This window comes from Allobosea sp. 05T439 (assembly GCF_056396005.1).
Window position 1 is genome coordinate 1 of the sequence record NZ_JBFTKP010000021.1, and the last position, 57,138, is coordinate 57,138.

Below are 57,138 nucleotides of genomic sequence, written 5' to 3' on the forward strand. Positions count from 1 at the left end.
CAGGGCGAGGCCGCGTAGCCAGCCAGGCTGGACGGTGTCGGCCAATGTGGATCGCCACGCKACCGCGCGATCAGAGCGGCCGAACGATKATCTGCGCCAAAATCCAGTTGACTGAGACGGCCCCGTTACCGAAGTCCTGAGCCTAGATGGGCTGCCGCGCCAATGCGAGCAGCCCATTTATCGCCGCAAAATCCCTCAATGCGCGGATTGGCCGGCCTCTGGAATCTCGTAGCCGTCAGAGGCATAGGCGCCCAGCTTATTGCGGAGCGTTCTGATCGATATGCAAAGCATGGCGGCTGCATGGGTGCGATTGCCGCCGGTTTCCTTCAAGGTGGCGAGGATCAGATCGCGCTCGACATCTGCGACAGGTCGTCCGACGAGATGTTCGGCACCGTTCTCAGGGTCGAAAGCCTGCATGTCATCTTCCCTTTGTGAGCCCCCAGCTCCAACTCAGAAGACGATCCAAAAGGGGGCGAAAAGGGTTAATGAGAGGTAAATGACCATCGCAATCACTCAATCTTCTGCAAGGATACTGCCGTGGACCGGTCACCAATCCGGGGAAGCTGGCGGCGCCGGGGCGGCCTGGTTGCGATGAACTCCAGAGTTCATGTTCTGATCGCGCAAAAGCGCGCTTCTACATGGAAACAGTTGGCAAAATGGCGGCGGCCTGGGCCGCCGCCACATCGGGTCAGCTCTTGAGCTTGGCGTTGCACTGGCTCCAGTAGCCGCCGCCCTTCTCGATCCATTTCAGGGTGCCGTTGGCGTTGGCGGATTTGTTGGCATTGTATTGATCCGCGCAGGTCTTCAGCCGAGCCTTGCCGGGCGACTCATCCGAGTATTTCTGCGCGACGGTCTTGGGGAACACCGCCGCCTTTGCCCGCGCAGGAGCGGCGGCCGGCTTGGCTCCGGGCGTTGCCGGCGCGGCAGCTGGAGCCGGAGCTACGGGAGCATCCTGGACAGCTGCGGCCGCATCGCTCTCCGCGGCATCGTCATCACCGCACTGAGCCTTGCGGAAATCGTTCCACTTCTGGCCCTTCAGAGTATTCGCCTTCTTGGCGTCCTGATATTTCGTACTGCATTCCTTCATCGTCAGTGCCTGGGACGGTGAGGAAAAGACGGTCGCGAGCACGAATGCCGACGCGGCTGCCAGGATCACTTGTCTAGCCATGGTCTGGTCTCCCAATGCCCGGCCACTGCCGGCGTGGAGATGGCACTCTATTTTCGCGGTTCAGGCAAGCGTCGAGGGTAAGATCCTGCGACCGCGCAGCCGCAGGCCCTTTGCCTGGCGCAAGGTCGAGACCGGTTTCGCCGATATCGCCGCCGCGCTCGCAGTGCGGTGCGCCTATCCGAGCTCCAGGGTGGTCACGCCGAACAGCTCGGGCGCCAGAGGAAACGGTGTGCCCAGATACATTCGCGTCGTCTCGAAACCAGGCCGAAGGCCGGCACCGACCAGCATGTCGATGAACCGCTGCCGCGCGGCTGGAACGTCGATATGGAGATCGCCTTCGGCAGAAGAACCTAGATTCTGCACCAGCGCGGTGGCCGTCGCGTCGTCTACTGCTGTGAGCGAACCGATCTTCCAGCCCGAGCGGCACTTGCGCACCACGCCGTACCCGGTGACCGCGCCATCCGAGATTGCGACGCGCGCATGATGCGGGGGCATGAGCCAGTGCGTCAGGAAGGTTTCCCGCGTCTCCGGAAAGCTCCTGCGATCAAAGGCCATGATCTCGCGCAGGAGATCCGGGGTGACGCCGTCCACCGTCCGGCTATCAGCCAGGCCGCGCGCAAAAGTGCCTCCGAAACGGATGGTTCGGTAAGAGGGCGCAAAGCCCTTTCGCCGGTAATTCTCGAATTGCTCGTCGACCCCATCGAGCCCGATTATGCGCCCATCGAGCCGCGCCATGCCTGCGTTCCAGACGGCCTTGCCATGACCTTGGCCGCGCATGTCCGCGCGGCAGATGTAGAGGCCGATGAACCCGTAGGTCGTTCCATAGGCAACCGCCGAGATGCCGGCGACCATCTCGCCATCGACGAAGGCGCCAATGAAACCCTCAGGGTCGGTCGCACGGAATACCGCCGCGTCATTGAGACCGGGATTCCAGCCCTCCGCGGCAGCCCAGTCCATGAGTTGCTCGACTTCGAGCATCTCGAGCTTGCGAATGATGCGCTCGCTCATCTCGCTGTAAGCCTTTGCGGCGGAGGGATCCACATGGGTCAGATCTAACGCGTCGCGCTCGGCATTGCATAGATACCGCGCTCCGAGGGCGTCAGCCGGGCTGTCGTTGTTCAGGCCGGGGCGTGAGCCTTGAGATGGCGGGCGTAGCGGGTGAGCGGCAGGCAGATGACGAAATAGATCAATGCAACCAGGCCATAGACGGTGAGAGGCTCAAAGGTCGCATTAGAGATGGCATTGGAGGTTCGCATCAACTCGTCGAAACCGATGATCGAGGTCAGCGCCGTGCTTTTGACAAGCTGCACGAGATAGCCGACCACCGGCGCCCGTGTGATCGCAAAGGCCTGTGGCAAGATCACCAGCCGCATCTGATTGGGATAGTGCAGGCCGAGGCTCTTGGCAGCATCCCATTGCCCCTTTGGCAGGGCCTCGACCCCGCCGCGCCAGATTTCCGCGAGATAGGCGCTGGCGCAAAGGGTCAAGGCGACGACCGCCGCGGACCAGGGTTCAATGCGGAAGCCGATCAGCGGAAGCCCGAAGAAGACCAGGAACAGCTGCATCAGCAGGGGCGTGCCCTGGAAGAGCCCGATATAGAGATCGGCGACATGACGCAGCCAGTGACGGGATGAGACCCGCGCCAGCAGGATTGCCATCCCCACCACGCCACCGCCGATGAAAGCGACAATCGAGAGCAGGACCGTCCAGCGTGTCGCGAGCAGCAGGTTGCGCAGGATGTCCCAGAAGGTGAAGTCCATCAGGACGGCCCCCCGATCAGGAATTTCCGTCCGGAGAGGCCGAGGATGCGGCGCAACCCAATGCTCAACGCCAGATAGACCATGGTGACGACGAAATAGGTCTCGAAGGCGCGGAAGCTGCGCGCCTGCAGCATGTCCGCCTCATAGGTCAGTTCGCGCACCGAGATCTGCGACACCGCCGCGGATTCGAGCATCATGATGATGACCTGGCTCTGCAACGCCGGGAAAATCACCTTCAGCGCCTGCGGGAGGACAATCTTGACGAAGACCAGCGCGGGTCGCAGCCCAAGTGCGCGGCCGGCCTCCCTCTGACCATTGGGCACGGCATCCAGCCCCGCGGCGACGATCTCGGTGCCATAGGCCGAGAGGTTGATCGTCATCGCGAGGATTGCTGCGACGGCAGGATCAAGCCGCAAGCCAAGACTGGGCAGGCCGAAGAAGATGAAGAACAGCTGGACCAGAAACGGCGTGTTCCGGATCAGCTCGACATAGCTGCCGACCATGCCGCGCAGCCAGGGAGAGCGGCTGCGCACCGCCGCTGCCCCCAACACGCTGCAGACTGTACCGAGCACGGTCGTGACGGCGATCAACCCCACCGTCGCCATCGCGCCGCGCGCGATGGGTTCGGAGGCCTGGCTCAGCCAGTCGAAGTTGAGGCTGTAGGCCAAGCTTCAGAGATCCTTGGGATCAAGTGGCTTGCCGAGCCACTTGAGCGAGGCCTTGTTCAGCGTGCCGTCGGCGAGCAGTTTGGCGACAATCTCGTTGAGTGCCTGCTTGAGACGCGGCTCGTCCTTGTTCAGCGCGATATGGTCCGGCGACGTCATCAGCTGGAATTTCTGCTCGGGCTTCAACGTGGTCTGGCGCGAGAGCACCTGGGCGCCGACATCGTTGCCGACGACCATCAGCTGCGCCTGGCCCGAGATGAAGGCCTGGATGACGGAGTTGTAGCTGTCGAAGCGCTTGATGTCGGCGGAAGGCGGCGCAGCCTCGGTGAGCGAGGTGTCTTCCAGCGTGCCGCGGCTCACCGCGATCGACTTGCCGGCGAGGTCTGCCTTGCCTTCGACCTTTACGGCCTGCGGCCCGATGACGGCGATGTAGTAAGGGGCGTAGGCAGCGGTAAAATCGATGACCTTCTCGCGTTCGGCGCTGTGGCCGACGCTGAGCAGGATGTCGACGCGACGCTCGGTMAGATACGGAATGCGGTTCTGGCCGGTTACGTTGACCAGGTTGAGCTTCACCTTCAACGCGTTGGCTATGGTCTCGGCGATGTCGATGTCATAGCCCTTGAGGCTCATATCGGCGCTGGCCGATGAGAAGGGCGGAAAATCCGCGAAGACACCGACCTTCAGGGTGCCCGCCTTCGTGATGTCGTCGAGAGCGTCGGCACGAACCGGGGCCGTCGCAAGGCCGATGCCCKCCAGCAGGCTGAGTGCCAGCAGCGATGTCTTGATCGAGGAGGTCGTGGTCATATCGTTCATCCTTCCCTGAGAACGCTAGAGTGCGGCGGCAAGCCCGGTCGCGTTGCCGGACGGCATGGTGATGCAGGCATCGACCGGAAAGCCGATCGTCACGGCCTGACCTGGGCCGAGACCGTCGCCGACACGGTTGGCTTGCATCACGAGAATCTGCTCGCCGCCGGCCGTCTCGACCAGGATCTGGCGGGTAGAGCCGAGCAGGGCGACATTGAGGATCCGACCCTTCGCACTGTTGGCCATTCCAGCCGGATCAGCGTCGGCGGCGGTGGACAGGATGATGTTCTCGGGGCGGACACAGATGTCGATTGCGTCCGATGGGCAGTCCGGCACGGTGAGCGACAGGCCCGATCGGCTCAGGGCCCGGGCGAGGCCGGTTTCGCGCCGCGTCACCTGGGCTTCGATCCAGTTGGTGCGCCCCATAAAATCGGCGGCGAAGCGCGAGCCGGGGCGACCATAGACGTCTGACGGGGCGCCGACCTGGACGATGCGGCCCGCCTGCATCAGGAAGACGCGTTCACCCAGGCTCATCGCCTCTTCCTGGTCGTGGGTGACGACCATCGCCGTCGAATTGACGGCGGCCAGGACCTGCTTGAGTTCGGCGCGCAGGTCCTGCCGCAGCTTGGCGTCGAGCGCCGAAAGCGGTTCGTCGAGCAGGATGAGGCCTGGCCGCGTGGCCAGGGCGCGGGCGAGGGCGACGCGCTGCTGCTGGCCTCCGCTGAGCTGATGCGGCCGGCGGCTGCCGAAACCCTGCAACCTCACGAGCGCCAGCATCGCCTCGACACGATCGGGAATCTCGCGCCTGTCAGTGCCGCGGTGGCGCAGTCCGTAGGCAATGTTCTCCGCAACGGTCATGTGCGGGAACAGGGCATAATGCTGAAACAGCAGCCCGACATTGCGCTCATAGGGCTTGAGCGCAGTGACGTCGCGCCCCCCGATGCTGACCGTGCCGTGGTCGGGCCGTTCGAAGCCGGCAATGACCCGCAGGATGCTGGTCTTGCCGCAACCGCTCGGCCCGAGCAGGGCAACGGTTTCGCCGGCGGCGATCGAGAAGGAAACGTCATCGACGGCCGTAACGGCACCGAAGCGACGGCTGACTCTGTGAAATTCGACGGCGTTGCTCACGGTTTGACCCCTATGAACGAAACAGCCCCTGGCCCAACAGGCGGTCGAAACCGACGAAGCGCTCCAGAACGATGATGAGGACGGCGCTGATCGCCATCAGGAGAACGGCAGCGGCTGCGATCGTGAGATCGAAGGACGCGCGCATGTTGCTGACGAGGGCGACCGGCAAGGTGTAGGTCGACGGGTCCGTCAGGAACATGCTGACTGCAACGTCGTCCAACGATACGGCGAAGGCGAAGACTGCGCCTGTGATCATACCGCTCCGGATCAGGGGCAGGGTGATGTTCCAGAAGGCCTGGCGTTCCGTCGCGCCAAGGACCAGCGCCGCTTCTGTCAGGCGCCTGTCCCGACCGGTCAGGCTGGCGAGCACGGTGCGCACGACATAGGGCAGGGTGATCACGATGTGGCCGCAGAGCAGTCGGGTGAAGCCGTCGACGATGCCGATGCGCGACAGAAACAGCAGCAAGGCAAAGCCGATCACCACCGCCGGCACGATGAGTGGCGAAAGGAACGCGGCCATCAGCAGCGAGCGACCGTGAAAATTACTGCGATCGAGCGCGACCGCGGCGGCCGTGCCGACCAGCACATCGACCGCTGTCGTGAGGACGGCGATCTTGAGGCTGGTCGCCAGGCCGGTGGTGACGTAGTCGAGCGAAACCAGCTTCTCGAACCAGCGCATGGACAGCGCCGGCGGCGGCAACGGGCCAAGAAAGCTGCGGGCGTCGAAGGCGAGCAGGCAGGTGACCAGAAGCGGCGTCACCAGGAAGGCGAGCACCAGAACCAGCATCGCGATCATCGCGCCACCGAGGAGCCGGTCGCCAAGGCGCTTTGTGGTACCGGTCATGTGCGCGAGCCCCTACGACGCTGCACCAGCGAAACCAGAGACAGCACGAACAGCGTGATGACGAGCATCACGATCGAGACCGCGGCGCCGCTGGGATAGTTCGCGACATCGCTGAAGCGCGTGTAGATCGTGTTCGAGAGAAACAATACGCGCCCCTTTCCGAGCACCATCGGAATGACGAAGGCGCTGATCGAAAAGGTCATGGCGATCAGGAATGCCGATACCAGCCCGGGCAGGGCCAGCGGAACGGTGATGCCGAGATGCGCCTTCCAGGCCGGAGCGCCCAGCGATTGCGCCGCATCGCAGAAGCGAGGATCGATATTCTGGATCGTTCCCAGAAGGGTCAGCGTGCACATCGGCACGACCGCATGGAGTAGGCCGGCCGCGACCAGGGTTTCAGTGTACCAGCGGCTTGTCGGCGAAATCCCGAGCGCCAGAAGCAGTGGGCGCGCAACCCCGACCGAGCCGAAGGCCAGTTCCAGCGCGTAGGTGCGCACCAGCATGCTGAGCAGGACCAGCATCACCAGAAAGCCGATGCAGGCGGCGCGCTTGCGCGGCGAAAACCGCCGCACGATGCAATAGGCCAGTGGAAACGCCGCCAGCAGTCCAACAAACGATGCCGCTGCGCTCAGCTTGAAGGTTTCGTAGAGAACGCCGGCGAATGACGGCGTCACGAGCTCGCGATAATTCTCCAACGTCAGAGGCGCATCGACGGCCGAGCCGACCCGGCCCGGCACATATTGCTTGAGGCTTTCCAGCACGAGCCCGAACAGGGGGAGTGCAAAGATGACGAACAGCAGCAGCAAGCCCGGTGCGAGCAAGAAGAGCGTCGTGCGGGGCGGCGCAGGGATCGCGAGCGGCGCGTATTGGGCTGGGATAGCGGTCATGACACTCACAGCAGTGGCGCGATGTCGGACTCCCAACGCTTGGCCCAGGCATCCTGCTGGCCGAGCACGACCTTGTAGTCCGGCACATGCACGAAACTCTCGAACTCCTTCGGCGTGAAGGAGAGATGAGCCAGCTCCGGCGGGATGGCTGCCTTGCTGTTAAGCGGCGCTTCGCCAGCCACTTTTGCGTAAAGCGTGCTCATTTCGGGGCTGATCGCAAAATTGATGAAATCGCAGGTCGCCTTGCGGTTCGACCGATTCTTCATGACGGCAAAGCCGCTCTGGTAGAGGAAGGTCGCCATGCCGGCCTGTTTGGTAAGGCGGGTGATCTTGAAGTTCTTGGCGACGGCAGCCCAGCTCGGTTCGGCGAAGAAGCCGACTGAGGTCTCGCCGGAGGTGAAAGAGTTGGTGAAATCGACGTCGGTCACGGCAATGCGGCCGATATTGCCGGACTTCGCCAGGTCCTTCATCAGCTTCCAGCCCGGCTCCATATTGGACTCGTTGCCGCCGCCCTGCAGGGCCAGGGCGACGATCTGCAGCATCATGCTCTGGGTCGGTCCGGGCCAGCAGATCGCGCCCTTKAGGCGCTTGTCGAAGAGATCGTCCACCTTGCTGATGGCGAAGGGGGCAGTGTCGGTCCGGTAGCCGAAATACATGCCGCCGATGGCGCGAGGCACCGCTTTCACATTGCCTTTGGCGTCCCTCATCATGATCTTTTCCGGGATATCGGCCAGATTGGGGACGTCGGCCGCCGTGATGGTCTCGACCCAGTCCTCGGTGATCATGCTGTTGAAGGAGCCCTCCCAGCCGGCGATGTAGTCGTAGTCGACCCTGGGCCAACCCGCCTTGATCTTGGGGAGGATCGCTCCGGCTCCGCCCTGATGCAGGACCCAGTTGAACTGGGCGGCGGTTTGCCTGGCGGCGACCTGCTTCATCGCCTCGACGACGTCGCCGCCCCATTCGACAGCCGTGAGGCCGCTCGCAGTCTGGGCCCCGGCCACATGGGGCCAGGCGAGCCCTGCGGCGCCGCTCGCGCCTATCAGGGACAAAAGATGTCGGCGTGTCATCGTCATGGTGTCAGGTCCTTCGCGCCAGAGGGTCGAGGGGCCACAGGCTGTGCCGATCGTGCGGGACGATCAGGCTCCCGAGCCGTTCAGAGGCACGATTGCACTCGCAAGCAGGGCGCGGCGGTACGGCGAAAATGCTTGTCCGGCTATAAGCGGGCGTGAATGCCGGAACCGATTCAGGGGCGGCGCAGGTCGCTCTGCTGTGCGATGAAGTCCGAGAGGTAGCGCGCTTCGCCTGGCGCGCCGGTCCGGGAATAGAGCCCGATGCTGACCTCGACCGGCTCAGGCAGCCCGGCGGCATGGTCGAGCACCCGGCAATCCTCCGGGATCGTCGCCGCGATCATCGGGCCGATGCCGATGCCGACGCGCACGGCGGTCGCCATGGCAACCAGCGTCGAGGCTTCGCAGACGATCTTCCACTGCAGGTCATGCCCCGACAGCGCGGCCAGCGCAGGTGTGCGCCACGGGCAGGATTCCTCGAACATGATGATCGGCAAGGGCGAACTTGTCGAGATCACCATGTCCGAGCGCACGACCCAGAGCAGCCGGTCCGACCAGACCAGGGTTGGCTTGCGGTTGAGCCGTGTCGTGTCACAGACTGCGATGTCGAGCTTCTCGTTCTCGAACATAGCGGCAAGGCGCTTGTTGGGCTCGACGATGATATCGATGTCGACCTTGGGGTTCTGGTCGCGAAAGGCTTTCAGGATTTCAATCAGGCGCGTCGCGGCGAAATCCTCGACGACCCCGAGCCGGACCCGCCCTTCGATCATCTTGCCGTTGAGGCGTTTTCCGATCTCGCTGTTGAGCCTCAGGATTTCGCGGGCATAGGGCGTGAGCAGGACTCCATTATTGGTCAGCTCAAGCCCCTTCGACGAGCGCTCGAACAGGTCGCTGCCCAGCAGTTCTTCAAGCTTGCGAATCTGCATGCTGACCGCCGCCTGTGTGCGGTTCAGCGACAAGGCGGCACCATTGACCGTTCCGACTTCAGCGACGGTCAGGAAGGCGCGCAGCAGATAAGGGTCCAGTTCCAGCATCGCACCCGCACCATATCATCGAAGCTGGTTCTACGCAGCCATACCGGCTGGCCTGCAGCCGCCTGACCCGAGCGTCGTCCGCCCGCCGCCGGGAGGAGGCAAAGGGGGCGCTATTCAGTTTCGCTTATAGGGCCGCGTGCCTTTTCGCCGTTCCGGCAGCCTCGTTCTTTTGCCAGCCTTCCGGGCTTCCGCATCATTCCCTGCAGGTTGCCATGCCCTTCGACAATGCCGCCCTCGACCGCTTGCGCCAGCGCTACGCTTCGGCCGGCGGTGGCGAGATGTACGATCCTCATTTCAAGGCCGTCGCGGACACTATTTTTCAGGGCGCGGACCGGCGCAAATGGCCGTTTGCCGATCCGGCAACTTTCCTCGACGCTCCCTTTCTGGCGGACGGGCTCTCGGCTGAAAAACTGGCCGGGCTCGACGTAGCATTGATCGGCGTGCCGATGGATCTGGGCGTGACCAACCGTGCCGGCGCCCGGCTTGGGCCCCGCGCTGTCCGCGCCGTCGAGCGCATCGGACCGTATGAGCATGTGCTGCGCGTTGCGCCGCTCGGCAGATTACGCGTCGCCGATGTCGGAGATATCGCGCTCAGCAGTCGCTACAGTCTGGCTGATTGCCATGCAGACATCGAAGCCTGCTATCGCATGATCGGCGAAACCGCGACGATTCCGCTCTCGGTTGGCGGCGATCATTCGATCACCGGCTCGATCCTGAAGGGACTGGGCGCCAAGCGCCCGGTCGGCATGATCCACATCGACGCGCATTGCGACACCGCCGGGCCCTATGAAGGCTCGAAATTCCATCACGGTGGCCCGTTCCGGGAGGCGGTCCTGGCCGGCGTGCTCGATCCCACACGGACGATCCAGATCGGTATTCGGGGCGGCGGCGAATATCTCTGGGAGTTCTCCTTCGATTCCGGAATGACCGTGATCCATGCCGAGGAGGTCGGGACCATGGGGCTGCAGGCGGTAATCGAGAAGGCCAAGGCCGTCGTCGGTTCCGGACCCGTCTATGTCTCCTTCGACGTCGACAGCCTGGACCCGGGCTTCGCCCCTGGTACTGGCACCCCCGAAGTTGGAGGGCTCTTGCCGCGCGAAGTGCTGGAGATCCTGCGTGGCGTCGCAGGCGTCGACATCATCGGCGGCGATGTCGTCGAAGTCGCTCCACAATACGATCCAACCACCAATACCGCGCAAGTGGCGGCGCAGGTTCTGTTCCAGTTGCTCTGCCTCGTGGCCTGCAAGAAGTGATCCTGCCCGAGCGGGATCCCAGCACAGATCAATTCTCCGGCTGTCGCCTTCCGCCTTTCAGCGATCCCGGACCCTTGGTTCAGCTTGCCTGATCTGTCCGGGACCGATGTCCGAGCGCCCCGTGAGGAAGGGATGGCTTCACGGGGCGCCTGATGCGTCCGGCACGGAAACGGTGGCGGCGATTGCCGCTGTACCCGCAAGGCCGTCACCGCCAGCGACCCGGCGATAATCTATGGCTGTTGCGTCCGTAGCAGCGCCCGCAATGCCAGGGCGTTCAGGGAAGGTCGAGGCACCATCGGTGACATTGCATTTATAGTCGTTAATATGCATCATGAGGTATGATTCCAAACCCATCCTCGATTTCCAGGACAAGCCGCCTTGCCGGCCGTGACTATGTAGTTGCGGACTTGCAGGCGACGCTGGGGACCGACCTCCTGCGCCTGCCGCATGTCCTGCGCATTCTCGCCGAGAACGTCGTTCGCCAGCCCATGGGAGCGGACGAGCGCAATGCCGCATTGCAGGGCATTCGCGGCTGGCTCGCGGGCGGACGCTCGGATGGCGAGATCGCCTTTCAGCCAGGTCGTGTTCTCATGCATGACACGACATGCACGCCTGCGCTGGTCGATGTCGCCGCCATGCGCGACTCGATCGCCGAAGGCGGCGGTGATCCCAAGCGGCTCAGCCCGGTCCTGTCGCTCGACGTCTCGGTCGACCATTCGCTGGGCGTCGATCTTTCGGCGTCGCCGGACGCGATGCGCGTCAATCTCGAACGGGAATACAAGCGAAACGGCGAGCGCTATCGCTTTCTCAAATGGTCCACGCTGGCCCTTGACGGCGTCCGGGTGCATCCGCCCGGCACCGGCATCATGCACACGATCAATCTGGAGCAACTCGCGACGGTCGTGACCACCCAAACCGTCGACGGTCGGGTCTGGGCCGTCCCGGACACACTGATCGGCACCGATAGCCACACTCCGATGATCAATGGCATCGGTGTCCTCGGCTGGGGCGTTGGCGGGCTCGAGGCCGAGAGCGTGATGTTCGGCATGCCGGTGATGATGCGCATCCCCGAGGTGATCGGCGTGCGCCTGATCAACCGCCTGCGTGAAGGCGTCAGTGCCACGGATCTTGCGCTGACCGTGACGCAACGGCTGCGTGCGCAGGGCGTCGCCGGCGCATTCGTCGAGTTCTTCGGGCCAGGAGCCGCGACGCTGTCGGGAGGTGAGCGCGCTGTCATCGCCAATATGGCGCCGGAATTCGGTGCCTCGACCGGATATTTTCCGATCGATGAAGCGACGCTGGCCTATCTCGCTCAGACGGGGCGCAAACCCGATCATATCGCGTTCGTCTCTGATTACGCTCGGTCTCAGGCGCTGTGGTTCGACCCGCAGGCGCAACCACGCTTTACTGAGATCGTCGAGATCGATCTGGCGGCGATCTCGATCAGCCTCGCCGGCCCCCGACGGCCGCAGGATCTGGTCGCGCCGGATGAGGTGGTTCCCGCGCTCGAGGCGATGCCGCAGGCGAAGACGCCCGCGCCCGCGGCCGGATTGCCACGCTTTCCCGTCGCGATTGCCGCGATCACAAGCTGCACCAATACGTCAGATCCGCGGTTGCTGGTGGCCGCTGGCCTGGTGGCGCGCAAGGCACGCCAGCTCGGCCTCACCCCCCCCGCCTGGGTCAAGACATCACTCGCCCCCGGTTCACCCTCGGCCGAGCGCTATCTTCGGCGTGCCGGCCTGCTCGAGGATCTCGAAGCGCTTGGCTTCGGAATCGTTGGTTATGGCTGCACAACCTGCATCGGGAATTCCGGCCCACTTCGTCCTGCAATGGATGAAGCCGCGCGCGCGGGCACGGTCCTTCCTGTTGCTGTCCTGTCCGGCAACCGCAACTTTCCCGGCCGCGTCCATGGCCAGATCGATGCCGGCTTCCTGGCCTCTCCAGCGCTGGTCGTCGCCTATGCGCTGGCGGGAGATGCCGATCGCGACATCACCAAGGGCACTCTCGCGACCACGGCCGACGGAACCCCTGTCGACCTGGCAGCACTCTGGCCGAGCGGGGCCGAGATCGATTCCGCCTTTGCGCGAGCGCTTGATCCCGTCGATTTCGCTGAAGCCTTTGCGCAGGCCTCTGCGAGCAGGAGCTGGAAGGAACTCGATGCTCCGGCGAGTGCGGGTTTCCCCTGGGATCCGTCATCGACCTATCTGCGCCCGCCACCCTTTGCCCGCGCAGATCAGCCAGCCCGGCTCGGCCATTACAGCGCCCACCCCCTGATTGTGCTCGGTGACGACATCACGACCGATCATATTTCGCCCGCAGGCCAGATCCCGTCCGAGAGCGAGGCCGCGCAATGGCTGATCGCACAGGGCGAAGATGCCCAGGACCTCAACGTCTATGCCTCGCGGCGCGGCAATTGGGAGGTCATGCTGCGTGGCCTCTTTACCAATCGCACGGTGGTCAACCGTCTCGCGCCGCGCATCGCGCCCGGCTCGACCATCCATGTTCCGAGTGGCGAGACCCTGCCGCTCTGGCGGGTGGCCGAGCGCTATCGCCAGTCAGGAAAGGCGATGGTCGTCGTCGCGGGTGAGCGGTACGGCACCGGTTCATCGCGCGACTGGGCGGCCAAGGGTCTCGGCCTGCTCGGTGTCGCGGCCGTTCTGGCCGAGAGTTTCGAGCGCATCCACCGGTCCAACCTGATCGGGATGGGCATTCTGCCGCTGTCGCTCGCGGCCGGGGAGGGCGTGGAAGCGCTGGCGCTTGCGCCAGGCGACATGATCGAGATCGAAGCCATGCCGCACGCCATCCTTCCGCGCTGCAAGGTTCCGGCAAGGCTCCATCGCAAGGCCGGGCGTACCCAACCACTCTTCCTGCGCGCCGCAGTCGAGACCGCGCTCGAATGCGCGACGCTGCGCGCCGGCGGCATCATTCCGTTGATCCTCGGGCGCCACCTGACGGCACCCGCCACGTCCTTCACCGTCAGCGGCGAAGAGTTGCCCGGCCAAGCGCGGGCGTAACCGGCGCAAACGCGCCCAATCCAACACGATCGGGGAGGATCGAGATGACCATCGGCAGAATTTTCGCAGCGGGCCTGCTTGCCGCGATGGCGATGACGCCAGAACTGGCGACGGCCCAGACGCCGCCGCAGGAACTCAAGATCATCGCACCCGCCGGGCCAGGCGGTGGTTGGGATGGCGCCGCCCGCTCGATCCAGCAGGTGCTGACCGAAACGAAGGCGGTCCGCGGCGTCCAGGTCACGAATGTCACCGGGGCCGGCGGCACGATCGGGCTTGCCCAGTTCATCAACGGTGCCAAGGGCGATCCGAACCAGCTCCTGGTCAACGGCATCACCATGGTCGGGGCGATCCTGACCAACAAGTCGCCGGTCACGCTGGACCAGGTGACGCCGCTTGCGCGTCTCACCGGCGATCCGCTGGTCATCGTCGTTCCCGAGACCTCTCCACACAAGACGATGAAGGACTTCCTCGCCGCGATCACAGCCGACGTCGCCCGGGTGACCTGGGCCGGCGGATCGGCGGGAGGCGCCGACCATATCCTTGCTGCGCTCGTGACGAAGGTGGCCGGCGCTGATGCCGGCAAGGTCAACTATGTCGCATTCTCCGGTGGCGGGGAGGCGCTCGCGGCCATGCTCGGAGGCCGTGTCACGGCCGGCGTTTCCGGCTATGGCGAATTCGAGGGCCAGATCAAGGCCGGCAAGCTGCGCGCGCTGGCCATTTCCTCGGGCAAGCGGCTTGACGGCGTCGATGTGCCGACGCTGAAGGAGCTCGGCTACGATGTCGAGGTGGTCAACTGGCGGGCGGTCATGGCCGCGCCGGGCATCAGCGCCGAACAGAGGGCTCAGTTGACCAAGCTCTTCGATACGATGGTTGCGAGCGGCGAGTGGAAAGCGCTGCTGAAGGCGCGCGGCTGGGACGACTATTATCTTGCGGGGGAGGCGTTCGCAGCCTTCCTCAGGGAAGAGCAGATTCGGGTCGGCGACATCCTGCGCACGATTGGTCTGGTGAAATAGGCACCTTGCCTGCGAGCCGTGTCATCACCTAGAGCCACTGTCGGCGCGCTCGCGCCGGCAGGGCTGGGACGATGGCAGGCAGTGGGAGACGAGACCTGGCGATCCCGCTCGCAGCTCGGATTCTCGATCAGATCCGAGAGGGGCATCTGGGTGCCGGGACACATCTACGCTCACAGGATATCGCGACGCGTTTCGGCGTGTCGCGCTTTCCCGTCGGTCAGGCCTTGCAACTGCTTGCCGACAAGGGCGTCCTGAGCCACGAGCACAATCGCGGCTATTTCGTCGCTCAGGGGACGCCTCCCTCCGGCGAAGCCCTTGGCCTCGCCGAGCCGGACGGCGTGACGAAGGCCTATTTCCGCATCGCCGATGACCATCTGCGCGGCCGGTTGTCCGAACACGTCACCGAGTCCGATCTCAGGGACAGCTACGGACTGACCCGTGCCGAACTCAATGCAGTCCTGACGCGGATCAGCCAGGAGGGCTGGGCCGAGCGCCGCGCCGGCTATGGCTGGAGCTTCACGCCGGTTCTCACCACCCCGGAGAGCCTCGAGCAGACCTACCGTCTGCGGCTGGCGCTGGAGCCTGCCGCCTTGCTCGAACCCGGCTATCATCTTGCGCCCGAGAGCATTGCTGCTTGCAGGGCTGCCGAGCGGAGGCTCCTCGACGGGGCGATCGAGACAGACAGCGCGGACGCGCTCCACGAACGCGGTGTCCGCTTCCACGAGACGATCGTCGCCGGCTCCGGAAATCCGTTCTTTCTGGAGACGATCCGACGGATCAACCGCATCCGCCGGCTGCTGTCCTATCGTTCGATGCTCGACCGCAAACGCTATCGGAGGCAATGCGAAGAGCATCTCGCCATTCTCGATAGCCTGGCCGCCGGCCGCCAGGAGGAGGCGGCCGAGAGGCTGCGGCAGCATCTCGGCCATACGATCGAGAACCTATCCAGCATCCGGCCGCTCCTCGCCCCCTAGCAGGCTCCCAGGCGCAGAGGCGCAGCGTCCCGAAGGGGGCGCAAGCAGACTCAACGCTCGGCGACTACCTGTTCGAGCAGCGCCATGGCGGCAGCGCCATCGGCCGCGTTCGGTGCGGTCGTCGGCTCGCCGCGTGCCGCTCGAACGAAGTCGCCGAGAAGCGCGTGATAGCCCTTGTGGTCCTCGTTGGCGGCGGCCGTCAGATTCGGCTCCCAGACCAAKGTGTCTTCGCCATCGATCAGGCTGGCCTCGGCCCGTGAGACCTTGAAGGGGGGCGCTCTGAAATAGCGCACTTCATGGACATTGCGGACCTCGACGCGGGTATGGTCGCCCATCACCTGCCACCATTCCATCGGCGTTCCGCGCGACTGATGCGTGCCCAAGACCAGGGTGCCGATGCCGCCATTGGCAAAGCGGAAATCGACATGGAGCAGCAGCTTGCCCGGCGCCAGTTCGTGCCGCCTCGCGCTCACGCTCGCGACTTCGCCCATCAGGTGCGGCACGAGGTCGAAATAATGCACGCAATGATGCAGGTAAAAGCCGGAATAATCCGGATCCCCGGCGAAATAGGTCGGCGCGGTCATGTACTCGCCGAGAAAACTCGCCGTTGCGCCGAACTCCGTCGCGCGGATGACGTTGGCGGCAATGCGGTTGGCCGTCGAATAGCGCTTCATGAAGCCGAGCACGACCGGCACCTTGCGGCTCGCAGCGGCTTCGGCCAGTTCGGCCGCTTGTCGCGCCGTCGGCGCCGGCGGCTTCTCGATGAAGAGCGGCAAGCCGCGCGCGATCGCTGCCAATCCAATCTCGTGATGCAGGGCAGGACCGACCGCGAGACCGACCGCGTCGAGATCGCCACGGGACAAGAAGCTGCGCCAGTCGCGCAGGCGACCAGTTTCGGGGACGCCGTAGCGCCGGGCGGTCGTATTCAGCCGCGCCTCATCCGTGTCGCAGAGCGCAGTGATCTCGACATCATGCCGCGTCAGCTGCGGCAGCAGCATCTCGTTGGCATGGACGCCGCAGCCGATCCAGCCGACCCGAAGCGCGCCTGTCCTTGAACCGGTCATGCCGTCCTCCCGGCGAATGCGAGTGCAGCCTTCAGGAAGGCGATGCTGGCGGCCAGCGGTTCGTCCTCGTTCTCCGTGGGCGCACGCCACTGGGCCAGGGGAGTGCCGGCTCGCTCGTCGCGGCGTCGGAACGGTTCGAGCACGATCGGCCCGCGATAGGCGACGTCGCGGAGTGCACGGGCGATCGCCGGCCAGTCGATATGGCCGGAGCCGACGAAGCCGCGATTGTTCTCGTTGGCCTGGAAATGCAGGAGTTTCGATCCTGCCTGCCGGATGGCATCGGTCAGATCGAACTCCTCCATGTTCATGTGGAAGGTATCGAGCATCACGCCGACGGTGGGATTGTTCACGCGCTCGACGATTTCGAGCGCGTGACGGGTCGTGTTGCAGATATCGGTCTCGAAGCGGTTGAGCGGCTCGACGCCGAACTGGATGCCGGCGTCGGCGGCGCGCTTCCCAGCCTGCGAGAGGCCGACGACGATCGCATCGATGCGGCGCTTGCGCTCTTCGTCGTCGACGGGGGAGGGAGCTCGGCCTGCGAAGACGAGAGGGGCGCCATAGAGCGGCCCCCCGACGATGGCTGCGCCGAGGGCTGCGGCCACATCGACGCATGTTTCGAGATAGGTGACGCCCGCGTGGTGGGCGCCGGCATCGGCGCTGGCGAGGTCGCGGTTGAGGTTGACCCGGGCAGCGAGCACGCAGGAGAGGCCGGCATCGGCGATGGCGGCGCGGGTCTCGCCCAGATCGAGTTCACCCGGCTCCGGTACCAGCAACTCGACGACATCGGCTCCGGCCCGTTTCATCCGCGGGAAGCAGCCGAAATGCTCGCGCGTGAACGGCCGCGCATAGAACATCGAGATGACCCCGATCGGATTTGTCGTCATGATTTCACCGCACCGGCTGTGAGCCCGCCCACGAGCCGCCTTTGCACCAGAAGGAAGAGGAAGGTGACCGGCAGCGCGATCAGCGTGCCGCCGGCCGTGAGAAGGCCCCACTGGATGGTGAACTCGCCGATGAAGAGCTGGAGCGCGACCGTGACGGTGCGCACCGCCTGGCCCGAGAGCATCATCGCGAAGAGGTATTCGTTCCAGGAGGTGATGAAGATGTAGATGCCGGCCGTGACGACGCCGGGCATCAACAGGGGCAGGATGATGAGGCGGATGGTCTGCAGGCGGCTGGCGCCGTCGATCATCGCCGCTTCGTCGAGATCCTTGGGGATCGCATTGAAATAGCTCGTCAGCATCCAGATCGCGAAGGGAATCGAGAAGGTCGAATGACCGAGAATGACGCCGAGATAGGTGTCGATCAGCCCGAGCCGGCGCATCATCAGGAAGAGCGGGATGATGAGCAGCACGACCGGGAACATGTTGATGACGAGGAAGCCGGTCAGAAGGCCCCTGCGTCCGGAGAAGCGGAAGCGCGAGAAGGCATAGGCCGCGGGGATGCTGACGCCGAGGCCAAGTACGCTGGCGCCGACTGCAATGATCAGGCTGTTGCCCAGGCTGCCGGCAAAGCTCGTGCGGGCGATCAGATCGCGGTAATGCTCGAGTGTCGCCTCTCGTGGCCAGTAGTGGAGCGGCCAGGCGGAAAGCTCCGCCTGCGGCTTCAGCGAGGTCAGGATCATCCAGACATAGGGGCCGAGCGCGAACAGGACGATGAGGAGGACGGGAAGCTCCACCTCCAGAATCCGCCGGATTCGGGTGCGTCGTTCGATCATGTCTCGATGCCCCGGGCCGCCCGCCTGACATAGAGATAGACCACACCCAGCAGCATCGCCGTGAGGATCAATGCCAGCGCCGCGCCATAGCCGAATTCCATGCTGCTCGACGCGCGCAGGAAGGCGTAGAGCGGCAGGGTATGGGTGGCGTAGCCTGGTCCGCCGCCGGTCATGACCAGGATGACGTCGAGCGAATTCGCCACCCAGATCGTGCGCAGCAGAAGTGCGGTTGCGATGACATCGGCGATCGAGGGCAGGGTGACGTAGAAGAGCTGCTGTCGGGCGGTGGCGCCGTCGATCTCGGCTGCCTCATAGAGTTCGGCCGGCACTGTCTGCAGGCCGGCCAGAATGGTGACGGCGAAGAAGGGGAAGCCCTGCCAGATCAGCGCCAGCATGATGGCGTAGAGTGCGGTATCGGGCCGGGCCAGCCAGGCGATCGGCGCTGCGATCAGGCCGAGCCGCATCGCGATGTCGTTGATGACGCCGAGATTGAAGTCGTACATCCAGGTCCACATCAACCCGATGATGACGCTTGGCAGCGCCCAGGGAATGATGACGAGCGCGCGCGCCAGTCCGCGCCACCAGAAGCTCTGGTTGAGCAGCAGGGCGGCCGCGAGCCCGAGCAGGAATTGCAGTCCGACAACGCCAGTGATCCAGATGAAGGATTGGCCCAGCGAGATCCAGAAAACCTCGTCTCGCGCGATCCTGGAGAAATTGCCCAGTCCGACGAAGCGGGCGTTGTCGGGATCGTAGAGCAGGTAGTCCTGCAGGCTGAGCCAGGCCGTCTGCGCGACGGGAATCAGGACGACGCCCGCCGTGACCAGGATCGCCGGCAGCAGGAACCAGAAGGGCGTCAGGCTGCGGCCGAGAGGCTGCCTGTGCGCGAGGGTGAGCGACGTCACGTTTCAAACCTGTCGAAGCGAGGGCTGGAGGCGGCAGCCGGATGCCCGTCTGCCGCCAATCCCGTCAGCCGTGAAAATGCTGCTCGATCGCACGCATCATCTCGTCAGGCTGGATCTGGCCGAGCAGCGCCCTTTGCATGTTGGCCGGCCAGATCCGGGCGATGAAATCCGGTGTCTTGGGCGAATCCGGCAACGAGGCCGCAAACGGCAGCGAGGCCGCGCTCGCATCGACGAAGCGCTTGGGATGCAGCGTCCAGTCCTTCGCCGCCGACGTCGCGATCGGCAACTGCCCGGTGAACTTGTTCAGCACGACGTTGTTCTCGGCCGTGGAGAGGAAGGCGCACCATTTGAAGGCCGCCTCCCTGGCCTTGCTGGCAGCGAAGACGGCGTTGGACTCGTCGCCGAAATAGGTCCAGCCCTTGCCGTCCGGGCCTCGCGGGACCKGCACAGCCGAAACCTTGTCGCCGAGCACGCCGACGATCTCGTTGGCCGAGCCGACATGATGGATGGTCATGGCGGTCCGGCCAGCCTTGAAGGTATCGACGATCTGCCGGAAGCTGTCGGTCGGTGCCGAGGCCGGCACCACCTTGTCCTTGACGGTGAGATCCACGAACCAGCGGTTGGCTGCGAGCGCCTTGTCGCTGACCATTCCGCCCTTCTCGAAACTGGCGCCGCCGCCGAGCACGAACGGCCCCCAGTGGTCGAAGCCACCAGCGCCGCCACGCAAGCCGAAGCCCGAGACATCGCCCTTCGTGAGAGCCTTGGCCGCCGCACGGAATTCATCGAAGGTTGCCGGCGGTTTCAGCCCCGCCTGCTCGAACAGGTCCTGCCGATAATAGAGATAGAGCACGACATATTGCAGAGGCAGGTAATATTGCTTGCCGTCGGCGCCCMTGTTGATCTTCCAGATGTTGTCCGCAATGTCGCTGCGCCCGGCCCAGCCGGCGATCAGGTCATCGATCGGGGAGAGCGCCTTCATCTGCTGGAAGCGCGCAGCCCAGGACAACCGCACCATCGCGCAGTCGGGTCCGTTGCCGGCGACGAGGGCGGCGAAGAGCCGGGTCTGGTAGTCGTTACCACCGCCCCACGGGATGCTCTCGGCCTGGACCTTGATGCCGGGATTCGCTGCCTCGAACTTGGCGATGAGTTCAGCCGGCGAATGCTGCGGGTTGTCGAAATGGTACCACCAGCGCACCGTTGTGGTGGCTTGGGCGATGGCGGGGCGGGCGAGGGGGCTGGCGAGAGCGCCGGCGCCCGCTAATTTGATGAAAGTCCTGCGTTCCATGGTTGGCTTCCTCCGGTTTTTTTATCGTTGAGGTGGTTGGCAATGTGGCGGCCGCCAGCGGTGATCATGTCGGCAGCGGCAGCGAGTTCCCTGCTCATGCGCAGGCAGCCATGCACGACGCCGGGAACGTGATCGAAACGGAAGGGCACGCCGGCCTCGCCCAGGCGCTGGGCCAGCCGGATGGTGTCGTCGCGCAGCGGATCGAGCCCCGCGGCGGAGAGATAGAGCGGCGGCAGGCCGGCAAGCGCAGCCCGGCCAGGCGCCGCGAGACTCAGCGTCTCGTCCGGCTCGGCACCGAGGAAATTGTTCCAGTACCAGCGCATGTTCGCGCTGGTGAGCAGGTAGTCGCCGCCACCGAAGGCCGCATGGCTCGCCGTCGAGAAGTCGGGTTCGTAGCAGCCGTAGAACAGCGCGGCAGCCGATAGCGGCGGCAAGCCCTCATCGCGCCGGCGCAGCAGTGCTGCCAGCGCCAGATTGGCGCCGGCGGAATCGCCCGCGATCGCGATCCGCTCCGCCGGTATGGGCGTGCCCAGGCCGCCACGCTCGACGAAGGCGACGCTGGCCAGGAGATCGTCGAGCGGCGCCGGGAACGGGTGTTCCGGAGCGAGCCTGTAATCGACGCCCAGCACGGCGCAGCCCCCTGCCACCGCGAGATTGCGCATCGTTCCGTCATGGGTCTCGATCGAACCGAAGGTCCAGCCGCCGCCATGCGCATAGACGATGACGGACTCTGCCTGCGCGCCTTCAGGTCGGTAAAGCCGCGCACGCATCGCGCCGGCATCCGTGGGAATGACCAGATCGCTCGCCGGGATGGCCGGAGCGCCATCGCTCCACGGCAATGTTGCGGCATCGACCGTTGCACGTGCTTCGGCAATGGGTGCGGAGCGGAAATCGAAGGCGGGGCCGGCGCGGAGCAGTTCCAGAAGCACCTGCATCTGCGGATCGATCCAGGTCGTCATTCGCGGGCTCTTCATTAGGCAGTTCCGTCACGCAGGACGATCGTGTCGATATGCTCCGCCATGGCCGATGACAGGCCTTCCCCATCGCGGGCCTCGAGCAAGGCGAGCAGCAAGCGGTGGCGTGTCGCGGTCTCGGTCAGCGGGCGGCGATGCCCCGGTGCCCAGAGCTTCGAGCGGTGCGAATGCAGGGTGCAGCGGGTCAGGATCTGCTCGAGCGCGTCCAGTCCCGACAGGCGGAAGATCGTCAGGTGGAAAGCCATGTCGAGGATGATCAGGGCATATTCGTCGCCGGCTGCGGCGACGGCATCCATGTCGGCCTGTATGGCGTATAGCCGCTCCAGGCTGTCGCGCTCGACATGATGCACCGCCCGCAAGGCGCCACGGATCTCGACCCGGCGGCGCAGAGCCAGAATTTCCTCCGCCTCCTCCGGATCAAGCCTGGTCACCATCGTGCCGCGATGCCCGGAGCGGGTCACGAGCCCGTCCTCCTGCAGGCGCAGGAGCGCCTCGCGGATCGTGCCCTGGCTGCAACCATGCTCGCGCGCCATGCCGAGCTCGGTGAGAGCGCTCTCGGGACGCAACTCATTCAGCATGATCTGCCGCTTCAGTGACTCGTAGACGACGTCACGGGGCCTTCGAATCTGGTTCGGAATAAGCACATTCATCAATATCGATAATGATATCGATATTCGACATGTCAAGTCAGTTTGCGAGGGCTTGCTCGGACCTCGATCCCACGGCGCACTGTTGCAGCGGCGGTCAGGGGATGTATCGGCCTCGACGAAAACGACTCAGACCAGCGCTGGACAGCCGCAGGTAGTCCAATCGTCGGTGGCGGTGGACAAAGCGGCGCGTCCAGGCGCTCATTCTCGACGCTTGCCAATAATGAATTCCGCCTGCTTCGGCGCCAGCATTGCTAGCGGATACTCAAACTCAGAGGGCTGACTTGGGAGAACCAAGCGCGAGATGCCCAGAGACAGAAAGGGCGAGCAGCAGGGAGGATATGTGTTGCGAATGCTTGAGAATTCCATCGTGTAGCCGATCCAAGATCTCCCGCACGGGCATAAGATGAACGCTCATCCCCTCTTCGCTGGCGTCCAGTTTCCGGCTCCCCGTCAACTCTGCCCCCATAGCAAGATAGACGTGGACCCTGTTCGGTTGGGTGGCTGGGTTGGCGAAGAGCGAAGAAACGAGGCGCAACTCCGTCGCGCGATAGCCGGTCTCCTCCTCGAGTTCACGTGCAGCTGATCGCCCCGGGTCGAGATCACCTTCGTCCATCGTCCCTCCTGGCAGCTCCAGGAAAGTATCCGCCGCGCCGTGCCTGTACTGGCGGACCAAAACAATCTCGTCGCAGGGCGTGATCGCGACCGTTTGAACCCAATCGGGATAAGTAAGTACGTAGTAGGGCGAGACCCTGTGCCCTGTCGGCGTCAGGCACTCATCCGCCCTGACGTCAATCCAGCGATCTTTCAGCAATGTCCTGGAAGAGAGGGTACGCCATTTCATGTCCATAGTTTTAGCTATACCCAGCACGCCATGGCGCGCCAAGGCGGCGGTGTCGCCCGCAGTGACCCTCAATGCGATCGTCACATTAGAATCGAGGCGGCGAGAGCTAGCCGCTCAATCGCGGCCTCAACACCGCGCCGACATCTTGTCCGGAACCACCCGCGTGCCTGGCAGCGGGATCTGAACCTGATACGGGCGTGATCTCGCCATTGCCTGAGTGAATGGACCTGCAGAGCCCACGGCAGCGGCAAATCGACACCACCATATGCTTGGCCCCCGCCGAGGCGGAACGAAATGCGGTCAATCCGCTTTATCTATCTGATATAGTGGAGTTTTTGGTGAGCGGGGAGGGGATCGAACCCTCGACCACATGATTAAAAGTCACGTGCTCTACCACTGAGCTACCCGCCCTCACAGGGCGCTGACATACGGACGCCCCGCCCGCCGGTCAACATCGTTCGCACACTCCCGTCATTGTTCGATGGCTTTGAGATGTGGCAGAAGCGCTCCGGAGGATCCGCATGACCGATTTGCCCACCCTGTCCGAGATCAAGGCCGCCAAGGCTCTTGTGGACACTGTCTTCCCGGGAACGCCGCAATATGCCTGGCCGCTGCTGCAGCAGCGTCACGGCTTCGAAATCGTGGTGAAGCACGAAAATCACACGCCGATCGGGGCTTTCAAGCTGCGCGGCGGCATCGTCTATCTCGACCGACTGAAGCGCGAGCGCCCGCATGTGAAGGGCGTCGTCTCGGCGACACGCGGCAATCACGGCCAGAGCATCGCGATGGCGGCAAGCGGAGTCGGGCTGCCTTCGGTGATCGTCGTGCCGCTCGGCAATGCTGTGGAAAAGAACGCCGCCATGAAGGCGCTCGGAGCCGAGCTGATCGAAACCGGCCGGGATTTCGACGAGGCCCGGGCCGCGGCTCAGCAAATCGCCCGCGAGCGCAGCTATGAGATGGTGCCGTCCTTCCATCGCGATCTCGTCTGCGGTGTCGCAACCTATGCGCTCGAGCTTTTCACTGCGCGGCCGAATCTGACGCGCGTCTATGTCGGGATCGGACTTGGCTCCGGCATCTGCGGCCTGATTGCCGCGCGCGATGCGCTCGGCCTCAAGACCGAGATCATCGGCGTCGTCTCGGAGATCGCCGATTCCTACGCCCGCTCGGTCGAGGCGAAACAGGTGGTCGCGGTCGAGGATGCTCCGAGCTTTGCTGACGGCATTGCGGTCCGGGTGCCCGATGCCGGTGCGCTCACGATCATCCTGAAGGGCGCGGCGCGGATCGTGCGCGTCAGCGAAGATGCGATCGCCGAGGCGATCCGGAGCTATTATCTCGACACCCATAATCTCGCGGAAGGGGCCGGGGCTGCGCCGCTGGCGGCAGCAGCAGCCGAGTTCGAACTCAACCAGGGCGCCTCGGTTGGCGTCGTCCTTGGGGGCGGCAATATCGACATGCCGGTCTTCCGCAAGGTTCTTGCCKGGGAAACCCCTCGCATTGGCTAGTTCGAAAGCTGCCGACGCAGCGGGTTGGAAGTGCTGGTCGCTGGCATTTCTCAGCGCGGCGCTCGCCCTGGTCCTGCTTGTCTTCGGCTTCATCGCGGTGATGGATCCGTTCGGTTCGCGCCTTGCCACCGGACAGGCGGCGCGCCCGCTGATGGATCTCAACCAGCGCTACATGTACCCGCAGCTCGTCCGCTCGGGCGCGTTCGATTCTGCCATCTTCGGGACATCGACGATGCGGCTGCTCGACCCTGCGGTCCTGTCGCAAGGCCTCGATGTCCGCATGGCCAATCTCGCCATGAACGCTGCCACCCCTTGGGAGCAGGTCCAGATGGCGGAGTTGTTCGCGCGCAAAACGGCTACGCCCAAGGCTGTAATCTGGGGCATCGACACGACATGGTGCGATCCCGATGCGACCGAACCAGGTAAACGCCTGACGCCGCGCCCATTTCCGCCCTGGCTCTATGACGACGCCCGCTGGAATGACTGGCCGAAGCTGATCAACCTGACCACGCTGGAAATCGCGGGCCGCCTTCTGGCGCATAGGCTCGGATATCTGCCTGAGCGGATCCGCCGCGACGGCTACGAAGTGTTCACGCCACCAGAACAGACGTATGATCTGGCGCGGGCTCGCTCTCACTTGTTCCACGACTTTGGCGGCGTTGCTCCAGACCTGGCTCCGATCGTGCCGGCGACGAAGGTGGACGCGACGGAACGGGAAAGCTGGCGCTTTCCCGCGCTGGGCTGGCTCGACACGGCCCTGGCAGCACTTCCGGGGCAGACGAAAAAGCTGATCGTTCTTCCGCCGGCTCATCTCACGGCACTGCCGCGTGAGGGCTCGGCAGGCTGGCAGCGCTACGCCGCCTGCAAGGAGGCGCTCCGAACCCTCGCCGCGCGGCGCGGCGCCGTCATCGCCGATTTCGCTCATCGCTCGATGGTCACGCAGCAGGATAGCAATTACTGGGATCCGCTGCATTTCCGGCTGCCGATCGCGCGGCGTGTCGAGGCTGACCTGACAGCGATCGCGCGCGACGCCCAGGTGAGTTMGGACGGCTTCGTGCAGGTCTCCCGGCCCTGATCGTTAACCCGGCATAAACCACGCAAGGCTAGCCTGCCGGCATGGTCGTCCGCCGTGGTCTCAGATCCTTTTTCATCACGCTCGCGCTCTATCTCGTATCGAGTGGAGCGGTCGGCTACTTCATGTTCCATGCCCAGCATGGCTCGCGCGGGCTCGAGGCCCGCGGCGGCCTGCAGGAATCGCTGCGGGTCATGGAGGATGAGCTCAAGGAGCTCACCACCGAGCGCAAGAGCTGGGAGCAACGCCTCGCCCTGATGCGCGACGAAGCCGTCGATCGCGATCTGCTGGAAGAGCGCGCGCGCGCGTCGCTCGGCCGGATCCATCGGAACGATGTCATCATCATGGGGCGCTGAGGAGCGGGAAAAGCCGCAGAATAGTTCCGGTTACATCGATTAACTGAATTCCAGTTAATACATGAAATCTTAGAAATATCAGCGACATAACTCATGCTGCATTGCGAGATACCTCCCTCGCCAAGGGGTATGTGATCCTCTACAACCAAGGTCGAATGATCTTGGAGGATCGCCGATGGCCGTTGCCGCGCGCAAGACGAAAGCTCCCGCTCAAGCCAAAACCGCGACCAAGGGCGCGGCAAAGGCCAGTTCAGCCAAGACAACTGCGGAGAAGGGGGCGGCCAAAGCGTTGAGCAACATGCCCGCCTTCACAAGGGAAGAAGACCTTCACGCCTATTACGAGATGCTGCTGATCCGCCGCTTCGAGGAGAAGGCCGGGCAGATGTACGGCATGGGCCTGATCGGTGGCTTCTGCCACCTCTATATCGGCCAGGAAGCCGTCGTCATCGGCATGCAGATGGCCTCGAAGGACGGCGATCAGGTCATCACCGGCTATCGCGATCACGGTCACATGCTTGCGACCGGAATGGAATCACGCGGCGTGATGGCCGAGCTGACCGGGCGCCGCGGAGGCTACTCCAAGGGCAAGGGCGGCTCGATGCACATGTTCTCCCGCGAGAAGAACTTCTACGGCGGGCACGGCATCGTCGGCGCGCAGGTATCGCTCGGTGCAGGCCTCGGTTTCGCCAACTGGTACCGGGAGGACGGCCGGGTCTCGATGACCTATTTCGGCGACGGCGCGGCCAATCAGGGCCAGGTCTATGAAAGCTTCAACATGGCCCAGCTCTGGAAGCTGCCGGTCGTGTTCGTGATCGAGAACAACCGCTACGCCATGGGCACTTCGGTCAACCGCGCTTCGGCGCAGACCGATTTCTCCAAGCGCGGCCTGTCCTTCTCCATTCCCGGCGAGCAGGTCGACGGCATGGATGTCCGCGCCGTGCGCGCTGCCGGCGAGCGTGCCATCGCGCATGCCCGCTCGGGCAAGGGTCCCTACATTCTCGAGATGCAGACCTATCGCTATCGCGGTCACTCGATGTCTGATCCGGCAAAGTACCGCTCCAAGGACGAAGTCCAGCGGATGCGCGAGGAGCATGATCCGATCGAGCAGGTGAGGGGGCGCCTCACCCGCGATTTCAAGATCGCCGAAGACGAGCTCAAGGCGATCGACGCCAAGATCCGCGAGATCGTCAACGACGCGGCCGAATTCGCAACGCATGATCCGGAGCCCGATGTCTCGGAGCTCTTCACCGATATTACGCTGGAGCACGCCCGGGCCTGAGGCCCGGACCGCGCCTAAGTCTCTGCCGGCCTTGCCGGCATCTCCTGATCCCGCGTCCTTTCAAATTCCGGGTGTGTTCATGCCGATTGATATCCTTATGCCCGCGCTTTCGCCCACCATGGAGGAGGGCAAGCTCGCCAAATGGCTCAAGGCCGAGGGGGATGCCATCAAGGCAGGCGACATCCTGGCCGAGATCGAAACCGACAAGGCGACCATGGAAGTCGAAGCGGTCGACGAAGGCATCCTTGCCAAGATCCTGGTTGCCGACGGCACCGAGAACGTCGCGGTCAATACGCCGATCGGCGTGATCGCAGCCGATGGTGAGGATGTGAAGGCGGCAGCCTCAGGCGGCGCCAAGCCGGCGGCGGTTGCCGAGAAGCCGGCCGAGCCCGAGGCCAAGGCGGAGAAGGCCTCGGCCGAAGCGCCTGCGGCCGCCGCCACGCCGAGCGTACCTGCTCAGGCGAAGTCCTATGACGCGTCGAGCGAGTTCCCCGCGGGTGCGGAGGTCGTCACCATGACGGTCCGCGAGGCGCTGCGCGATGCCATGGCTGAGGAGATGCGTCGGGATGGCGATGTCTTCGTCATGGGCGAAKAGGTCGCCGAGTATCAGGGCGCCTACAAGGTCACGCAGGGCCTGCTCCAGGAATTCGGCCCCAAGCGCGTCATCGACACCCCGATCACCGAGCACGGCTTCGCCGGTATCGGCGTTGGTGCGGCGCTGACCGGCCTGAGGCCGATCGTCGAGTTCATGACCTTCAATTTCGCCATGCAGGCGATCGACCAGATCATCAACTCGGCGGCCAAGACGCTCTACATGTCCGGCGGCCAGATGGGCTGCCCGATCGTCTTCCGCGGACCCAACGGTGCTGCCGCCCGCGTCGCCGCCCAGCACAGCCATGACTACGCCGCCTGGTACTCGAATGTGCCCGGCCTCAAGGTGGTGATGCCTTACAGCGCCTCGGACGCGAAGGGCCTGCTGAAGAGCGCGATCCGCGATCCGAACCCGATCATCTTCCTTGAGAACGAGATTCTCTACGGGCGTACCTTCGAGGTTCCGAAGGGCGACGACTTCCTGATCCCGATCGGCAAGGCCAAGGTCGTGCGTCCGGGCACGGATGTCACCATCGTCTCCTTCGGCATCGGCATGACCTATGCGCTCGGCGCCGCCGAAGCCCTGGCCAAGGAAGGCATCGAGGCCGAAGTCATCGACCTGCGCACCATCCGGCCGATGGATATCGAGACGGTCATTGCCTCCGTGCAGAAGACCAACCGCTGCGTCGCAGTCGAGGAAGGCTTCCCGCAGTCCGGCGTCACCGCCGAAATCGGCATGCGCATCATGGAAGCGGCCTTCGATTATCTCGACGCGCCGGTCGCCCGCGTCACCGGCAAGGACGTGCCGATGCCGTATGCGCATAATCTCGAGAAGCTCGCCCTGCCGAATGTCGGCGAGGTCATCGCGGCGGCGAAGGCCGTCTGCTACAGGGCCTGATGCCGTGGCGCTGACCGTCCCTGCCATGATCGCAGCGGTCGGCCTCGCAGCTGCCGGGGCCTCTGGAGCGGTCGCGTATTTCAAACCTCGGGAGCGGCTTCGGCCGCGCCCGCTGGCTCCGCCGCATCTAGCGGGCGCCCGCCTGCGCCTGCACCGCCTCGATCTCTGCGCCTACCTGCTGGCGGCGGGCGGCGTGCTGACGCTGATCCCGGAGGCAGTCCAGACCTTCGCTCCCGAGCTGATGTTCGGGAGGACGCTGGCCGGCACCGCCCTGGAACATCTCGACTATATCGCCTTCGTTTTCGTGTCCCTCAGCTTCGGCATGGGCCTGACACGCCGCCTGCTGCTCATCCAATTGGAAAAAGCGAGCCTCCAGCCATGCCCGTAAACATCCTGATGCCCGCTCTCTCGCCGACCATGGAGAAGGGCAATCTCGCCAAGTGGCTCAAGAAGGAAGGAGACGCCATCAAGTCCGGCGACATCCTTGCCGAGATCGAGACCGACAAGGCGACGATGGAGGTCGAAGCCGTCGACGAGGGCATCCTGGCCAAGATCGTGGTGCCGGAAGGCACGGCCGATGTCGCGGTCAACGAAATCATCGGCGTGATCGCCGGCGAGGGCGAGGACGCCAAGAGCGTATCGGCCCCCAGCACCGCGCCCGCCAAGAGCGAGACTGCGCCGAAGGTCGAGGCCAAGGCAGCAGCGGCAGCTCCCGCAGCTGCCCCGGTTGTGGCTGGGCAGCCCGCTGCGCATGCTGCCGACGGCAGCCGCCCCTTCGCCTCTCCGCTGGCGCGTCGCCTCGCCAGGGATGCCGGGCTCGATCTTGCAAAGGTCCAGGGCTCGGGCCCGCACGGACGGATCGTCGAGCGCGATATCGAGACGGCGAAGGCCGGCGGCGCCGCCAAGGCCGCGCCGGCAGCCGCTCCTGCGGCAGCCACGCCCAAGCCGGCGGGTGCCCCGCTCGCGGCCGGCCCCTCCGACGAGGCGGTCAAGAAGCTGTTCGAGCCAGGCTCCTATGAGGAGATTCCGCATGACGGCATGCGCAAGACCATCGCGCGCCGCCTGACCGAAGCGAAGCAGACGATCCCGCATTTCTACGTGACGGTCGATTGTGAGCTCGACGCGCTGCTGAAGCTGCGCGCAGAACTCAATGCTGCGGCACCCGAGAAGGACGGCAAGCCGGCTTACAAGCTTTCGGTCAACGACATGGTGATCAAGGCTCTCGCCCTGGCGCTGCGCGCCGTGCCGGATGCCAATGTCAGCTGGACCGACGGTGCCATGCTCAAGCACAAGCATGCCGATGTCGGCGTCGCGGTATCGATCCCGGGCGGCCTGATTACGCCGATCATCCGCGACGCCTGCCACAAGCCGCTGAGCCAGATCTCGAACGAGATGAAGGACATGGCGGCGCGTGCCAAGACCCGCAAGCTCAAGCCCGAGGAATACCAGGGCGGCACGTCGGCGGTCTCCAATCTCGGCATGTTCGGCGTCAAGGATTTCGCCGCGGTGATCAACCCGCCGCATGCGACGATCCTTGCGGTCGGCGCCGGTGAGCAGCGCGCCGTGGTCAAGAACGGTGCGCTGGCGATTGCGACCATCATGTCGGTGACGCTCTCGACCGACCACCGCGCGGTCGATGGCGCGCTCGGGGCGGAACTGCTGCAGGCCTTCAAAGGCTATGTGGAGAAGCCGATAGCGATGCTGGTGTGATGGGCGTTTAGACGTCGCAAGAGTCGGATTGGCCTGCACGACGATCGGTTGAGGGGACAAATGGGCGCAAGCCACAGAGACAGGCGGTTGGGAAGGTATTCGCTGATCGCCTCAGTTCTTCCCCTGTTGCTTACTGCCTGTCAGACCCCTCATTCGGCAGCGACCTCGCCAGCGAAAGAGGTCAACGCGAGCCATCCGCCTGTGGTTGAGTTCGGACCAGCGGTCGCGCGCGAATATCGCAGGCCGAGGGCACTGTTCGCGCCGCGGCCCGTGCTGACCCAAGCGGACTACACCTCGCGCAACACGCAACCCAAGGCAGCCTCGGGAACGGCAGCGTTCCCCCGAGCCTATGCCGCCCCGGAGGTGAGCGCGTCGTTCTTCGCCGACAGAACGATCGTTAGCCATAGCCCTCAGCACGGCACTCAGGTCGAGTATATCGCACCAAACGGCACGACCTTTCTTTGGTATCCCGGAAACGATGTGATCCTGCGCGGGACCTTCAACGTGCTTTGGGAAAACGCCTCGGCTGAGATCGACGATCCTCAGGAAGGGCGTTACCGCGGCCAGATCAACCTCAACTATGTCTGCTTCCGCTATGCTGCGAATTCCTACAATCCCGTGACGGGGCATCGCGGTAGCGGGTTTGAATGCGGCAGCTACGCGAAACAGCGTGAAGCATTGAGGGAGACCCGCAAGGGCGACGTCTTTGGCCTCGCCGCGCGCACCAAGGCCCCATTCCTGCTTGGGCGGGAGCCACAATCCATCGCTGCCTTGCAGAAGCTGGGGGCAGCGAAACAGCAATGGTAGCCGATCGAGCTTGGCGTCTGCACCGCGCGGCGCGACGGGTTTCGATTTAGAACAAGGGTTAGGGACATGTCCGACTACGACGTCATCATCATCGGCTCCGGCCCCGGCGGTTACATCGCAGCGATCCGCTCGGCGCAGCTTGGCTTCAAGACGGCGATCGTCGAGCGCGAACACCTTGCCGGCATCTGCTCGAACTGGGGCTGCATCCCGACCAAGGCCTTGCTGCGCTCGGCCGAGATTCTGCATTACGGCCAGCATGCCAAGGACTATGGGCTGACGCTCGAGGGCTCCTTCAAGGCCGATCTTGCMGCCATCGTTCAACGCTCGCGCGGCATCGCCGCCCGCATGAACAATGGCGTCCAGTTCCTGATGAAGAAGAACAAGGTCGACGTCATCTGGGGCGAGGCCAAGCTGACCAAGCCCGGCACGATCGTGGTCGGCAAGACGGCGAAGCCTGCCATGCAGCCGCAGGTTCCACCGCCGAAGAATGCCAAGGGCGAGGGCAGCTACACCGCCGACCACATCATTGTCGCGACGGGCGCACGCCCGCGTGCTCTTCCCGGTCTCGAGCCGGATGGCAAGCTGATCTGGACCTATTTCGAGGCGATGGTCCCGCAGAAGATGCCGAAATCGCTGCTGGTGATGGGCTCGGGCGCGATCGGTATCGAGTTCGCCTCATTCTACCGCACCATGGGCGTCGAGGTGACGGTGGTCGAGGTGCTGCCGCAGGTCGTGCCGGTCGAGGATGCCGAGATCGGCGCCTTCGCCCGCAAGGCCTTCGAGAAGCATGGCATGAAGATCATCACCAGCGCCAAGGTGACCAAGGTCGAGAAATCGGCGGATTCGATCACGGCCCATATCGAGGACGACAAGGGCGCCAAGCAGACGATTCAAGCCGATCGCATGATCTCCGCCGTCGGCGTCGTTGCCAATGTCGAGAATCTCGGTCTGGAAACGCTCGGGGTGAAGACCGATCGCGGCTTCATCGCCATCGACGAGTTCTGCCGGACCAATGTGAAGGGCATCTACGCGATCGGCGACGTCGCGGGGCCGCCGATGCTGGCGCATAAGGCCGAGCACGAGGCAGTGATCTGCGTCGAGGCGATCAAGGGCCTTCATCCGCACCCGATGGACAAGAACATGATCCCGGGCTGCACCTATTGCCACCCGCAGATCGCCAGCGTCGGCCTGACCGAGGCCAAGGCCAAGGCGGCAGGGCACGAGCTCAAGGTCGGCCGGTTCAACTTCGTTGCCAACGGCAAGGCGGTCGCGCTCGGCGAGGATAGCGGCCTGGTCAAGACGATCTTCGATGCCAAGACCGGCAAGCTGCTCGGCGCGCATATGGTCGGGGCGGAAGTGACCGAGCTGATCCAGGGCTTCGTCGTCGCCATGAACCTCGAGACGACCGAGGAAGAGCTGATGCACACCATCTTCCCGCATCCGACGCTGTCGGAGACGATGAAGGAAAGCGTGCTCGACGCCTATGGGAAGGTGCTGAACGCGTAGAGATGCTGAACCGGGCGCCCTCCGCGCCAGGTTCCGTGATGGCAGACTGACACACGAGAGCTGGAGACCACCATGGATCTGCGTTCGATTATCGTCGCCATCATCATCGGTCTCGTCGCCGGCTGGCTCGCCAGTATCGTCGTCGGTGGTGGTGGGCTTGTCCGCTACATCATCACCGGCCTGATCGGCGCCTTCGTCGGCAGCTTTCTGCTCTCGGCGATTGGCGTGAATCTCGGCATCGGCAACCCGCTGGTCTCGCAGATCATCACGGCGACGATCGGCGCCATCGTCGTGGTGCTGCTGGCGCGTCTGATCGCCTGACATTTCCCGGTCTGGAAACTCGCGCTGTGCGAGGGCATATCCCAGCGATGACGACACGCCCGCGCACGCGCAAATCCCGTGGTCACGACCGCGTCATCCCCGATGACAAGGTCGAGGTCCTGCCTCCTGGTCGCGGCCTGCCATTGGATTGGCGGGCGCTCGCGCCGACGATCCTGCTCGGGACCGTGACGGGCTTCGTCGCCAGCCTCGTGGTGGGCGGTGGCGGGCTGATCCGTCACGCCGTTGTCGGAGTGCTCGGCATGCTGGTCGGGCAGGGGCTGGTGCGGATCACCGGCTGGCGGGTGCGGACCGGACACGCCTTTCTCGACGAGGCGGCAATGGCGGTGCTCGGCGCGATCCTCGTGGTGCTGCTGGCCAGGTTCATCGCATGACGACCGGTGCAGGCCGTCCCCGGCCTGTCCGACGGATTCATCCTGCAGGCTGACGAAAGGGACGACGGATCATGGATAGCCCCATCTACGCCGCACTCGGCACGCCCGGCTACGGCTTCTTCGCGACACTGCTGATCGGCCTGCTCGCCGGCTGGATCGCGGAGCGCATCACGTCGTCCGATCACGGCCTCTTCACCAACATGCTGGTGGGCGTGGCAGGCTCCTTCGTCGGCAGCCGCCTGGCCGAGCTGCTCGACATCCCGATCCACGGCTTCCCTCGCACCCTGGTCGCGGCCATCGCGGGCGCCTGCGTGGTGATCGTGATCTGGAACGCGTTGCGGAAACCTGCAGCCTGACGCGACCTCCGGTCAGGTTGCCGCCGKGCCTGATGCAGATTAGCTAGAGCAAATTGGCGCCTCTTGCAGGCGCCGGGTGACTGGAAACGACATGGCTCTCGTTCTCGATCTTCTGAACCGCGACCCGCGGCCCAATGTCGGCAATCCCAAGGCGGATGCCAAACCTGCGGCCGAGTTGCGCCATCCCGAGAAGCAGAAGCGCCCGGAGAATCCCGTCCTTCGCAAGCCGGACTGGATCAGGGTGAAGGCGCCCGGCTCACCGAAATGGGCAGAAACGCAGAAGATCGTGAAGGAGAACAAGCTCGTCACGGTCTGCGAAGAAGCGGGCTGCCCGAATATCGGCGAGTGCTGGGAGAAGAAGCACGCCACCTTCATGATCATGGGTGACACCTGCACGCGGGCCTGCGCCTTCTGCAACGTCAAGACAGGCGTGCCCCAGCCGCTCGACCAGGAGGAGCCGCGCAAGGTCGCCGAAGCCGTGGCCAAGCTCGGCCTCGAGCATGTCGTCATCACCTCGGTCGACCGCGATGATCTCGATGACGGTGGTGCGGAGCATTTCGCCCGCGTGATCCGCGCGATCCGCGAGGCTTCGCCCGGCACGACGATCGAAATCCTGACGCCGGATTTCCTGCGCAAGCCCGGCGCGCTCGAAGTGGTGGTCGCGGCCAAGCCGGACGTGTTCAACCACAATCTCGAAACGGTGCCCGGCAAGTACCTGAAGGTGCGCCCCGGCGCGCGCTACTTCCATTCGCTGCACCTGCTGCAGCGTGTGAAGGAACTCGACCCCACCATCTTCACCAAGTCCGGCATCATGGTCGGTCTCGGCGAGGAGCGGAACGAGATCCTTCAGCTGATGGACGACCTGCGCTCGGCCGACGTCGATTTCATGACCATCGGCCAGTACCTCGCGCCCTCGCGCAAACATCACGCGGTGATCCGCTTCGTCACGCCCGACGAATTCAAGGGTTTCGAGGCGATCGCCTATGTGAAGGGCTTCCTGATGGTGTCCTCGACGCCGCTGACGCGGTCCTCGCATCACGCGGGTGAGGATTTCGCGCGGTTGAGGGACGCCCGCGCAGCCAAGCTCGGCGGTTGAGCGCGTAGCATCTCATGCCGATGTTCAACAGCACCCGCCGGGTGAAGCACTCGCCGGAGCGGATGTTCGCGCTCGTGGCGGATGTCGAGAAATACCCCCAGTTCCTGCCGCTTTGCGAAGGCTTGGTGGTACGACGCCGGACGCCGCGCGAAGGCGGCGGCGAGGTGCTGATGGCCGACATGACGGTCGGCTACAAGGCGATCCGCGAGACCTTCACCAGTCGCGTCACGCTTGATCCTGCCAACCTGAAGATCCTTGTCGAGTATGTCGACGGCCCGTTCCGGCATCTCGAGAACCGCTGGAGCTTCAAGGCGATGGAAGGAGGCTGCGAGATCGCCTTCTTCATCTCCTATGAGTTCGCCAGCCGCATGCTCAGCCTGCTGATGGGTACGATGTTCGACAAGGCCTTTCGCAAGTTCGCCGAGGCTTTCGAGAGGCGGGCCGACCTGGTCTATGGCCGTGCCCGGACCACGGTCACCGATGGCTCAGCGCCGCCTGCTTGAGCATCTCGAGCGCCTCGATGACCGAGAGGCGGCGGATTTCGTCTCTCCCCTGATCGCCGAAGCGCTTTTCCCGATGCGTGGTCAACGCGGTTGACGCGCAGCCGAAATGGACGAGCCCGACGGGTTTGGCGGCGCTGCCTCCGCCCGGCCCGGCAACGCCGGTGACCGCKACGGAGAGATCGGCCTTGAGCACCGCGCGGCCGCCCTCCGCCATGGCGCGGGCAACCGGCTCGCTGACCGCACCGTAGCTGTCGATCAGCGTCGCACTCACGCCTGCCAATGCAGTCTTGGCGGCGTTCGAATAGGTCACCAGCCCGCCATTGACGACGTCCGACGAGCCCGGGATTGCGGTCAGTGCGCCCGAGACGAGCCCACCTGTGCAGGACTCGACCGTCGCGACGCTCAGTCCACGATCACGGCAGATCGTCAGAACGTCGATGGCCAGTGCGGTGATCTCGGAATCGAACATGGTGGTTGCCCCTACTCGTCGTTGGGCAGGCGCAGCGTGGCTGTTGCCAAGGCCGCCAGCCCTTCGCCGCGACCGGTAAAGCCCATGCGTTCCGATGTCGTCGCCTTGAGCCCAACCTGGTCAAGCCGCACACCCGTGACTTCGGCGATCCGCGCCCGAATCTGCTCGCGATAGGGGCCGACCTTCGGTGCCTCGCAAACGATGCTGAGATCGAGATGGTCGATCACGCCGCCGCGCCCGCTGACGCGCTCGGCGGCAAATGCGAGAAAGCGGTCGGATGAGGCCCCGCGCCATTGCGGATCGCTCGGCGGGAAATGCGTGCCGATATCGCCATCCGCCAGCGCCCCGAGAATGGCATCGGTCAAGGCGTGCAACGCAACGTCGCCGTCGGAATGGGCTCGCACACCGCGCGAGTGCGGAATGCGGACACCACCGAGCCAGACATGATCGCCATCGGTGAAGGCGTGGACATCATAGCCGGTACCGACCCGGGTGGTCAGCTGCCTGCGGAGCCTCTCTTCCGCCAGCACAAAATCCTCGGGATGCGTCAGCTTCACGTTCATGGCCTCTCCAGGGAAGGTCGTGACCGCATGGCCCGCCCATTCGATCAGGGCGGCATCGTCGGTGAGACCGGTGACAGCTGCGGCAGCTGCCGCCTCATGGGCTGCCAGCAACGAGCGGAAGGCAAAGGCCTGGGGCGTCTGCACGCTGACGAGCTGGTCGCGGGGCGGTGTCTCGATGATCTGTCCCTTGCCGTCCACACGCTTGATCGTGTCGGTGACCGGCAGGGCAGGGATAGAAGCCGAACCGCTCTGCGCGGCTTCGATTGCGCGCTCGATCAAGTTTCGGGACGCGAACGGTCTGGCTGCATCATGGACCAGCACGGTTCCATCGAATCCTGATGCTGCCAATGCCCGCAGGCCAAGTCGCACCGAGTCCTGCCGGGTCGCGCCCCCCGTGACCGGGCCGAGCAGCTTGCCGGACGAGAAGCCTGCGACAGCATCGGCATAGCAGGCCTCATCACCGGTCCCGATGACGACCACGACATGGGATATTGCCCGCTCAGCCAGCAATGGAAGCAGGGTTCGCCGCAGGACTGGCAGGCCGGCGAGAAGGCGATATTGCTTTGGCAAGTCTCCGCCGGCACGCAGGCCGCGCCCCGCCGCAACGACGAGGGCCGCCACCGACGGAAGACTTGTCACTGTTTCGGACGACACGGCAAGGCTCCAGCTAGAGCCCGGTTGATAGTCGCCGGTTATGCAATCGCCAAGTGCGGCGCGAAGCGCTGCGACCATCCGTTCCGGGCTGCGTCGATATTGCATTGCAGCATTGGTTCGAAATCCCTTGCGCTGATGCAGCAATGTCCAATAAATAGCCACAATGGATATTGCCTCAAAATCGGGCGACGAACTCTCCGGCATTGCCGGGGTTGCGATCGCCTCCCGAGCCTTTCTGGCGCCGATGTCGGGCGTCACCGACGTCGTGATGCGTCGCATCGCTGCGCGATTCGGTGCGGGGCTCGTCGTCTCAGAAATGGTCGCATCCGACGAATTCGTGCGCGGCAGCGAAGAGGCCCGGTTGCGCGCCGAGGGGGCAGGGGTCTTCCCGCATGTCGTCCAGCTTGCCGGCTGCGATCCGCACTGGCTCGGAGAGGCTGCCCGGCTGGCCGAAGCAACCGGGGCGCAGATCGTCGACATCAATATGGGCTGCCCCGCCAAGCGCGTGACGGGCGGCTGGGCCGGTTCGGCGCTGATGCGCGATCTCGACCATGCGCTTTCGCTTGTCGAGGCGGCGGTCAGTTCCGTGAACATTCCGGTGACGGTGAAAATGCGGCTCGGCTGGGATGACGCGTCCCGCAACGCGCCCGAGCTGGCGCACCGCGCCATATCCGCCGGCGCCGCGATGATCACGGTCCATGGCCGCACCCGGCAGCAATTCTACAAGGGCGTCGCCGACTGGCGTGCGATTCAGGCCGTGCGCGAAACCGGTGATTTCCCGCTCGTTGCCAATGGCGACATTCATGGCGTCGCCGATGCCGAGGCATGCCTTGAGCGCTCGGGCGCGAATTTCGTCATGGTCGGACGCGCGGCTCTGGGGCGGCCCTGGCTTGTCGGCGCGGTGGGCGACGCACTCGCCGGACGCCAGGTGACGGAGTTGAGCGCAGCACAGAAGCATGCGGTCGCGCAGGAACACTACGAGGGCCTGCTGTCCCTGCTCGGCCGCGAGCAGGGCGTGCGTCATGCCCGGAAGCATCTGGCCGCCTATGCCGATGAGGCGGTCGCAACCGGCTGCGCCCCCGACCCCGAACAACGTCGCGCGCTCTTGACCACGGATGATCCTCATCAGGCCCTGCGCGCGCTGGCTGCCTTGTTTTCCACTGAATGCAGCCGCGAGGCAGCCTGAGCGAGGACGATTGCGTATGGCGATGGCGTTTGCCGACGAGGTTGGCGATGAGCGGGATCTGACCTTGCTCGATATGGTGGAAATGCAGGCGCTGAATGTCCTGCCCATGCCGGTGCTCGTCATCGGCGAAGGGCACGGCATTCTTTACGCCAACACGGCGGCTGAAGACTTCTTCCAGTCGAGCGTGGTCGTGCTCAAGCGCCAGCGTCTCGACGATGTGATCGCCTTTGGCTCCCCCGTGCTGTCCCTGGTGGAGGATGTGCAGCGGCGCGGCGCCAGCGTCACCGAGTACCGGCTGGATCTGGGCTCGCCCCGGATCGGCATCGAGCGCATCGTCGATGTTTTTGCCTCGCCCTTGCCCAATCAGAGCGAAGCCGTCGTGCTGATGCTGCAAGAACGAACAATTGCCGAAAAAATGGACAGACAGCTGACGCATCGAGGAGCAGCCCGCTCCATCACCGCCCTCGGCGCGATGCTCGCACACGAGATCAAGAACCCGCTCTCCGGCATTCGTGGTGCGGCGCAGCTTCTTGAAGCCTCGGTGCCTGACAGCGATCGGATGCTGACCCAGCTGATCTGCGACGAGGCCGACCGGATCGTGAAGCTTGTCGAGCGTGTCGAGCTGTTTGGCGATGAACGCCCGAGTGAGCGCGGGCCGGTCAATGTCCATGACGTGCTGGACCATGTGAAACGGCTGGCCCAATCGGGCTTTGCCAGGCACATCCGCTTCAACGAGGTTTACGACCCTTCACTGCCGCCGGTCGCCGGCAACCGCGATCAGCTGGTCCAGGTTCTACTGAACCTGATGAAGAATGCGGCGGAAGCCATTGGTGAACATGCGATTGATGGCGAGATCACACTGACCACGGCCTATCGCCCCGGCATCCGCATGCAGCATGCCGGCTCGGCAAGCCGGATCGCACTACCGCTGGAGATCGGCATCCGCGACAACGGCCCCGGCGTGCCTCACGACCTGCTGCCGCATCTGTTCGATCCCTTCGTCACCACCAAGGCTCAGGGCAGTGGCCTTGGACTTGCACTCGTAGCGAAGGTGATCGGCGACCACGGCGGAATCGTCGAATGCGAGTCTGTGCCGCGGCGCACGACATTCCGGATTCTTCTGCCCCTGCATGAAGCGCGTCCCACACGGAGCGCTTGAGGTTCACAGGATAATTGAATGCCCACCGGTAACATTCTTATCGCCGACGACGACGCCGCGATCCGCACGGTGCTCAACCAGGCCCTCGCGCGGGCCGGGTACGAGGTCCGGACGACAGGACAGGCGGCGACACTCTGGACCTGGGCAGCGCAAGGGCTGGGCGATCTCATCATCACCGATGTGGTGATGCCCGACGGGAACGCCTTCGATCTGCTGCCKCGCATCAAGCGGGTGAGACCTGACCTGCCGATCATCGTGATGAGCGCGCAGAACACCTTCATGACCGCGATCAAGGCGTCCGAGCGCGGCGCTTATGAATATCTGCCGAAGCCCTTCGATCTGAAGGAACTCGTCGCGATCGTCGGGAGAGCCCTCTCGCGGCCGCGCGGCGATGGCGGACGTGCCAATGCCGCGGCCGAGCCCGATGACATTCCGCTGATCGGCCGTTCGCCCGCCATGCAGGACGTCTACCGGGCGCTCGCGAGGCTGATGCCGATCGATCTCACCGTGATGATCAACGGCGAGTCCGGCACAGGCAAGGAGTTGGTTGCCCGCGCGCTCCACGATTACGGCAAGCGCCGCAACGGTCCCTTCGTCGCCATCAACATGGCCGCCATTCCGAAGGACCTGATCGAATCCGAACTGTTCGGCCATGAGAAGGGCGCCTTCACCGGCGCACTCACCCGCTCTTCCGGCCGCTTCGAGCAAGCCGAGGGCGGCACGCTCTTCCTCGACGAAATCGGCGACATGCCGATGGAGGCCCAGACGCGGCTCCTGCGAGTGCTGCAGCAGGGCGAATACACGACGGTCGGTGGACGCACGCCGATCAGGACGAATGTCCGGATCGTGGCGGCGACCAACAAGGATTTGCGTATCTCGATCGCGCAGGGACTGTTCCGCGAGGATCTGTTCTTCCGGCTCAACGTCGTGCCGATCAGGCTGCCGCCGCTGCGCGAGCGGGTCGAAGACATTCCGGATCTCGTTCGGCACTTCTTCTCGCTGGTCGAGAAGGAAGGGTTGCCGCGCAAGCAGATCGATTCGGAAGCGATGGACGTGATGCGGCGCTATCGCTGGCCGGGCAATGTCCGCGAACTGGAAAATCTCGTCCGGCGCCTCGCTGCCCTCTATCCACAGGAGACGATCACCGCACCGATCGTCGAGGCCGAACTGCAGCCGGCCTCCGCAACCTCGAGCTTCGCCCATAGCTCGGGGCCGGAGCGGGCGGAGACCCTGTCCGGTTCGGTCGAGCGTCATCTCGGTCAGTATTTCGGCGGGTTCGGCGACAATATCCCGCCACCCGGCCTCTATCACCGTATCTTGCGCGAGGTCGAACCGCCATTGATCGCCGCTGCGCTTGCCGCAACCCGCGGCAACCAGATCCGCGCAGCCGAGCTGCTCGGGCTCAATCGCAACACCCTGCGCAAGAAGATTCGGGAACTCGACATGCAGGTGGTCCGCTCGCCACGCTGAGCCTTTGTAAGGCGGGGCAGCGGTTTCCTGCCTTTCATATGTCATATTTTGACAACACCGTTGCGGCGGCGCATCAGTGCGCCGAGCCGGGCACCCTTGCGTCCGGCTTTCGCGGAGTTGTTGAGACAGAGTGACCGCCTCCATCAGCGATATCAGGATCACGCCGCGTGGCGAGGATACGCCGCGACGCGTCTCGGGCTGGCTCGGGGCCCTCGTCGTCGTGTTCGCGCTCGTCTCGGCACTGGTGACGTTCCTCGTCCTGTCCGGCGCGACTCCCATCGTGCCGGTGCACGAGGTCGTCATTGGCGTCTTCGTGCTCAACGGCTTCCTGATCCTGCTGCTGCTGATCATCGTCGCATTCGAGACGGCGGTGCTGATCCGGGCAAGGCGTGCCGGGGCTGCGGCCGCCGGGTTGCATGTCCGCATCGTCGGCCTGTTCAGCATCATTGCCGCCTTGCCGGCGGTGCTCGTGGCKGTGATCGCGACCGTTACCATCKAACKCGGCCTCGAGCCCTGGTTCTCGGATCGGATGCGCGATGCCATCTTCAAATCGGTAGAGGTCGCCGACGCCTATGCGGCGGGCCAGTGCCAGTCGCTCGGCCGCGAAATCCGTGTGCTGGCGGACGATCTGACGCGGGCGAAGCCTGCCTTCGATGCCGACCGCAAATGGTTCGAGAACTTCCTGACAGCCCGTGCCACGGCGCTTGGCGTGCCAGTCGCCACGATCATGCGCCCGCCGGCGACGGTCCTCGTCAGGGCGAATATCGATGTGCTGCGCGATGCGCCAAAACCCGATGAAGCCGCGTTCGAGGATGCGCAATCCTCGCCCGAGCCGATCTGCGTGCTGCCCTCGACCGGGCGCATCTTCGGCGCGCTGGTCAAGCTGCCGACCTACGACAACGCTTTCCTCTATGTCGCCCGTGAGGTGAACCCGCTCGCCGTCGAGTTTCCGGCCGTCGCCCGTGGCGCCGCCGTCGAGTATCTCTCGATCGATGCACGCCGGAAGGGCGTGCAGATCGCCTTTGCCTCGATGTATGCCCTGATCGCCGTCATCCTGCTGCTTTCGGCGATCTGGATCGGACTCAGTTTCGCCAACGGGCTCGTGGCGCCGATCCGACGCATGATCCACGCGACCGACCAGGTCTCCAGCGGCAATTTCTATGTCCAGGTCCCGATACGACGATCGGAGGGCGACCTTGCCCATCTCGGTGAAACCTTCAACAAGATGACGGCGGAGCTGCGCCGGCAGCGCGACGGGCTGGTCACGGCCAGCGAAGTTATCGATCGACGACGGCGCTTCACCGAAACGGTCCTGTCGGGTGTATCCTCCGGCGTGCTCGGCCTCGATGCCGACGGCCACATCACCATCATGAACCGCTCTGCGGAGATCCTGCTTGGCGCCGGCGGCCGTTTGCTGGGCGAGCCGATCGGTCAGGTCGCCCCCGAAATCGCAGGATTCGTTGCCGAAGCGCTGCATAATCGGCAGAGACAAAGCTCCGGTCAGATTGCGATCACGCGTGCCGGCCATGACCGCATGGTCAATGTCCGCGCCGTGCGTGAAGGCGAGGGAGCTGGCGCAGGTCTTGTCGTGACGCTGGATGACATAACCGATCTGGTCTCGGCGCAGCGCACGGCGGCTTGGGCCGACGTCGCACGGCGCATTGCCMATGAAATCAAGAATCCGCTGACACCAATCCAGCTCTCGGCCGAGCGCATCCGGCGCAAGTTCGGGCGCGTGATCGTCGACGACAAGGAGATCTTCGAGCAATGCACGGCGACGATCGTGCGCCAAGTCGAGGATATCCGGCGCATGGTCGACGAGTTCTCCTCCTTTGCGCGCATGCCGAAGCCCTCGTTGGAGCGTGAGGACATCGTCGAGACGGTGCGCCAGATCGTCTTCCTGATGCGTGTCGGCAATCCGGAGCTGACGCTGTCGGAGGATCTGCCGGCGGAGCCTGTTCTGGCGCAGTTCGACCGCCGGCTGATGTCCCAGGCGCTCACGAATGTCATCAAGAACGCCACCGAAGCGATCGAAGCCTTGCCGATGGACCAACGCGGCCCCGGCAGGATCGATGTCTCTTTCCAGCGTCGCGACGATGGCTTGATCATCATCGACGTCATCGATAACGGCAAAGGCCTGCCCATCGATCAGCGCCAGAAGCTGCTAGAACCCTATATGACGACACGCGAGGGCGGCACCGGGCTCGGTCTCGCGATCGTCGGCAAGATCCTCGAGGACCATGGCGGGGGCATCGAACTGCTCGACCGACCGGACGTCCATGAAGGCGGACGCGGCGCGCGCGTCAGGCTCTGGTTCCCCGAAGCCGGGCCGGAGCAGCAACCCGTTGATGCCGAAGCCGGTGGCAAGCCCGCCGATATCGCCATGAACAAGCAGAACGGAACTCAGGAATGAGCGCTGACATTCTGGTCGTAGACGACGAAGTCGACATCCGAGAACTGGTTTCCGGCCTGCTCGAGGACGAGGGCTACCGCACGCGCAGGGCGGGATCCGCGGACGAGGCTCTGGCGGCGATCGCGGCCCGCCGGCCGAATCTGGTCTTTCTCGACATCTGGCTGCAGGGCAGCCGGCTCGACGGCTTGCAGGTGCTCGACCTGATCAAGGAGAGTCATCCGGACCTTGCGGTGGTGATGATCTCCGGTCACGGCAACATCGAGACCGCGGTGTCCGCCATMAAGAGCGGTGCCTATGACTTCATCGAGAAGCCGTTCAAGGCCGACCGGCTGATCCTGGTCGCCGAGCGCGCGCTCGAAGCGTCGCGACTGCGGCGCGAAGTGCGCGAACTGAAGACGCGCTCGGTGCAGGCAAGCCGGATCGTCGGCAAGTCGACCGTCGTCAACCAGTTGCGCCAGACCATCGACCGCGTCGCGCCCACCAATGCGCGCGTATTGATCACCGGCGAGCCCGGATGCGGCAAGGAGCTGGCCGCCCGGACCCTGCACGAGGCCTCCAGCCGGTCGACCGGCCCCTTCATCGTCATCAACGCAGCGACGATCACGCCGGAAACGATGGAGGAGGAGCTCTTTGGCGTCGAGGGCGGGGAGGGCCGTTCCCGCCGGGTCGGGGCGCTCGAGGAAGCTCATGGCGGTTCGCTCTATATCGACGAAATCGGCGACATGCCGCGAGAGACGCAGAACCGTATCCTGCGCGTTCTCGTCGATCAGAATTTTCAGCGCGTCGGCGGCGCGACGCGCGTCCATGTCGATGTCCGCATCATTTCATCGACCAGCCGCGATCTCGCCCAGTTGATCGCCGACGGGCGCTTCCGCGAGGATCTCTATCATCGGCTGAGCGTGGTGCCGGTGCGCGTGCCGTCACTCTCCGAGCGGCGCGAGGACGTGCCAGAACTGATCGAGTTCTTCATGGACCAGATCTCGGTCGCGACCGGCCTGCCGAAGCGCAGAATCGGCGGCGACGCGATGGCGGTTCTGCAGTCGCATGAATGGCCTGGTAACGTCCGCGAACTGCGCAACAATGTCGAACGGCTGATGATTCTGACCAAGGGGGATCCGAGCGCCGACATCACCATCGAGATGCTGCCCGCCGAGGTGGGCGCCATGGTGCCGACGACGCCGTCGGGGTCTGGCGGCGAACGCTTGATGAGCCTGCCACTGCGCGATGCGCGCGAGATTTTCGAGCGCGAGTATCTGATCGCACAGATCGCTCGCTTCTCCGGAAATATCTCACGCACGGCCGAATTTATCKGCATGGAGCGCTCAGCCCTGCACCGCAAGCTGAAGTCGCTCGGGGTCGGCTGACGGAGAGGCAGGCGCGATCTGCATGTGCGCCTGCGTCGAACGCAGGACTATCTGCTGCGCATGCCTGTCGAACCACTTGCATTGCAGCATATGCACGCGGTCTAATGACCTTATCGGTGTTCCGAAATGCCCCGGCGCTCGGCCGGACGCTGAACGGAACGAATTGGATCGCCAACGCAACCCGAAGCGCGATCCCAACAACAGGGGCTGAACATGGCCGCAGAGCGGGCTCAAAACCTTCAGGACACCTTCCTCAACCACGTCCGCAAGCAGAAAATTCCGCTGACGATTTTCCTCGTCAACGGCGTGAAGCTGCAGGGCGTCGTCACCTGGTTCGACAATTTCTGCGTGCTACTCCGTCGCGACGGACATTCGCAGCTCGTCTACAAGCATGCCATCTCGACGATTATGCCCGGCCATCCGGTTCAGCTCTTCGAGCCTGAGGAAACGGACAAGGCCTGAGGCCGTGGCGGGGCGCTCGGGCACGGACAACGTACCGGCCGGGGTGAAGCCGCTCGACGAGATCGAGCGCGACATCGCGGCCAACACCCGTGCCTTCGTCATCGGCCCTTACCTGCAGCGCCGCGGCGCGGCGGCGGATGCGAATCAACGCTCCTTCGCCGCGCGGCTGGACGAGGCGGTGGGACTTGCGGCTGCGATCGATCTTTTCGTAGTGGAGCCCATCTCTGCGCTGCTGACGGCGCTGAGACCGGCGACCTATCTCGGCAAGGGCAAGGTCGAAGAGATCGCCGAGCGCATCAACAACGAGGAGATCGCCCTCGTCGTGATGGATTGCGCGCTGTCGCCGGTGCAACAGCGCAATCTTGAAAAGGCCTGGGGCTGCAAGGTCATCGACCGAACCGGCCTGATCCTTGAGATCTTCGGACGGCGCGCCCGCACCAAGGAGGGCGCGCTGCAGGTCGAACTCGCCCACCTCAATTACCAGAAGAGCCGCCTGGTGCGGTCCTGGACCCACCTGGAACGCCAGCGTGGCGGCTTCGGCTTCCTTGGCGGTCCCGGCGAGACGCAGATCGAGGCCGACCGGCGCGTCATCCAGGAGCGGATGACCAAGATCGAGCGCGATCTCGATACAGTGAAACGTACTCGCTCACTGCATCGTGCCAGCCGGAAACGTGTGCCTTACCCGGTTGTTGCGCTGGTTGGCTACACCAACGCTGGAAAGTCGACGCTGTTCAATCGACTGACCTCGGCCGACGTCCTGGCCCAGGACATGCTGTTTGCGACGCTCGACCCGACCGCGCGCGCAATCAAGCTGCCGCATGGTGCCCGCATCATGCTATCAGACACCGTCGGCTTCATCTCGGACCTGCCGACCCAGCTCATCGCGGCCTTCCGGGCCACGCTTGAGGATGCGATCGAAGCCGATGTGCTGCTGCATGTGCGCGACCTCGCTCATGACGATACGCAGGCGCAGGCTGCCGATGTGCAGGCCATCCTGAGGGACCTCGGCATCGATCCCGATGATGGACAGCGGGTCGTCGAGGTCTGGAACAAGGCCGACCTGCTCGTCGGAGACGAGCACGACCGGCAGCTTGCGCTGGCAGAGCTCAGGCCGGTTGCGTCACGTCCCGTCCTGGTTTCAGCTTTGACGGGCGAAGGCGTTGACCGCCTGACCGACGCGATCGAAACCCGCATCGCGCGCAGCCGGCCGGTCTACCGGCTCACGCTCGAGCCCGGCGACGGCAAGTCGCTTGCCTGGCTGCACACCAATGGCGAGGTCCTCAGCCGCGAGGATGCGGAGGACGGCGCCCTCGCCTTKACCGTGCGGCTCCCGCCGGAGCGGGAAGGGGCGTTTGGGGCGCGTTTTCCCCAGGCAGAACGCCAAGGTTAGACTACCGGACCGGATATCACATCGGGTCCGGTGATCTGACCTTCCGTGTTTGCATCGGCTTTCCCGAAAACCRCAATCCACCTTTCGGGCCGACGCTCTAGCCAGCGCCGGCCTTCGCCTTTTCCATGCGCTTTACCGCCTGCCAGAGCGCTTCCAGCTCGTCGAGCGTCGCATCCTTCGCGTCCCGGCCCTCGGCGGCAAGGGCGTCTTCGATCCCCCGGAATCGGCGTTCGAACTTGATGTTGGCCGCGTTGAGGCACCCTTCGGGGTCGGCATCGACATGACGCGCCAGGTTGGCAACGACGAAGAGCAGGTCTCCGATCTCCTCCCGGATGGCCTCCTTGCTGCCACCGGCAAGGGCCTCCTCGATCTCCGCCGTTTCCTCGCGGATCTTGTCCAGAACGAGCCTGGCATCGTTCCAGTCGAATCCGACGGTCGAGGCCTTGGCCTGGAGCTTCCAGGCACGGGTGAGAGCGGGCAATGTATGGGGAACGCCGGCGAGAACACCCCTGTCCTCGCTGGCCTCGGGCAGCCCGGCAGCGCGGTGGGCTGCGGCCTTGTCGGCCTTCTCCTGTGCCTTGATGCGGTGCCAGAGCGCCTTGACCTCGGCCGGCGAGAGGTCTCGCGCATCGCCGAAGACATGCGGGTGGCGGCGGATCAGCTTGCTGGTGATCGCCTCGACCACATCGGGAAAGGAGAAGGAGCCCTCTTCCTCGGCCATGCGCGAATGGAAGACCACCTGCAGCAGCAAATCCCCGAGTTCGTCCTTGAGATCGATCTTGTCGCCGCGCGCGATCGCGTCGGCGACCTCATAGGCCTCCTCGACCGTATAAGGGGCGATCGAAGCAAAGTCCTGCTCCAGATCCCAGGGGCAGCCGGTGCCGGGCGTCCTTAGCGCCGCCATGATCTCGATCAGCCGGGCAATATCGCGAGAGGGCTTCAACGCTGCAATTCTCCGGAGGTTGAGCTACCGTCCTCCCATGATTCAAGTCACCCCGTCCATTACCCTCGACGAGAGCGAGCTCGAGGAGAGTTTCGTGCGCTCCTCCGGGCCAGGAGGACAGCACGTCAACAAGGTATCGAGCGCAGTCCAGTTGAAGTTCGATGCGCGCCGATCTCCGTCCCTGCCGAATGATGTGGCGATCCGGCTGATGAAAATCGCGGGCAGCAGGCTGACGCAGGACGGCGTCATCGTCATCGTCGCCCAGGCGCAGAGGAGCCAGAAGCGCAATCGCGAGGAGGCGTTGGAGCGCCTGCTGGACATGATCCGCGAGGCCGCGGTCCGCCCCGAAACACGCCGGCCGACCAAGCCGACAAAGGCATCGAAGGAGCGCCGCCTGCAAAGCAAGGACCGGCGTTCATCGATCAAGTCGGCACGATCGAAACCTGGTCTGGACTAGAATGAGCGCTACCAATGGGGCCGGCGCCCCGCACAGCGCCAGTCCGCGCAAACCGCCACGGCGGATCAGCGCCGATTATCTGCAGCGAGCGGCGATGCATTATCTTGAGCGCTACTCGGCCCCTGCCGGGCAGTTGCAGCGCGTCCTTCAACGCAAGGTGATGATGAGCTGCCGCCACCATGGCGACGAACCCCGATCCTTCGCCGCACTCATCGATGAAACGGTGGCGCGCTGCGTTGCGGCTGGGCTGGTCGATGACAAGCGCTTTGCGGAAGGAAGGGCGGCAACCTTGCGCCGAAAAGGGCAGTCCGCCCGCGCCGTTGCCGCGCGACTTGCGGCCAAGGGCGTCGGACGCGAGCTGGTCGCGGAGGTGAGCCGCGCCACCGAGGATGAGGAACTGGCTGCGGCGCGGATCGCCGCCCGACGCAAGCGGCTTGGGCCCTGGAGCCGCAGGGACCGTGCCGAGAACCGCCAGAAGGATCTCGCGGCGCTCGCCCGGGCTGGCTTTACGATGACAATCGCCCGCGCCGTGATCGACGGCGCGGGCGACGAAAGCTGATCGCCACTTCCGGGAAGGGCGCTTCAGTCGAGCTTGATCTTGGCGTCGTCGACGACCTTGCCCCAGCGCGCCACTTCCGCTGTGACGAACTTGCCGAAATCGGCTCCGTAGATCGCAGGAATCGTGGAGCCGTTCTTCTTCCAGGCCTCGGTGATCATCGGAGCCTTCAGCGCCTTCTCGATCTCGCCGCGCATGCGCGTCACGATGTCGTCCGGCGTGTTCTTCGGCGCCCAGATGGCGTACCAGGTCGCGACCTCGTAGCCGTCAAGGCCGGCCTGCTTGGCGGTCGGCACGTCCGGAATGGCATCCGAGCGCGCCGGGGCGGCGACCGCCAGGGCACGCAGCGCACCGCTTTGCACCTGTGCGGCCGAGGAGCCAAGCCCATCGAACATCACATCGACCTGGCCAGCGACCAGATCCTGCATCGCGGGTCCGGCGCCGCGGTAGGGAACATGGGTCAGGTTGGTCTTGGTGACGAGCTTGAAGAGTTCACCTGCAAGATGGTGCGTCGTGCCGTTTCCGGCTGATGCGTAGTTGAGTTTGTCCGGATTTTTCCTGGCGTAGTCGATCAGCTCGGCCAGCGTCTTGGCCTGGACCTTGCCCGGATGGACGACGACGACCTGGGGCGGCTGGGCGATGACCCCAACCGGAACAAAATCGGTCTGGATATTGTAGTCGAGCTTCGGATAGAGCGCAGGCGCAATCGCATGATGCGCGGCCCCAACGAAGAAGGTGTAGCCATCCGGAGCCATCCGCGCCGCTGCCGAAGCGCCCACGGTGCCGCCGGCGCCACCACGATTGTCGATGATGATGCGCTGCCCGAGCTGCTGCTCGAGCTGGGCGGCGATCGGCCTGGCAAAGGCATCGGTGCCGCCGCCGGCCGGGAATGGCACGATGAAGGTGATGGGTTTCTGCGGCCAGGCCTGGGCCTGCGCCGGAGCAGTGGCCGCCACGCCGAAACCCGCGGATACCGCAAGCGCGATGAGCCAGCTAGACTTGATCATGAATGCTCGTCCTCCCTGAAACGAAACCAGGCTCTTGATGGCCATTGACGCGATGCCATTGCGGCATTCTGTATGCATCTAAATGGATTAGGGCATCGGCCGCAGCAAATGACAAGCAAGCCATTTGGCCGATGCGAAGCCCGCAATTGCGATTGCGCCGATGCCGGAGACAGACGCTTTTCATGAGCCGCCTCGACAGTTTTATCCGCCGCCTCGAAGCCCAGCGCCGCATCCTCGACTGGGCGGCAGAGTCCGTCACCAACCGCAATGGGCTCGTGCTCGAGCTTGGCCTCGGCAATGGCCGCACATACGATCATCTGCGCGAAATCCTGCCGAAGCGGGAGATCTATGCCTTCGACCGTGAGGCCACGGCCAATCCGCGTTCGATGCCTCCGGAGAGCGCGCTGGTGCTCGGCGACATGGCAAAGACGCTACCGGACTTCGTGGAGCGGCATGGCCGCAATGCCGCGCTGATCCATGTCGACGCCACAACAGGTGTGTCGGAACGCGACCGTATCCATCTGGCCTGGTTGCCGGAGCATGTTGCTGCACTCGCGCAGGACGATGCACTCATCATCAGCGGCTCCGATCTCGAGCATCCTGCACTGGTTGCCGTTTCGCTCCCCGATGGTATCCCGGAAGGGCGCTACTTCGCCTATCGCCGCGCGGCTCCGTAAAGCGCGCGCTTGCAAGCCTGAGCTTATCTTATGGCCGAGGCGGGACCTGTCTGAGGAGACGACATGACCGGAGGCATCCACCACCTCACGCTGATCACCCGCGATGCGCAGGCCAATGTCGATTTCTATGTCGGCTTCCTCGGCCTGCGCCTCGTCAAGCAGACCGGCGGCTACGAGGATGCGGAGCAACTCCACCTGTTCTACGGCGACCGCCTGGGTTCGCCTGGCTCGCTGGTCACCTTTCTCGTCTGGCAGGACGGCTCGCCAGGTCGGGTCGGACATGGGCAGGTGAGCGAGATCGCGCTGGCCGTGCCACCGGCGAGCATCGGCTTCTGGCTGACGCGGGCACTGACGCAGCGTGTGCCCACTGAGGGACCGAAGCAGGAATTCGGCGAGCCCGTCTTGCGTTTGCGCGACCCCGACGGGGTGATCGTGAAGCTCGTGGGTACGGATATGGCGGCCGCGGCGCCATGGCAGGCGCCCGGGATCGCACCCGAGGATGCGATCCGCCGGGTTCGCGGCGCAACCATCCTGTCTGAAACGCGGGAGGAAACGGCCGCCTTCGTCGCACGCTTCGGCTACCGGCCAGCCGCGGCCACGACCGCTGTTCAGCGCATGGTGTCCGATAGTGGCGATGTCCTCGATATCCGCGATGCCGGCGGGTTCTGGCCCGGAGCTCCAGGCACGGGCATCGCGGACCATGTCGCCTTCCGGGCGAGGGACGAGGCCGCAGTGAAGGCCATCGAAAGTTCTCTGGCACGCCTCAATTCCTCGGTCACCACGCTTCACGACAGAAAATACTTCACCTCTCTCTATGTCCGCGAACCCGGCGGCACCCTGATAGAACTGGCGAGCGACGGCCCGGGATTTACGGTCGACGAGCCCGAGGACAGGCTTGGAACCAGCCTGATGGTTCCTCCATCCGATGGCAGCCGGGCTTCCGAGATCCGTGTCGTGCTGCCGCAATTCTCCCTGCCGGGAGAACCGCGCATGACCTATCGCGATCTGCCCTTCGTGCACCGTTTCCATGTGCCCGCAACGACGGACGGCAGCACTCTCGTGCTGCTCCATGGCACCGGCGGCAACGAGGCGGATCTGATGCCGCTGGCGCACCGGATCGCGCCGGAAGCGACCTTGCTCGGCGTGCGTGGACGCAGCACTGAGGAGGGCACAGCACGCTGGTTTCGCCGATCGTCGCCGACCGAATTCGACCAGGCCGATATTCGTGCCGAGGCCGCCGCCTTCGCGGCCTTCGTCGAGAGTGCGACAAAGGGTTACGGGCTGGATCCGGCACGCACGACTTATCTCGGCTATTCCAACGGCGCGAACTTCCTTGCCGCGATGATGCAGATCCATCCCGGCCTGATCCGCCGGGCCATCCTGCTGCGCGCGATGAATGTGCTCGAACTGCCGCAGGAGACCGATCTTGCGGGGGCKGATATCCTGATCCTGGCCGGGGCTTCCGATCCCTTTGGTGTGCATGCAGCGGAGCTGGAAGCGCGGCTGAGGCAAGCCGGCGCCCAGGTCGAGGCGCAAGTGATCGCAGCGGGACATGAGCTATCGGAGGCCGATGCGGCCGCCGCCAAGGTCTGGCTGGCGGCACGCTGAAGATCCTCGGCAAGAGCTGAATGAATTGCAGGCAAACCCTTCCGTGGGCGCGGCCCATGGCTTAAAGGCGCGGGACCTCCCTGAAATTTGGTCCCGTAGAAGCATGATTCGTCTCGAGAACATCGGCAAGCAGAACGGCAAGCAGATTGTCTTCATCGAGGCATCCGCAGCGCTCCAGAAGGGCGAGAAGGTCGGCCTTGTCGGCCCCAACGGCGCCGGCAAGACAACGCTCTTCCGCATGATCACGGGGCAGGAGGCGCCCGACGAGGGTCTCGTGGCCGTCGATCGCGGCGTGACCATCGGCTATTTCAGCCAGGACGTCGGCGACATGTCCGGCCGCAGCGCCGTCTCCGAGGTCATGGACGGGGCGGGCCCGGTCAGCGCCGTTGCGACCGAGCTGAAGGAGCTCGAGACCGCCATGGCCGATCCCGCCCGCGCGGACGAGATGGACGAGATCATCACGCGCTATGGCGAGGTCCAGGGGCGGTTCGAGGAGCTCGACGGCTACGCCATGGATGGGCGGGCGCGCGAGGTGCTCGCCGGCCTCGGATTCAGCCAGGAGATGATGGACGGCGATGTCGGTGCTCTCTCCGGAGGCTGGAAGATGCGCGTCGCGCTGGCCAGGATCCTGCTCATGCGCCCTGACGCCATGCTGCTCGACGAGCCGAGCAACCATCTCGACCTCGAGAGCCTGATCTGGCTCGAGGCCTTCCTGAAGGGCTATGATGGCGCACTGCTCATGACTTCGCATGACCGCGAGTTCATGAACCGGATCGTCGACAAGATCGTCGAGATCGATGGCGGGGCGCTGACGACCTATTCGGGCGATTACGAGTTCTACCAGCAGCAGCGCGCGCTCAGCGAGAAGCAGCAGCAGGCCCAGTTCGAGCGCCAGCAGGCGATGCTCGCCAAGGAGATCAACTTCATCGAGCGCTTCAAGGCACGCGCCTCGCATGCCGCGCAGGTGCAAAGCCGCGTGAAGAAACTGGAGAAGATCGACAGGGTCGAGCCCCCCAAGCGCCGCCAGACAGTCCAGTTCGAATTCCTGCCAGCACCGCGCTCCGGCGAGGACGTGGTCACCCTGAAGAACGTGCACAAGCGCTACGGCAGCCGCAGCATCTATGACGGGCTCGATTTCCAGGTGCGCCGCAAGGAGCGCTGGTGCGTGATGGGCATCAACGGCGCCGGCAAATCGACGCTGTTGAAGCTGGTGACAGGGGCCACCGAGCCGGACGACGGCACGGTCGCGCTGGGCGGCACCATCAAGCTGGGTTACTTCGCCCAGCACGCCATGGAGGTGCTGAACGGTGACGCCACCGTGTTCCAGTCGCTCGAAGACTCGTTTCCCCAGGCGGGGCAGGGCTCGCTGCGAGCACTGGCCGGCTGTTTCGGCTTTTCCGGCGACGATGTCGAGAAGCGGTGCAGGGTGTTGTCCGGTGGCGAGAAGGCCCGGCTGGTGATGGCGAAGATGCTCTACGATCCGCCGAACTTCCTGGTGCTGGACGAGCCCACCAACCACCTGGATATCGCGACGAAGGAGATGCTCATCACGGCCTTGGCGCAATACGAGGGGACCATGCTGTTCGTCTCGCACGACCGCCATTTCCTCGCCGCACTGTCCAACCGCGTTCTCGAACTGACCCCCGAGGGCGTTCACACCTATGGTGGCGGCTATACGGAATACGTCGCGAGCACGGGCCAGGAGGCTCCCGGCCTGCGGAGCTGAGCTGGCAGCGGAGCTCCCTGGCCATCGCTCGCCGAGCATTCGGCTCGGCTCTCGTCGGGCTCACGGCGGGGCGCGATCGGGCCTACAATTCCAGGCTGCCATCGGAGCGAGGCATCGCCACGATCCACGAAGCCGCTTCGAGCGCAGCCTCTATACTCCAATCAGAAACCACGCCGCCGATGCCGCCTACCATCGACACCATGCTCACGACGCGGCGCCCGTTCGTACTGCTGGAGGACCGGCTCGCGGCAGCCGCGTCGGCCCAGCTCTACTGTGAGCCGGTCGAGGTCGTTCGATGCGACCATACCGAGGAGATCTCGTCTGCGCTCGGTAGAATCGAAGACGGCCTGTCCCGGGGGCTGCATGCCGCCGGCTTCCTGAGCTACGAGCTGGGATACGCCTTCGAGCCACGCCTCGTCGCGTCGATGCCGCAGGCGAGGGCGCTTCCCCTGCTGTGGTTCGGGCTGTTTCGGGCGCCGGTGCAGCTCCCTGCCGCGCAGCTGGACCAAGCCTTTGGAGCACTGGGACCTCCGCCGCCGCTCGGCACTGTTCGTCCGCAGCTCGATGCACCAGCGCACGCGGCCAAGATCCAGCGTGTCCTGGACTATCTTCACGCCGGCGACGCCTACCAGATCAACCTGACCTTTCCGATCGCCTTTCGCTACGACGGCGATCCCCTCGCGCTCTATGCCGCCTTGCGGTCGAGCCAGCCCGTGGCGCATGGCGGTATCGTTACCATCGACGATGCGAGCATCCTGTCGGTTTCGCCGGAGCTCTTTCTTGAGGTCGAATCGGGGCGTGCGACGACGCGCCCGATGAAGGGAACAGCACCGCGACGCGACGGACCGGCAGCGGAGCTCGCCGCTATGGAAGAGTTGCAGGCCGACCCCAAGCAACGCGCCKAGAACCTGATGATCGTCGACCTGCTGCGCAACGATCTCGGACGGATCAGCGCCATGGGGTCGGTCGAAGTGCCAAGCCTCTTCCAGGTCGAGACCTATCCGACATTTCACACGCTGACGTCGACGGTGACATCCAGGTTGCGTCCCGGCCTCTCGCTCGAAGACCTGCTGCGGGCTGTCTTCCCCTGCGGCTCGATCACCGGTGCGCCGAAGCTGCGTGCGATGGAGATCATCCGCGAACTCGAGGACGGCGCGCGCGATCTCTATACCGGTTCGATCGGGCAAATCTCGCCCGATGGCGATCTTCGCTTCAATGTCGCAATCCGCACGGCAACGATCTTTCCGGGCGGTGCCGGCCGCTATGGCGTTGGCGGCGGCATCGTCACGGATTCGCGTGCTGCGGACGAGTATTCCGAATGCCTGCTCAAGGCCCGTGTCCTGACCGACCTGGCCGAGGAATACGGACTGATCGAAACGCTGGGCTGGTCGCAAGAAACCGGTTTTGCACGGCTGCCCCTGCATCTCGACCGCCTCGACCGTTCGGCAAGGGCGCTCGGCTTCCGCTTCGACCGCGACGAGGCGGAAACGCGTCTTGCTGCGCTGGTCGAGACCTTTGCGCCGCAAGGGCTGCGCCGTATCCGCCTCGAACTCCGTCGCAACGGCGTGCTCGGTATCGCCGCACCAGTGCTCGCTGCCGAGCCGGACCGGCCTCTCGAGGTCGTCCTCGCCGCCGCAAGGGCCGACGCAGGCGACCCATTCCTGCGGTACAAAACAACGCGCCGTCGTATCTACGAGACCGCATTTGCGGCAGCCGTCGATTGCGGGGCCGATGAAGCCGTCTTCCAGAACCGCGCAGGCTTTGTTACCGAAGCAACGCGCAGCAACATCTTCGTCGAGCGGGACGGAATCCTGCTCACACCGCCCCTGTCCGATGGTGTCTTGCCGGGCGTGCTGCGCCAGACCCTGATCGAGAGCGGACGGGCCGTTGAGCGGCAACTGCGCCCGGGAGATCTCGCTCGGGCCGGGCACTGGTTCCTGGGCAATAGCCTGCGCGGCTTGAGGCCCGCTCGATTGATGAGCTGAAGCCTGCGCGGCTAGCCAGCGAGTGAGCGGGCAGTCAGGACGAATACGGGGACATTTCCCGGGTAGGGAGAAGCGGGGAACAGGTGCTGCCAGCATCTGACCCCGGAGAACCCAGCTTGCGCGAGCAGGTCCTGTGCTGCGGCTTCCGTCAAGCCATCATGCAGGGGTAGGCGTGCGGCAAGCTCCTCTGGATAGGTGGAACGATATTCAGGAGCCACCGACCACAACCCGTCGGACACGAGCACGAGACCGCCCGGCCGCAGAATGCGGTGGGCCTGCAGCAACCCTTCAATGGGGCGCTCGAGCGTCCAGAGGACATTGCGGAGCGTGACGATATCGGCCGACGCATCGGTAATCTCGGCCGCTTCGATCGTGGCGTCCTGAAACGCAATGCCGAGGCCGGCTTGCCGAGCCGCCGCACGGGCGACCGCCAGCATGTTCGCAGACCCGTCGCAGGCGCGGACGCGATGCCCCAGCGACGCGGCGAGGAGGGCGCAAGCGCCCGTCCCGGTCCCGAGATCGACAACGTCCTTGTGGCCATCCGCCTGGAAGGCGGCCTCAAGCACGGCCCGCCAGAGCTCGCTCTGGGCGACATGGGAGGCAGCACCATCAAATTTGGGGGCACGGGCGTTCCAGTAGTCGGTGACGCCGGCCCCAACGCTTCGCTGCATCGTCATGACTTTCCCGCCTCAAAAGGGTTCGATCAGATACTCGATATGCCTTCGGCCCGATGCGGCGCGGCGGATGGAGACCGCGACACCGAAGACATGCTGGATCAGCGCTTCTGTCATCACGGTTTCCGGCGTCCCGGCATCGACCAGCTTGCCCTCATGCAGCACGGCGATCTCGTCGCAGAAAAGCGATGCCAGGTTGAGATCATGCAAGGCCATGATGCAGGTGATACCCAGGCGCCTGATCAGGGTCAGGATCGAGAGCTGGTGCTGGATATCGAGATGGTTGGTCGGCTCGTCGAGGATAAGTTCACTCGGCATTTGCGCGAGTGCGCGCGCGATGTGGACGCGCTGGCGCTCTCCGCCCGATAGCGTATGCCAGAACTGGTCATGTCGATCGGCCATATCGACGCGTGCCAGCGCGGCCTCGACCGCGTCTTCGTCGGCCGCTGTCCAGGACGCGAGTGCGCCGCGATGCGGGGTCCGTCCGAGTCTGACGACGTCGCACACAGAGAGCTGGATTTCAGTCGTCGCCTGCTGCTCGACAAAGGCCAGGCGCCGGGCGAGGTCGTGCCGCGACAAGGTGCCGATCTCGCGGTCGTCCAGCGTCACCACGCCGCTTGCGACCTTGCGCAGGCGGCACAGCAGCCTCAACAGGCTCGACTTTCCCGAACCGTTGGGGCCGATGAGACCGAGGATCTTTCCCGGTTCGGCGTGCAGCGTCACGCCGTCCACGATCACGCGCCCTCCGGCGCTCCAACGGACGTCGCGCGCGGCCAGCGTCATGCCGGTCGCCTCGCGCGATAGAGTATGAAGGCGAAGGCCGGGGCGCCGAACAGCGCCGTCACGACGCCGATCGGCAGAATCTGCTGCGGCACCAGCGTCCGCGACAGGATGTCGGCAAGAATCATGAAGATTGCACCGATGATCAGGCATGCCGGGAGC

General features: G+C 64.6%; 56 protein-coding genes, 1 tRNA gene and 1 pseudogene (1 of these 58 only partly in view). 31 read left to right on the forward strand and 27 right to left on the reverse strand.

Annotated elements, in window-relative coordinates; genetic code table 11:
• Window positions 1-195: 195 nt before the first annotated feature.
• From AC1DIO_RS22060 to AC1DIO_RS22110, 11 genes and pseudogenes are all read right to left on the reverse strand, one after another.
• Window positions 196-384, reverse strand: a pseudogene (locus AC1DIO_RS22060) (helix-turn-helix domain-containing protein); the annotation flags it as partial.
• Window positions 385-688: 304 nt separating this feature from the next.
• Window positions 689-1,168: a hypothetical protein gene (locus tag AC1DIO_RS22065; RefSeq protein WP_441508758.1), complete on the reverse strand. Its 480-nt coding sequence runs from the start codon at window positions 1,166-1,168 to the stop codon at window positions 689-691.
• Window positions 1,169-1,342: 174 nt separating this feature from the next.
• Window positions 1,343-2,176, reverse strand: coding sequence for a GNAT family N-acetyltransferase (locus tag AC1DIO_RS22070; protein WP_476776555.1), 834 nt, complete (start codon window positions 2,174-2,176; stop codon window positions 1,343-1,345).
• 110 nt (window positions 2,177-2,286) lie between these two features.
• Complete coding sequence (locus tag AC1DIO_RS22075) at window positions 2,287-2,931, reverse strand: amino acid ABC transporter permease (protein WP_441508760.1); 645 nt, start codon at window positions 2,929-2,931, stop codon at window positions 2,287-2,289.
• Window positions 2,928-3,596, reverse strand: a complete 669-nt coding sequence (locus AC1DIO_RS22080) for an amino acid ABC transporter permease (RefSeq protein ID WP_441508756.1) — start codon at window positions 3,594-3,596, stop codon at window positions 2,928-2,930. The genes AC1DIO_RS22075 and AC1DIO_RS22080 overlap by 4 nt, the downstream gene beginning before the upstream one ends.
• A gap of 3 nt (window positions 3,597-3,599) precedes the next feature.
• Complete coding sequence (locus AC1DIO_RS22085) at window positions 3,600-4,397, reverse strand: transporter substrate-binding domain-containing protein (RefSeq protein ID WP_476854080.1); 798 nt, start codon at window positions 4,395-4,397, stop codon at window positions 3,600-3,602.
• Between the two features lie 24 nt (window positions 4,398-4,421).
• Complete coding sequence (locus AC1DIO_RS22090) at window positions 4,422-5,525, reverse strand: ABC transporter ATP-binding protein (protein WP_441479061.1); 1,104 nt, start codon at window positions 5,523-5,525, stop codon at window positions 4,422-4,424.
• Between the two features lie 10 nt (window positions 5,526-5,535).
• Entirely contained in the window at window positions 5,536-6,369 is an 834-nt protein-coding gene (locus tag AC1DIO_RS22095; protein ID WP_441508754.1) for an ABC transporter permease, read from the reverse strand.
• The gene (locus AC1DIO_RS22100) at window positions 6,366-7,256 is read right to left on the reverse strand and encodes an ABC transporter permease (RefSeq protein ID WP_441508753.1); all 891 of its coding nucleotides are present in this window, start codon (window positions 7,254-7,256) and stop codon (window positions 6,366-6,368) included. Before AC1DIO_RS22100 ends, AC1DIO_RS22095 begins: the two co-directional genes overlap by 4 nt.
• Before the next feature lie 5 nt (window positions 7,257-7,261).
• Entirely contained in the window at window positions 7,262-8,329 is a 1,068-nt protein-coding gene (locus tag AC1DIO_RS22105) for an ABC transporter substrate-binding protein (RefSeq protein ID WP_441508752.1), read from the reverse strand.
• Window positions 8,330-8,499: 170 nt separating this feature from the next.
• Window positions 8,500-9,357: a LysR substrate-binding domain-containing protein gene (locus AC1DIO_RS22110; protein WP_441491675.1), complete on the reverse strand. Its 858-nt coding sequence runs from the start codon at window positions 9,355-9,357 to the stop codon at window positions 8,500-8,502.
• A 212-nt stretch (window positions 9,358-9,569) separates the two neighbouring features.
• Here AC1DIO_RS22110 and speB point away from each other — a divergent pair, with 212 nt between their 5' ends.
• The 4 genes from speB to AC1DIO_RS22130 all read left to right on the forward strand — a co-directional run bounded on the left by speB (window position 9,570) and on the right by AC1DIO_RS22130 (window position 15,611).
• Complete coding sequence (speB, locus tag AC1DIO_RS22115) at window positions 9,570-10,610, forward strand: agmatinase (protein WP_441491674.1); 1,041 nt, start codon at window positions 9,570-9,572, stop codon at window positions 10,608-10,610.
• A 338-nt stretch (window positions 10,611-10,948) separates the two neighbouring features.
• Window positions 10,949-13,624, forward strand: a complete 2,676-nt coding sequence (gene acnA, locus AC1DIO_RS22120) for an aconitate hydratase AcnA (RefSeq protein WP_441508751.1) — start codon at window positions 10,949-10,951, stop codon at window positions 13,622-13,624.
• Window positions 13,625-13,668: 44 nt separating this feature from the next.
• Window positions 13,669-14,637, forward strand: a complete 969-nt coding sequence (locus tag AC1DIO_RS22125) for a Bug family tripartite tricarboxylate transporter substrate binding protein (protein ID WP_441508750.1) — start codon at window positions 13,669-13,671, stop codon at window positions 14,635-14,637.
• A gap of 71 nt (window positions 14,638-14,708) precedes the next feature.
• Window positions 14,709-15,611, forward strand: coding sequence for a GntR family transcriptional regulator (locus AC1DIO_RS22130; protein ID WP_476770146.1), 903 nt, complete (start codon window positions 14,709-14,711; stop codon window positions 15,609-15,611).
• A gap of 50 nt (window positions 15,612-15,661) precedes the next feature.
• On the opposite strand, the gene AC1DIO_RS22135 is transcribed toward AC1DIO_RS22130, so the two are convergent.
• From AC1DIO_RS22135 to AC1DIO_RS22175, 9 genes are all read right to left on the reverse strand, one after another.
• Complete coding sequence (locus AC1DIO_RS22135) at window positions 15,662-16,675, reverse strand: Gfo/Idh/MocA family protein (protein WP_441508748.1); 1,014 nt, start codon at window positions 16,673-16,675, stop codon at window positions 15,662-15,664.
• Entirely contained in the window at window positions 16,672-17,559 is an 888-nt protein-coding gene (locus AC1DIO_RS22140) for a sugar phosphate isomerase/epimerase family protein (RefSeq protein WP_476854081.1), read from the reverse strand. Before AC1DIO_RS22140 ends, AC1DIO_RS22135 begins: the two co-directional genes overlap by 4 nt.
• Window positions 17,556-18,392 carry a carbohydrate ABC transporter permease gene (locus AC1DIO_RS22145; RefSeq protein WP_441508746.1) on the reverse strand — a complete coding sequence of 279 codons (837 nt, stop codon included), beginning with the start codon at window positions 18,390-18,392 and terminating at the stop codon, window positions 17,556-17,558. Before AC1DIO_RS22145 ends, AC1DIO_RS22140 begins: the two co-directional genes overlap by 4 nt.
• Window positions 18,389-19,294, reverse strand: a complete 906-nt coding sequence (locus AC1DIO_RS22150) for a carbohydrate ABC transporter permease (protein WP_441508745.1) — start codon at window positions 19,292-19,294, stop codon at window positions 18,389-18,391. The genes AC1DIO_RS22145 and AC1DIO_RS22150 overlap by 4 nt, the downstream gene beginning before the upstream one ends.
• Before the next feature lie 64 nt (window positions 19,295-19,358).
• The gene (locus AC1DIO_RS22155) at window positions 19,359-20,579 is read right to left on the reverse strand and encodes an ABC transporter substrate-binding protein (protein WP_476854082.1); all 1,221 of its coding nucleotides are present in this window, start codon (window positions 20,577-20,579) and stop codon (window positions 19,359-19,361) included.
• The gene (locus AC1DIO_RS22160; protein WP_441508743.1) at window positions 20,552-21,538 is read right to left on the reverse strand and encodes an alpha/beta hydrolase; all 987 of its coding nucleotides are present in this window, start codon (window positions 21,536-21,538) and stop codon (window positions 20,552-20,554) included. Before AC1DIO_RS22160 ends, AC1DIO_RS22155 begins: the two co-directional genes overlap by 28 nt.
• Window positions 21,539-21,552: 14 nt before the next feature.
• Entirely contained in the window at window positions 21,553-22,203 is a 651-nt protein-coding gene (locus AC1DIO_RS22165) for a GntR family transcriptional regulator (RefSeq protein ID WP_441508742.1), read from the reverse strand.
• A 268-nt stretch (window positions 22,204-22,471) separates the two neighbouring features.
• Window positions 22,472-23,128 (reverse strand): NUDIX hydrolase, encoded by a 657-nt coding sequence (locus tag AC1DIO_RS22170; RefSeq protein WP_441508741.1) that lies wholly within the window; start codon window positions 23,126-23,128, stop codon window positions 22,472-22,474.
• A gap of 252 nt (window positions 23,129-23,380) precedes the next feature.
• Window positions 23,381-23,455, reverse strand: a tRNA-Lys gene (locus tag AC1DIO_RS22175).
• A 110-nt stretch (window positions 23,456-23,565) separates the two neighbouring features.
• On the opposite strand from AC1DIO_RS22175, the gene AC1DIO_RS22180 reads away from it, so the two are divergent.
• From AC1DIO_RS22180 to AC1DIO_RS22245, 14 genes are all read left to right on the forward strand, one after another.
• Entirely contained in the window at window positions 23,566-24,546 is a 981-nt protein-coding gene (locus AC1DIO_RS22180; protein ID WP_476854083.1) for a threonine dehydratase, read from the forward strand.
• Entirely contained in the window at window positions 24,539-25,621 is a 1,083-nt protein-coding gene (locus tag AC1DIO_RS22185) for a hypothetical protein (protein ID WP_476854084.1), read from the forward strand. Before AC1DIO_RS22180 ends, AC1DIO_RS22185 begins: the two co-directional genes overlap by 8 nt.
• Window positions 25,622-25,662: 41 nt before the next feature.
• A complete protein-coding gene (locus AC1DIO_RS22190; protein WP_113512615.1) occupies window positions 25,663-25,974 on the forward strand; it encodes an FtsB family cell division protein in 312 nt (103 codons plus the stop codon).
• Between the two features lie 298 nt (window positions 25,975-26,272).
• On the forward strand, window positions 26,273-27,253 hold the full coding sequence (pdhA, locus tag AC1DIO_RS22195; RefSeq protein ID WP_244523678.1) for a pyruvate dehydrogenase (acetyl-transferring) E1 component subunit alpha: 981 nt from the start codon (window positions 26,273-26,275) through the stop codon (window positions 27,251-27,253).
• Between the two features lie 79 nt (window positions 27,254-27,332).
• Window positions 27,333-28,742, forward strand: a complete 1,410-nt coding sequence (locus AC1DIO_RS22200; RefSeq protein ID WP_476854085.1) for a pyruvate dehydrogenase complex E1 component subunit beta — start codon at window positions 27,333-27,335, stop codon at window positions 28,740-28,742.
• 4 nt (window positions 28,743-28,746) lie between these two features.
• A complete protein-coding gene (locus tag AC1DIO_RS22205) occupies window positions 28,747-29,130 on the forward strand; it encodes a hypothetical protein (protein WP_113512609.1) in 384 nt (127 codons plus the stop codon).
• Window positions 29,121-30,452: a pyruvate dehydrogenase complex dihydrolipoamide acetyltransferase gene (locus AC1DIO_RS22210; protein WP_476776552.1), complete on the forward strand. Its 1,332-nt coding sequence runs from the start codon at window positions 29,121-29,123 to the stop codon at window positions 30,450-30,452. Before AC1DIO_RS22205 ends, AC1DIO_RS22210 begins: the two co-directional genes overlap by 10 nt.
• A 60-nt stretch (window positions 30,453-30,512) precedes the next feature.
• Window positions 30,513-31,259: a YqhG/Tai3 family protein gene (locus AC1DIO_RS22215; protein WP_476776551.1), complete on the forward strand. Its 747-nt coding sequence runs from the start codon at window positions 30,513-30,515 to the stop codon at window positions 31,257-31,259.
• A gap of 66 nt (window positions 31,260-31,325) precedes the next feature.
• The gene (lpdA, locus tag AC1DIO_RS22220) at window positions 31,326-32,765 is read left to right on the forward strand and encodes a dihydrolipoyl dehydrogenase (RefSeq protein ID WP_476776550.1); all 1,440 of its coding nucleotides are present in this window, start codon (window positions 31,326-31,328) and stop codon (window positions 32,763-32,765) included.
• Between the two features lie 72 nt (window positions 32,766-32,837).
• Window positions 32,838-33,086, forward strand: a complete 249-nt coding sequence (locus AC1DIO_RS22225; protein WP_441491637.1) for a GlsB/YeaQ/YmgE family stress response membrane protein — start codon at window positions 32,838-32,840, stop codon at window positions 33,084-33,086.
• 47 nt (window positions 33,087-33,133) lie between these two features.
• Complete coding sequence (locus AC1DIO_RS22230; protein WP_441491636.1) at window positions 33,134-33,478, forward strand: GlsB/YeaQ/YmgE family stress response membrane protein; 345 nt, start codon at window positions 33,134-33,136, stop codon at window positions 33,476-33,478.
• A gap of 71 nt (window positions 33,479-33,549) precedes the next feature.
• A complete protein-coding gene (locus AC1DIO_RS22235; protein WP_069880860.1) occupies window positions 33,550-33,834 on the forward strand; it encodes a GlsB/YeaQ/YmgE family stress response membrane protein in 285 nt (94 codons plus the stop codon).
• 91 nt (window positions 33,835-33,925) lie between these two features.
• On the forward strand, window positions 33,926-34,930 hold the full coding sequence (gene lipA / locus AC1DIO_RS22240) for a lipoyl synthase (protein WP_476854086.1): 1,005 nt from the start codon (window positions 33,926-33,928) through the stop codon (window positions 34,928-34,930).
• A gap of 14 nt (window positions 34,931-34,944) precedes the next feature.
• On the forward strand, window positions 34,945-35,433 hold the full coding sequence (locus tag AC1DIO_RS22245) for a type II toxin-antitoxin system RatA family toxin (protein WP_476776549.1): 489 nt from the start codon (window positions 34,945-34,947) through the stop codon (window positions 35,431-35,433).
• Here AC1DIO_RS22245 and AC1DIO_RS22250 read toward each other — a convergent pair.
• Window positions 35,405-35,902, reverse strand: coding sequence for a CinA family protein (locus AC1DIO_RS22250; protein ID WP_441491633.1), 498 nt, complete (start codon window positions 35,900-35,902; stop codon window positions 35,405-35,407). The two genes, AC1DIO_RS22245 and AC1DIO_RS22250, sit on opposite strands and share 29 nt — an antisense overlap.
• Before the next feature lie 11 nt (window positions 35,903-35,913).
• Window positions 35,914-37,119 carry a bifunctional 2-C-methyl-D-erythritol 4-phosphate cytidylyltransferase/2-C-methyl-D-erythritol 2,4-cyclodiphosphate synthase gene (locus tag AC1DIO_RS22255; RefSeq protein WP_476776548.1) on the reverse strand — a complete coding sequence of 402 codons (1,206 nt, stop codon included), beginning with the start codon at window positions 37,117-37,119 and terminating at the stop codon, window positions 35,914-35,916.
• A 163-nt stretch (window positions 37,120-37,282) separates the two neighbouring features.
• Here AC1DIO_RS22255 and dusB point away from each other — a divergent pair, with 163 nt between their 5' ends.
• From dusB to hflX, 7 genes are all read left to right on the forward strand, one after another.
• Complete coding sequence (dusB, locus tag AC1DIO_RS22260) at window positions 37,283-38,305, forward strand: tRNA dihydrouridine synthase DusB (RefSeq protein WP_476776547.1); 1,023 nt, start codon at window positions 37,283-37,285, stop codon at window positions 38,303-38,305.
• 73 nt (window positions 38,306-38,378) lie between these two features.
• The gene (locus tag AC1DIO_RS22265; RefSeq protein WP_069882745.1) at window positions 38,379-39,464 is read left to right on the forward strand and encodes a two-component system sensor histidine kinase NtrB; all 1,086 of its coding nucleotides are present in this window, start codon (window positions 38,379-38,381) and stop codon (window positions 39,462-39,464) included.
• Window positions 39,465-39,482: 18 nt separating this feature from the next.
• Window positions 39,483-40,934: a nitrogen regulation protein NR(I) gene (ntrC, locus tag AC1DIO_RS22270; protein WP_441491630.1), complete on the forward strand. Its 1,452-nt coding sequence runs from the start codon at window positions 39,483-39,485 to the stop codon at window positions 40,932-40,934.
• Window positions 40,935-41,064: 130 nt separating this feature from the next.
• Complete coding sequence (locus AC1DIO_RS22275; protein ID WP_476854087.1) at window positions 41,065-43,347, forward strand: sensor histidine kinase NtrY-like; 2,283 nt, start codon at window positions 41,065-41,067, stop codon at window positions 43,345-43,347.
• On the forward strand, window positions 43,344-44,711 hold the full coding sequence (gene ntrX / locus AC1DIO_RS22280; protein ID WP_476854088.1) for a nitrogen assimilation response regulator NtrX: 1,368 nt from the start codon (window positions 43,344-43,346) through the stop codon (window positions 44,709-44,711). The genes AC1DIO_RS22275 and ntrX overlap by 4 nt, the downstream gene beginning before the upstream one ends.
• A gap of 213 nt (window positions 44,712-44,924) precedes the next feature.
• The gene (gene hfq / locus AC1DIO_RS22285) at window positions 44,925-45,173 is read left to right on the forward strand and encodes an RNA chaperone Hfq (protein WP_069880868.1); all 249 of its coding nucleotides are present in this window, start codon (window positions 44,925-44,927) and stop codon (window positions 45,171-45,173) included.
• A 4-nt stretch (window positions 45,174-45,177) separates the two neighbouring features.
• Window positions 45,178-46,563: a GTPase HflX gene (gene hflX, locus AC1DIO_RS22290; RefSeq protein WP_476854089.1), complete on the forward strand. Its 1,386-nt coding sequence runs from the start codon at window positions 45,178-45,180 to the stop codon at window positions 46,561-46,563.
• 97 nt (window positions 46,564-46,660) lie between these two features.
• On the opposite strand, the gene mazG is transcribed toward hflX, so the two are convergent.
• On the reverse strand, window positions 46,661-47,506 hold the full coding sequence (gene mazG, locus AC1DIO_RS22295) for a nucleoside triphosphate pyrophosphohydrolase (RefSeq protein ID WP_476776543.1): 846 nt from the start codon (window positions 47,504-47,506) through the stop codon (window positions 46,661-46,663).
• A 37-nt stretch (window positions 47,507-47,543) separates the two neighbouring features.
• On the opposite strand from mazG, the gene arfB reads away from it, so the two are divergent.
• Window positions 47,544-47,963, forward strand: a complete 420-nt coding sequence (gene arfB, locus AC1DIO_RS22300; RefSeq protein ID WP_043234302.1) for an alternative ribosome rescue aminoacyl-tRNA hydrolase ArfB — start codon at window positions 47,544-47,546, stop codon at window positions 47,961-47,963.
• 1 nt (window position 47,964) lies between these two features.
• On the forward strand, window positions 47,965-48,522 hold the full coding sequence (locus AC1DIO_RS22305) for a regulatory protein RecX (RefSeq protein ID WP_476776542.1): 558 nt from the start codon (window positions 47,965-47,967) through the stop codon (window positions 48,520-48,522).
• A gap of 23 nt (window positions 48,523-48,545) precedes the next feature.
• Here the strand turns inward: AC1DIO_RS22305 and AC1DIO_RS22310 are convergent, their stop codons facing one another.
• Window positions 48,546-49,526, reverse strand: coding sequence for a Bug family tripartite tricarboxylate transporter substrate binding protein (locus AC1DIO_RS22310; protein ID WP_476776541.1), 981 nt, complete (start codon window positions 49,524-49,526; stop codon window positions 48,546-48,548).
• Window positions 49,527-49,708: 182 nt separating this feature from the next.
• Between AC1DIO_RS22310 and AC1DIO_RS22315 the strand changes: the two genes are divergently transcribed.
• From AC1DIO_RS22315 to pabB, 4 genes are all read left to right on the forward strand, one after another.
• Window positions 49,709-50,203, forward strand: coding sequence for a class I SAM-dependent methyltransferase (locus tag AC1DIO_RS22315; RefSeq protein WP_441507817.1), 495 nt, complete (start codon window positions 49,709-49,711; stop codon window positions 50,201-50,203).
• A 63-nt stretch (window positions 50,204-50,266) separates the two neighbouring features.
• Window positions 50,267-51,811, forward strand: coding sequence for a VOC family protein (locus tag AC1DIO_RS22320; protein WP_476776540.1), 1,545 nt, complete (start codon window positions 50,267-50,269; stop codon window positions 51,809-51,811).
• 103 nt (window positions 51,812-51,914) lie between these two features.
• Window positions 51,915-53,537 (forward strand): ABC-F family ATP-binding cassette domain-containing protein, encoded by a 1,623-nt coding sequence (locus AC1DIO_RS22325; protein WP_441507815.1) that lies wholly within the window; start codon window positions 51,915-51,917, stop codon window positions 53,535-53,537.
• 179 nt (window positions 53,538-53,716) lie between these two features.
• Complete coding sequence (pabB, locus tag AC1DIO_RS22330) at window positions 53,717-55,522, forward strand: aminodeoxychorismate synthase component I (protein WP_476854090.1); 1,806 nt, start codon at window positions 53,717-53,719, stop codon at window positions 55,520-55,522.
• An 11-nt stretch (window positions 55,523-55,533) separates the two neighbouring features.
• Here the strand turns inward: pabB and AC1DIO_RS22335 are convergent, their stop codons facing one another.
• The 3 genes in view from AC1DIO_RS22335 to AC1DIO_RS22345 are tightly spaced (at most 12 nt apart) and all read right to left on the reverse strand, a layout consistent with a single transcriptional unit that may run on beyond the window.
• A complete protein-coding gene (locus tag AC1DIO_RS22335; protein ID WP_476854091.1) occupies window positions 55,534-56,199 on the reverse strand; it encodes a class I SAM-dependent methyltransferase in 666 nt (221 codons plus the stop codon).
• Window positions 56,200-56,211: 12 nt separating this feature from the next.
• On the reverse strand, window positions 56,212-56,979 hold the full coding sequence (locus AC1DIO_RS22340) for an ABC transporter ATP-binding protein (RefSeq protein WP_441491620.1): 768 nt from the start codon (window positions 56,977-56,979) through the stop codon (window positions 56,212-56,214).
• Window positions 56,976-57,138: the 3' portion of a FecCD family ABC transporter permease gene (locus tag AC1DIO_RS22345; protein ID WP_441507812.1), read on the reverse strand. Its footprint extends 863 nt past the window's final position; the window shows 163 of its 1,026 coding nt (coding positions 864-1,026); its start codon lies beyond the right edge, outside the window — the gene reads right to left on this strand; it ends in the stop codon at window positions 56,976-56,978. Before AC1DIO_RS22345 ends, AC1DIO_RS22340 begins: the two co-directional genes overlap by 4 nt.

Excerpts from the sequence above, each read along its gene's own strand:
- AC1DIO_RS22065 (WP_441508758.1), bottom strand. The coding sequence starts at position 1,168 with ATGGCTAGACAAGTGATCCTGGCAGCCGCGTCGGCATTCGTGCTCGCG.
- AC1DIO_RS22070 (WP_476776555.1), bottom strand. The coding sequence starts at position 2,176 with ATGAGCGAGCGCATCATTCGCAAGCTCGAGATGCTCGAAGTCGAGCAA.
- AC1DIO_RS22095 (WP_441508754.1), bottom strand. The coding sequence starts at position 6,369 with ATGACCGGTACCACAAAGCGCCTTGGCGACCGGCTCCTCGGTGGCGCG.
- AC1DIO_RS22100 (WP_441508753.1), bottom strand. The coding sequence starts at position 7,256 with ATGACCGCTATCCCAGCCCAATACGCGCCGCTCGCGATCCCTGCGCCG.
- AC1DIO_RS22110 (WP_441491675.1), bottom strand. The coding sequence starts at position 9,357 with ATGCTGGAACTGGACCCTTATCTGCTGCGCGCCTTCCTGACCGTCGCT.
- speB (WP_441491674.1), top strand. The coding sequence starts at position 9,570 with ATGCCCTTCGACAATGCCGCCCTCGACCGCTTGCGCCAGCGCTACGCT.
- acnA (WP_441508751.1), top strand. The coding sequence starts at position 10,949 with ATGATTCCAAACCCATCCTCGATTTCCAGGACAAGCCGCCTTGCCGGC.
- AC1DIO_RS22125 (WP_441508750.1), top strand. The coding sequence starts at position 13,669 with ATGACCATCGGCAGAATTTTCGCAGCGGGCCTGCTTGCCGCGATGGCG.
- AC1DIO_RS22130 (WP_476770146.1), top strand. The coding sequence starts at position 14,709 with ATGGCAGGCAGTGGGAGACGAGACCTGGCGATCCCGCTCGCAGCTCGG.
- AC1DIO_RS22140 (WP_476854081.1), bottom strand. The coding sequence starts at position 17,559 with ATGACGACAAATCCGATCGGGGTCATCTCGATGTTCTATGCGCGGCCG.
- AC1DIO_RS22145 (WP_441508746.1), bottom strand. The coding sequence starts at position 18,392 with ATGATCGAACGACGCACCCGAATCCGGCGGATTCTGGAGGTGGAGCTT.
- AC1DIO_RS22160 (WP_441508743.1), bottom strand. The coding sequence starts at position 21,538 with ATGACGACCTGGATCGATCCGCAGATGCAGGTGCTTCTGGAACTGCTC.
- AC1DIO_RS22165 (WP_441508742.1), bottom strand. The coding sequence starts at position 22,203 with ATGAATGTGCTTATTCCGAACCAGATTCGAAGGCCCCGTGACGTCGTC.
- AC1DIO_RS22190 (WP_113512615.1), top strand. The coding sequence starts at position 25,663 with ATGGTCGTCCGCCGTGGTCTCAGATCCTTTTTCATCACGCTCGCGCTC.
- pdhA (WP_244523678.1), top strand. The coding sequence starts at position 26,273 with ATGCCCGCCTTCACAAGGGAAGAAGACCTTCACGCCTATTACGAGATG.
- AC1DIO_RS22210 (WP_476776552.1), top strand. The coding sequence starts at position 29,121 with ATGCCCGTAAACATCCTGATGCCCGCTCTCTCGCCGACCATGGAGAAG.
- AC1DIO_RS22215 (WP_476776551.1), top strand. The coding sequence starts at position 30,513 with ATGGGCGCAAGCCACAGAGACAGGCGGTTGGGAAGGTATTCGCTGATC.
- AC1DIO_RS22225 (WP_441491637.1), top strand. The coding sequence starts at position 32,838 with ATGGATCTGCGTTCGATTATCGTCGCCATCATCATCGGTCTCGTCGCC.
- AC1DIO_RS22230 (WP_441491636.1), top strand. The coding sequence starts at position 33,134 with ATGACGACACGCCCGCGCACGCGCAAATCCCGTGGTCACGACCGCGTC.
- AC1DIO_RS22235 (WP_069880860.1), top strand. The coding sequence starts at position 33,550 with ATGGATAGCCCCATCTACGCCGCACTCGGCACGCCCGGCTACGGCTTC.
- lipA (WP_476854086.1), top strand. The coding sequence starts at position 33,926 with ATGGCTCTCGTTCTCGATCTTCTGAACCGCGACCCGCGGCCCAATGTC.
- AC1DIO_RS22245 (WP_476776549.1), top strand. The coding sequence starts at position 34,945 with ATGCCGATGTTCAACAGCACCCGCCGGGTGAAGCACTCGCCGGAGCGG.
- dusB (WP_476776547.1), top strand. The coding sequence starts at position 37,283 with ATGGATATTGCCTCAAAATCGGGCGACGAACTCTCCGGCATTGCCGGG.
- AC1DIO_RS22265 (WP_069882745.1), top strand. The coding sequence starts at position 38,379 with ATGGTGGAAATGCAGGCGCTGAATGTCCTGCCCATGCCGGTGCTCGTC.
- hfq (WP_069880868.1), top strand. The coding sequence starts at position 44,925 with ATGGCCGCAGAGCGGGCTCAAAACCTTCAGGACACCTTCCTCAACCAC.
- arfB (WP_043234302.1), top strand. The coding sequence starts at position 47,544 with ATGATTCAAGTCACCCCGTCCATTACCCTCGACGAGAGCGAGCTCGAG.
- AC1DIO_RS22305 (WP_476776542.1), top strand. The coding sequence starts at position 47,965 with ATGAGCGCTACCAATGGGGCCGGCGCCCCGCACAGCGCCAGTCCGCGC.
- AC1DIO_RS22310 (WP_476776541.1), bottom strand. The coding sequence starts at position 49,526 with ATGATCAAGTCTAGCTGGCTCATCGCGCTTGCGGTATCCGCGGGTTTC.
- AC1DIO_RS22315 (WP_441507817.1), top strand. The coding sequence starts at position 49,709 with ATGAGCCGCCTCGACAGTTTTATCCGCCGCCTCGAAGCCCAGCGCCGC.
- AC1DIO_RS22325 (WP_441507815.1), top strand. The coding sequence starts at position 51,915 with ATGATTCGTCTCGAGAACATCGGCAAGCAGAACGGCAAGCAGATTGTC.
- AC1DIO_RS22335 (WP_476854091.1), bottom strand. The coding sequence starts at position 56,199 with ATGACGATGCAGCGAAGCGTTGGGGCCGGCGTCACCGACTACTGGAAC.
- AC1DIO_RS22340 (WP_441491620.1), bottom strand. The coding sequence starts at position 56,979 with ATGACGCTGGCCGCGCGCGACGTCCGTTGGAGCGCCGGAGGGCGCGTG.